Annotated in this window: 49 protein-coding genes and 1 tRNA gene; 7 read left to right on the top strand and 43 right to left on the bottom strand. The window is 46.1% G+C overall.

Annotated features, from left to right (window positions below; genetic code table 11):
- On the top strand, positions 1–190 hold a 190-nt coding region (locus EEX84_RS16660; protein WP_205125700.1), incomplete at its 5' end, for a hypothetical protein.
- A gap of 155 nt (positions 191–345) precedes the next feature.
- Here the strand turns inward: EEX84_RS16660 and lysS are convergent.
- The 5 genes from lysS to cysK all read right to left on the bottom strand — a co-directional run bounded on the left by lysS (position 346) and on the right by cysK (position 4,746).
- Positions 346–1,830: a lysine--tRNA ligase gene (lysS, locus tag EEX84_RS15175; RefSeq protein ID WP_123166496.1), complete on the bottom strand. Its 1,485-nt coding sequence runs from the start codon at positions 1,828–1,830 to the stop codon at positions 346–348.
- Between the two features lie 182 nt (positions 1,831–2,012).
- Positions 2,013–2,501 carry a 2-amino-4-hydroxy-6-hydroxymethyldihydropteridine diphosphokinase gene (gene folK, locus EEX84_RS15170; protein ID WP_123166495.1) on the bottom strand — a complete coding sequence of 163 codons (489 nt, stop codon included), beginning with the start codon at positions 2,499–2,501 and terminating at the stop codon, positions 2,013–2,015.
- The gene (gene folB, locus EEX84_RS15165) at positions 2,498–2,863 is read right to left on the bottom strand and encodes a dihydroneopterin aldolase (protein ID WP_123166494.1); all 366 of its coding nucleotides are present in this window, start codon (positions 2,861–2,863) and stop codon (positions 2,498–2,500) included. Before folB ends, folK begins: the two co-directional genes overlap by 4 nt.
- Positions 2,863–3,675: a dihydropteroate synthase gene (gene folP / locus EEX84_RS15160; RefSeq protein WP_123166493.1), complete on the bottom strand. Its 813-nt coding sequence runs from the start codon at positions 3,673–3,675 to the stop codon at positions 2,863–2,865. The genes folB and folP overlap by 1 nt, the downstream gene beginning before the upstream one ends.
- A 138-nt stretch (positions 3,676–3,813) precedes the next feature.
- Positions 3,814–4,746 carry a cysteine synthase A gene (gene cysK / locus EEX84_RS15155; RefSeq protein WP_123166492.1) on the bottom strand — a complete coding sequence of 311 codons (933 nt, stop codon included), beginning with the start codon at positions 4,744–4,746 and terminating at the stop codon, positions 3,814–3,816.
- A gap of 231 nt (positions 4,747–4,977) precedes the next feature.
- Here cysK and EEX84_RS15150 point away from each other — a divergent pair, with 231 nt between their 5' ends.
- On the top strand, positions 4,978–5,223 hold the full coding sequence (locus EEX84_RS15150; protein WP_123166491.1) for a DNA primase: 246 nt from the start codon (positions 4,978–4,980) through the stop codon (positions 5,221–5,223).
- Positions 5,224–5,265: 42 nt separating this feature from the next.
- On the opposite strand, the gene EEX84_RS15145 is transcribed toward EEX84_RS15150, so the two are convergent.
- From EEX84_RS15145 to tilS, 6 genes are all read right to left on the bottom strand, one after another.
- Positions 5,266–6,213 carry a peptidyl-prolyl cis-trans isomerase gene (locus EEX84_RS15145; protein ID WP_123166490.1) on the bottom strand — a complete coding sequence of 316 codons (948 nt, stop codon included), beginning with the start codon at positions 6,211–6,213 and terminating at the stop codon, positions 5,266–5,268.
- Complete coding sequence (gene hslO, locus EEX84_RS15140; RefSeq protein WP_123166489.1) at positions 6,197–7,078, bottom strand: Hsp33 family molecular chaperone HslO; 882 nt, start codon at positions 7,076–7,078, stop codon at positions 6,197–6,199. The genes EEX84_RS15145 and hslO overlap by 17 nt, the downstream gene beginning before the upstream one ends.
- 17 nt (positions 7,079–7,095) lie before the next feature.
- Positions 7,096–7,863 carry a type III pantothenate kinase gene (locus EEX84_RS15135; RefSeq protein WP_123166488.1) on the bottom strand — a complete coding sequence of 256 codons (768 nt, stop codon included), beginning with the start codon at positions 7,861–7,863 and terminating at the stop codon, positions 7,096–7,098.
- 119 nt (positions 7,864–7,982) lie between these two features.
- Positions 7,983–9,992 carry an ATP-dependent zinc metalloprotease FtsH gene (gene ftsH / locus EEX84_RS15130; RefSeq protein WP_123166487.1) on the bottom strand — a complete coding sequence of 670 codons (2,010 nt, stop codon included), beginning with the start codon at positions 9,990–9,992 and terminating at the stop codon, positions 7,983–7,985.
- A 121-nt stretch (positions 9,993–10,113) separates the two neighbouring features.
- Positions 10,114–10,665, bottom strand: coding sequence for a hypoxanthine phosphoribosyltransferase (gene hpt, locus EEX84_RS15125; protein ID WP_123166486.1), 552 nt, complete (start codon positions 10,663–10,665; stop codon positions 10,114–10,116).
- Between the two features lie 10 nt (positions 10,666–10,675).
- Positions 10,676–12,091 carry a tRNA lysidine(34) synthetase TilS gene (gene tilS / locus EEX84_RS15120; RefSeq protein WP_123166485.1) on the bottom strand — a complete coding sequence of 472 codons (1,416 nt, stop codon included), beginning with the start codon at positions 12,089–12,091 and terminating at the stop codon, positions 10,676–10,678.
- Positions 12,092–12,214: 123 nt separating this feature from the next.
- On the opposite strand from tilS, the gene EEX84_RS15115 reads away from it, so the two are divergent.
- Positions 12,215–12,288: transfer RNA gene (locus EEX84_RS15115), tRNA-Met, on the top strand.
- Positions 12,289–12,307: 19 nt separating this feature from the next.
- On the opposite strand, the gene EEX84_RS15110 is transcribed toward EEX84_RS15115, so the two are convergent.
- From EEX84_RS15110 to EEX84_RS15100, 3 genes are all read right to left on the bottom strand, one after another.
- Positions 12,308–12,787: a DinB family protein gene (locus EEX84_RS15110; RefSeq protein ID WP_158599131.1), complete on the bottom strand. Its 480-nt coding sequence runs from the start codon at positions 12,785–12,787 to the stop codon at positions 12,308–12,310.
- Between the two features lie 119 nt (positions 12,788–12,906).
- The gene (locus tag EEX84_RS15105; protein ID WP_123166483.1) at positions 12,907–13,326 is read right to left on the bottom strand and encodes a S1 domain-containing RNA-binding protein; all 420 of its coding nucleotides are present in this window, start codon (positions 13,324–13,326) and stop codon (positions 12,907–12,909) included.
- A 114-nt stretch (positions 13,327–13,440) separates the two neighbouring features.
- A complete protein-coding gene (locus EEX84_RS15100; protein ID WP_123166482.1) occupies positions 13,441–13,851 on the bottom strand; it encodes an FtsB family cell division protein in 411 nt (136 codons plus the stop codon).
- A gap of 285 nt (positions 13,852–14,136) precedes the next feature.
- Here EEX84_RS15100 and EEX84_RS15095 point away from each other — a divergent pair, with 285 nt between their 5' ends.
- The 3 genes from EEX84_RS15095 to argF are packed head-to-tail and all read left to right on the top strand — an operon-like array spanning position 14,137 to position 19,239.
- Positions 14,137–15,207, top strand: a complete 1,071-nt coding sequence (locus EEX84_RS15095; RefSeq protein ID WP_123166481.1) for a carbamoyl phosphate synthase small subunit — start codon at positions 14,137–14,139, stop codon at positions 15,205–15,207.
- Complete coding sequence (locus tag EEX84_RS15090) at positions 15,200–18,295, top strand: carbamoyl phosphate synthase large subunit (protein WP_123166480.1); 3,096 nt, start codon at positions 15,200–15,202, stop codon at positions 18,293–18,295. Before EEX84_RS15095 ends, EEX84_RS15090 begins: the two co-directional genes overlap by 8 nt.
- Complete coding sequence (gene argF, locus EEX84_RS15085; RefSeq protein WP_123166479.1) at positions 18,292–19,239, top strand: ornithine carbamoyltransferase; 948 nt, start codon at positions 18,292–18,294, stop codon at positions 19,237–19,239. Before EEX84_RS15090 ends, argF begins: the two co-directional genes overlap by 4 nt.
- Before the next feature lie 554 nt (positions 19,240–19,793).
- Here argF and EEX84_RS15080 read toward each other — a convergent pair.
- The 18 genes from EEX84_RS15080 to metG form a co-directional block, all read right to left on the bottom strand.
- Positions 19,794–20,084, bottom strand: coding sequence for an RNA-binding S4 domain-containing protein (locus EEX84_RS15080; protein WP_123166478.1), 291 nt, complete (start codon positions 20,082–20,084; stop codon positions 19,794–19,796).
- 38 nt (positions 20,085–20,122) lie between these two features.
- A complete protein-coding gene (gene yabN, locus EEX84_RS15075) occupies positions 20,123–21,550 on the bottom strand; it encodes a bifunctional methyltransferase/pyrophosphohydrolase YabN (RefSeq protein ID WP_123166477.1) in 1,428 nt (475 codons plus the stop codon).
- A 5-nt stretch (positions 21,551–21,555) separates the two neighbouring features.
- Positions 21,556–23,151, bottom strand: a complete 1,596-nt coding sequence (locus EEX84_RS15070) for a putative polysaccharide biosynthesis protein (RefSeq protein WP_192892986.1) — start codon at positions 23,149–23,151, stop codon at positions 21,556–21,558.
- 27 nt (positions 23,152–23,178) lie between these two features.
- Positions 23,179–26,712: a transcription-repair coupling factor gene (mfd, locus tag EEX84_RS15065; protein ID WP_123166476.1), complete on the bottom strand. Its 3,534-nt coding sequence runs from the start codon at positions 26,710–26,712 to the stop codon at positions 23,179–23,181.
- Positions 26,713–26,804: 92 nt separating this feature from the next.
- A complete protein-coding gene (gene pth, locus EEX84_RS15060; protein WP_123166498.1) occupies positions 26,805–27,365 on the bottom strand; it encodes an aminoacyl-tRNA hydrolase in 561 nt (186 codons plus the stop codon).
- 109 nt (positions 27,366–27,474) lie between these two features.
- A complete protein-coding gene (locus EEX84_RS15055) occupies positions 27,475–28,131 on the bottom strand; it encodes a 50S ribosomal protein L25/general stress protein Ctc (RefSeq protein ID WP_123166475.1) in 657 nt (218 codons plus the stop codon).
- A gap of 97 nt (positions 28,132–28,228) precedes the next feature.
- Positions 28,229–29,191, bottom strand: coding sequence for a ribose-phosphate diphosphokinase (locus EEX84_RS15050; protein ID WP_123166474.1), 963 nt, complete (start codon positions 29,189–29,191; stop codon positions 28,229–28,231).
- 18 nt (positions 29,192–29,209) lie between these two features.
- Positions 29,210–30,580, bottom strand: coding sequence for a bifunctional UDP-N-acetylglucosamine diphosphorylase/glucosamine-1-phosphate N-acetyltransferase GlmU (glmU, locus tag EEX84_RS15045; RefSeq protein ID WP_123166473.1), 1,371 nt, complete (start codon positions 30,578–30,580; stop codon positions 29,210–29,212).
- 274 nt (positions 30,581–30,854) lie between these two features.
- Positions 30,855–31,139, bottom strand: coding sequence for a septation regulator SpoVG (gene spoVG, locus EEX84_RS15040; protein ID WP_123166472.1), 285 nt, complete (start codon positions 31,137–31,139; stop codon positions 30,855–30,857).
- A gap of 163 nt (positions 31,140–31,302) precedes the next feature.
- Positions 31,303–31,680: a RidA family protein gene (locus EEX84_RS15035; protein ID WP_123166471.1), complete on the bottom strand. Its 378-nt coding sequence runs from the start codon at positions 31,678–31,680 to the stop codon at positions 31,303–31,305.
- 1 nt (position 31,681) lies between these two features.
- Complete coding sequence (purR, locus tag EEX84_RS15030; RefSeq protein WP_123166470.1) at positions 31,682–32,509, bottom strand: pur operon repressor; 828 nt, start codon at positions 32,507–32,509, stop codon at positions 31,682–31,684.
- A 56-nt stretch (positions 32,510–32,565) separates the two neighbouring features.
- A complete protein-coding gene (gene ispE, locus EEX84_RS15025; protein ID WP_123166469.1) occupies positions 32,566–33,429 on the bottom strand; it encodes a 4-(cytidine 5'-diphospho)-2-C-methyl-D-erythritol kinase in 864 nt (287 codons plus the stop codon).
- Positions 33,430–33,574: 145 nt separating this feature from the next.
- A complete protein-coding gene (gene veg, locus EEX84_RS15020; protein ID WP_071152415.1) occupies positions 33,575–33,838 on the bottom strand; it encodes a biofilm formation stimulator Veg in 264 nt (87 codons plus the stop codon).
- 161 nt (positions 33,839–33,999) lie between these two features.
- Entirely contained in the window at positions 34,000–34,878 is an 879-nt protein-coding gene (gene rsmA / locus EEX84_RS15015; RefSeq protein ID WP_123166468.1) for a 16S rRNA (adenine(1518)-N(6)/adenine(1519)-N(6))-dimethyltransferase RsmA, read from the bottom strand.
- Positions 34,878–35,435 carry a ribonuclease M5 gene (gene rnmV, locus EEX84_RS15010; protein ID WP_123166467.1) on the bottom strand — a complete coding sequence of 186 codons (558 nt, stop codon included), beginning with the start codon at positions 35,433–35,435 and terminating at the stop codon, positions 34,878–34,880. Before rnmV ends, rsmA begins: the two co-directional genes overlap by 1 nt.
- A gap of 104 nt (positions 35,436–35,539) precedes the next feature.
- Positions 35,540–36,814, bottom strand: coding sequence for a G5 and 3D domain-containing protein (locus tag EEX84_RS15005; protein WP_123166466.1), 1,275 nt, complete (start codon positions 36,812–36,814; stop codon positions 35,540–35,542).
- 85 nt (positions 36,815–36,899) lie between these two features.
- Positions 36,900–37,670, bottom strand: coding sequence for a TatD family hydrolase (locus EEX84_RS15000; RefSeq protein ID WP_123166465.1), 771 nt, complete (start codon positions 37,668–37,670; stop codon positions 36,900–36,902).
- Between the two features lie 191 nt (positions 37,671–37,861).
- Entirely contained in the window at positions 37,862–39,826 is a 1,965-nt protein-coding gene (gene metG, locus EEX84_RS14995) for a methionine--tRNA ligase (protein ID WP_123166464.1), read from the bottom strand.
- A gap of 336 nt (positions 39,827–40,162) precedes the next feature.
- Here metG and EEX84_RS14990 point away from each other — a divergent pair, with 336 nt between their 5' ends.
- The gene (locus tag EEX84_RS14990) at positions 40,163–40,441 is read left to right on the top strand and encodes an AbrB/MazE/SpoVT family DNA-binding domain-containing protein (RefSeq protein ID WP_123166463.1); all 279 of its coding nucleotides are present in this window, start codon (positions 40,163–40,165) and stop codon (positions 40,439–40,441) included.
- Positions 40,442–40,480: 39 nt separating this feature from the next.
- On the opposite strand, the gene rsmI is transcribed toward EEX84_RS14990, so the two are convergent.
- The 11 genes from rsmI to EEX84_RS14935 form a co-directional block, all read right to left on the bottom strand.
- Entirely contained in the window at positions 40,481–41,350 is an 870-nt protein-coding gene (rsmI, locus tag EEX84_RS14985) for a 16S rRNA (cytidine(1402)-2'-O)-methyltransferase (RefSeq protein ID WP_123166462.1), read from the bottom strand.
- A complete protein-coding gene (locus EEX84_RS14980; RefSeq protein ID WP_123166461.1) occupies positions 41,347–41,616 on the bottom strand; it encodes a GIY-YIG nuclease family protein in 270 nt (89 codons plus the stop codon). Before EEX84_RS14980 ends, rsmI begins: the two co-directional genes overlap by 4 nt.
- Positions 41,603–42,340 carry a tRNA1(Val) (adenine(37)-N6)-methyltransferase gene (locus tag EEX84_RS14975; protein ID WP_123166460.1) on the bottom strand — a complete coding sequence of 246 codons (738 nt, stop codon included), beginning with the start codon at positions 42,338–42,340 and terminating at the stop codon, positions 41,603–41,605. Before EEX84_RS14975 ends, EEX84_RS14980 begins: the two co-directional genes overlap by 14 nt.
- 81 nt (positions 42,341–42,421) lie before the next feature.
- Positions 42,422–42,784, bottom strand: a complete 363-nt coding sequence (yabA, locus tag EEX84_RS14970; RefSeq protein ID WP_123166459.1) for a DNA replication initiation control protein YabA — start codon at positions 42,782–42,784, stop codon at positions 42,422–42,424.
- Between the two features lie 10 nt (positions 42,785–42,794).
- Complete coding sequence (locus EEX84_RS14965; protein ID WP_123166458.1) at positions 42,795–43,607, bottom strand: PSP1 domain-containing protein; 813 nt, start codon at positions 43,605–43,607, stop codon at positions 42,795–42,797.
- Positions 43,608–43,611: 4 nt separating this feature from the next.
- Positions 43,612–44,604: a DNA polymerase III subunit delta' gene (gene holB, locus EEX84_RS14960; protein WP_123166457.1), complete on the bottom strand. Its 993-nt coding sequence runs from the start codon at positions 44,602–44,604 to the stop codon at positions 43,612–43,614.
- Between the two features lie 119 nt (positions 44,605–44,723).
- A complete protein-coding gene (locus EEX84_RS14955; RefSeq protein ID WP_123166456.1) occupies positions 44,724–45,053 on the bottom strand; it encodes a cyclic-di-AMP receptor in 330 nt (109 codons plus the stop codon).
- Between the two features lie 157 nt (positions 45,054–45,210).
- Positions 45,211–45,855, bottom strand: coding sequence for a dTMP kinase (tmk, locus tag EEX84_RS14950; RefSeq protein ID WP_123166455.1), 645 nt, complete (start codon positions 45,853–45,855; stop codon positions 45,211–45,213).
- Positions 45,856–45,973: 118 nt separating this feature from the next.
- Positions 45,974–48,073 (bottom strand): RNA degradosome polyphosphate kinase, encoded by a 2,100-nt coding sequence (locus EEX84_RS14945; protein ID WP_123166454.1) that lies wholly within the window; start codon positions 48,071–48,073, stop codon positions 45,974–45,976.
- Positions 48,074–48,139: 66 nt separating this feature from the next.
- The gene (gene ppx, locus EEX84_RS14940) at positions 48,140–49,690 is read right to left on the bottom strand and encodes an exopolyphosphatase (RefSeq protein ID WP_123166497.1); all 1,551 of its coding nucleotides are present in this window, start codon (positions 49,688–49,690) and stop codon (positions 48,140–48,142) included.
- A 70-nt stretch (positions 49,691–49,760) separates the two neighbouring features.
- The gene (locus tag EEX84_RS14935) at positions 49,761–51,188 is read right to left on the bottom strand and encodes an aminotransferase class I/II-fold pyridoxal phosphate-dependent enzyme (RefSeq protein ID WP_123166453.1); all 1,428 of its coding nucleotides are present in this window, start codon (positions 51,186–51,188) and stop codon (positions 49,761–49,763) included.
- Between the last annotated feature and the right edge of the window lie 166 nt (positions 51,189–51,354).

The raw sequence follows: 51,354 nt of genomic DNA, 5'->3' as shown, positions 1-51,354 counted from the left end.
AAGAAGCTCGAAGGCTGTGCTCCGATCGCCCAAAGGCGATCCTCGCAAAAGCCGTTCGCGCGCCAAGGCGCTCGTGACGTCATTCGTTGACGTTTTGCTGTTCGGTTTTCAAGGTTCAAGTTTTGCCCGCCGCTTATTGGCGACTTTTCTATATTACCAACTTCCCTTGTGGAAGTCAACACTTTTTTAGAAATTCTTTCGATGTCATCGCCACCAAAAATGCGACATGAAATAATATATCATCGATCAAATAAGTTTGCAACAATTTTTCCAAAAAAAAAATCGACTCAAGTTTATATTCCCTTGAGCCGAACTTCCAATACAGTTTTTGTTGAGTAGCTTTTCTTAATCTCTTGGTCGCATTTGCGGAAATAACAGCACGTCTCTTATCGAAGGAGAATTCGTCAGCAACATAATGAGACGGTCAATCCCGATACCAAGACCTCCAGTAGGTGGCATACCGTATTCCAATGCTTCAATGAAATCTTCGTCCATTTCGTGCGCTTCGTCATTTCCTTCCGCTTTTTCAACAAGCTGTGCTTCAAAGCGTTCGCGCTGATCGATCGGATCATTTAATTCTGTAAATGCATTTGCATGTTCACGTCTCACAATAAACAATTCAAATCGATCAGTAAAACGTTCATCATCCGGATTCTTTTTCGCTAACGGCGAAATTTCCACTGGATGTCCATAAACAAATGTCGGCTGTACCAGCTGCTCTTCCACTTTTTGTTCAAAGAACTCATTTAGAATATGCCCAACTTCCATAGTTGGCTTAACTTCTACATTGTGCTCTTCTGCTAAAACATGGGCTTCTTCTTTTGTTAACTGCTGCCAAAAATCCACTCCGGTATATTCTTTCACTGCATCTGCCATGTGCAGCCGTTTCCAACCGGGAGCAAGGTTAATTTCGTCATCCCCATATTGAATGGAAGTAGTACCCAATACTTCTTGTGCCACATGTGAAATTAAATTCTCCGTCAGTTCCATCACATCGTTGAAATCCGCGTATGCTTCGTAAAGCTCAAGCATTGTGAATTCAGGATTATGGCGTGTAGAAATGCCTTCATTTCGGAAGACACGGCCGATTTCGTATACTTTTTCCAGACCACCTACGATTAAGCGCTTTAAGTGAAGTTCAATCGCAATCCTAATATAAAGTTCCATATCCAAAGCGTTGTGGTGGGTTACGAAAGGTCTTGCAGCCGCTCCACCGGCTATGGAGTGCAGCATAGGCGTTTCAACTTCCAAGAAGCCTTGGTTATCCAGGTAGCGACGCATGGAGCGAATGATTTGGCTGCGCACGATAAAGGTTTCTTTGCTCGTATCACTGGTGATCAGATCCAAATAACGTTGGCGATAGCGTTGCTCCACGTCTTTTAAGCCGTGAAATTTCTCTGGGAGCGGACGGAGTGCTTTTGTTAAAAACACAACTTCTTTTGCTTTGACAGACAATTCACCGACTTTGGTTTTAAAGACTGTTCCCCTTACTCCAAGGATGTCCCCTAAATCCACCGTATTGTAATACTCATAGGCCTCATCCCCGATTGCATCTTTTCTTACATAAATCTGGATCTGTCCTTTTAAATCCTGAAGGTGGGCAAAACCCGCTTTCCCTTTTCCGCGCTTTGTCATCACCCGTCCAGCGATTACCACTTCATGCGGATTTTCTTCCAGTTCTTCTTTTGATAACTCTCCATATTCATTTATAATTTCCTCCGATAAGTGACTACGCTCAAAACGCGCCCCGAACGGGTCAATTCCGTTTTCACGGAAAGATTGCATTTTCTGGCGTCTTACCACAATTTGGTCATTCAACTCTTCTGACATTTTCTACACTCCTTTGTATTTCAAAGCTACGCTCATACGTACATTTCTCTATTGTACACAATTTTGGTTTCGACTACATGAAAAAAGCTGCCACGAATTTGTGGCAGCCAATGTATTCAACTTAAACTGCACGACTTCTTTTGTAATTCGCTGTTTCTGTTCGACTGCTGCAAGCTGGAACTTCAATTCTCTCGAATAAATTCCTCAATACTCTCATACGTTCTCCACAATCGGACCCCCGAGGAGGCTGGCTTTTTGATACCTTCTATTGAAGATTTCAACTCAAGCAACGGAATAAGGACAAAAGCGCGTTCTTTCATCCGTGGGTGAGGGACAATAAGTCTCTTTGTTTTCATATTGTCTTGATTATACAACAAAATGTCAAGGTCTATTGTCCGCGGACCCCATCGAATGGTTCGCTTCCGCTCCAGTGTTTGTTCAATTTCTTGACAAACATCCAGTAATTCCACTGCGGACAAGCTGGTTTGCAAGTGAACGACCATGTTCAGGAAAGGCGCTTGCTCAGTAAAACCGACCGGATCTGTCTCGTACAAGGAAGAGATTGCAGCAACTTCCACTTGCGGGTGTTGCTGCAATAATTTCACAGCCTGCTTCAGCATAGCAAGACGGTCCCCCATATTCGAACCGAGGGACAGGAAACTCTCATTCATGTCCATTCCCCCCGTGTCAATTCGATTGCGACAGATTTGTAGTGGCCGGGAATTGGAGGGTCCGGCTTGATCAACTGCACTCGGATGCCTTTGACGAGCGGAAATTCAGAAAGAATCCGTGATGCCACTTCTTCCGCCACCGCTTCCACCAGCTTTTTGGGTTGACCTTCGACAATTGCACGGCATGTTTCATACACTTCACCATAGTGGACGGTATGCTCCAATTCATCTGTCTGTCCGGCCTGTTTTAAATCAACAGCCAATGAAACCGTCAGTCGAAATCGTTGTCCCAGTTTTTTTTCTTCGGGGAACACCCCATGATAGCCGTAAAACTCCATTTCATTTAAATGGATGAAATCCATCAATCTTCCCCCTTATAAACCTGTTTGCCAGTCAGTACATCCATCATCCGAACGGCGCGGCTGGTTTCTTTTACATCGTGGACACGGACGATCTGGCAGCCTTTTTCCACACCGTAACATACCGTCGCCAGCGACCCTTCCAACCTTTCTGTTACAGGTACATCCAGGACTTTACCGATAATCGACTTTCTCGATGTACCCAGGAGCACTGGATAACCCATCTCCACCAGCCGATCCAGACGCTGCATCATCTCAATGTTGTGGGCAGCCGTTTTGGCAAACCCGATGCCCGGGTCCAACCAGATGCGCTTTTTTTCCACTCCAGCGTCCAATGCAATTTGGATGCTTTCTTTTAAATCACGCTGCACTTCTTCCCAGAAATTGTTATAGGAGGTATCTTTACGATTATGCGTGAGAATGAGAGGCACACGCTTTTCCGCTGCCACTTTGGCAATTTCAGGGTCGTATTTCGCTCCCCAAATATCATTGATGATATGAGCTCCAGCTTCCACTGCTGCTCTGGCCACTTCCGATTTGTATGTATCAATGGAAATGAGTATATCCAACTCTGATGATAATGCCTTGATGATTGGAACCACCCTGTCTATTTCCTCTTGGTCTGATACTTGAGTATACCCCGGACGCGTCGATTCACCGCCTACATCGATAATATCCGCTCCATCCGCTGCCATTTGCTTTGCCTGTTCCATTGCCCGGTCCATCGTGGTGTAGCGGCCGCCATCCGAGAAAGAGTCCGGTGTCACATTCAAAATCCCCATCACCCATGTTTTTTTGTTGAAATCAATATCCATCAAGTCTACATCCTTTCCAAAGGTCAGAAGCAAAAGTCACCCTGACACCGCTTGTATTAATTTCATCTTAACGCGAGTAGAGGTAACTTATCCATAAAAAAAGAGCATGCCTGAGGCACACTCTCTCTGTTTAACCTGTTAGTTGGTGTCTTCAAATTGATAAAGCGGGGTGCTCAAATACCGTTCTCCGTTAGACGGAAGGACAGCCAGCACTTTTTTCCCTTTGCCCAATCGCTTCGCCAGTTCCAAAGCAGCGTAAACAGCTGCTCCTGAAGAAACTCCACCTAAAATGCCTTCTTCACGCGCGACTTTCCGCGCTGTTTCATAGGACTGCTCATTCGACACTTGAATCACTTCATTATAGATTTCAGTGTTCAGCACTTTAGGCACAAAGCCTGCGCCGATTCCTTGAATTTTATGCGGTCCCGGCTTTCCTCCAGATAACACAGGGGAAGCTGATGGTTCAACAGCAGCGATTAAAATATCGGGATATTTTTCCTTCAGTACCTGGCCAGCTCCTGTGATGGTTCCGCCTGTTCCTATCCCTGAAACGAACGCATCCAGTTGGTCGCCCATTGCCTCAACGATTTCCGGCCCTGTCGTCAATCTGTGAACTTCCGGATTTGCTTCGTTATTGAATTGCTGTGGCATAAACCAGCCTTTTTCAGCAGCCAATTCTTCCGCCTTTTTGATCGCTCCGTTCATGCCATCGGCTCCCGGGGTCAAAACAAGTTCCGCCCCGTAAGCGCGGAGCAAATTCCGCCGTTCCATGCTCATCGTGTCCGGCATGACAAGCACTGATTTATACCCTTTTGCCGCGGCAATCATCGCTAAGCCGATTCCCGTATTCCCACTGGTCGGCTCGATGATGGTATCGCCTTCTTTTAGATCGCCTTCTTTTTCTGCAGCTTCTATCATAGATAAAGCAATCCGATCCTTAACACTGCTTCCCGGGTTGAAATACTCCAATTTTAAGTAAACCTCAGCATCCTCGGGCCCTGTAAGGCGGTTCAGTTTCACAATAGGTGTTTGTCCAATCAAATCCGTTATTGAATTTCCTACACGATTCATTATCCACACTCCTAATCCCTACTATTTTAATCGACTTTACCTAGCGCTAAGGATACCAATCTTTTCGTGCAATTGTCAAATTGTACGAATCAACAGAAAACACTGTTTCCTTCAATAAAAGCAGGCCTTTTCCCTTTATTATTTACGCCTGTCAGAAAGTTTCACAGGAAATGAAAAGGGTATGGAAAATTAATGGATAATGAAAGGGTTTATTGGGAAGGAGGAACTTTCATGTTGAACAATAAATGGATCAAAGCAGGCTCGGCAGCTTTGTTGTCGATGGTGGTATTGGCCGGCTGCGGTGAGGAAGAAGAGCCTGTTATCGAAGAAGACCTGGAGGTTGTCCCGGAAGAAGAACAGAATACAGATACCGAGTCGGATCTGGATTTGGAACAGGATGACACCAATCCAGAGGAAGATTTGGAAACCGATATGAATCCTGACGTGGAAACCGATGAAGATTCAGAAGGAAATTAAAACGACAAAAAGGAAGCATTTTCATGCTTCCTTTTGTTGCTGCTATTCCCCGTAGAACCATTGGGCATCGAATTCCTGCCAAAATGCTTCAGGCGTCACTGATTGAGGCAATTGCTCAAGAGCCAGCTCACGGCTGATGCGATCAGCTACGTCTTCGTATGAGAAAGCTTGGCCAGCCACTTTATCCGTCACAGACACAATGGCTATACGGCCGTCTTCAAGATTCAACGGAGAAGACCACTCACCCACATCAATAGAGCCGACAGCTTCTGCAACCGCCTCGTCTACAGTCGTTTGTTCGGGGGTAACATACCCGATATCGCCTCCCAGGCTGCCGGTTGCCGTATCTATGGAACGCTCTCTTGCCAATGCTTCAAAAGAAGAACCACTTTCCAGCTCTTCTATCGTTTTTTGCGCTTCTTCAGCCGACTCAACTACAATCATACGAGCTCTGTAAGCTTCTTTAATATCATAGAGCTCCTGATTTTCGTCATAAAATTCTTTGACAGCCGCTTCTTCAATCACCACATCTTTTGTCAGCACTTTCTCCAGGATGAGCTGGGCTTTTATCTTATCCCGCATCCGATTTTCCTGACTGGCGTACAACGTCATGTCGGTCTCATCCTGTGCCGAACGCAGCATCGCCATTTCCAGGTCAATTTCACTTTCTGCCACTTCAATACCATACTCTTCGGCAGCCGTCTCCATCACTTTTTCGTTGACCAATTCGAGCAATACGCTGCGGCCATGCTGTTCCTCCATGGCCAGCATCCACTCCTGGCGGCTGATGTCATCCCCGTCCACAGAAGCTACTTTTTCAGTTCCTTCTGCTTTGCTGTCGGGAATCAACCAAGCCACAAACCACAAAAAGTTCCCCACCAGCAAAATCAGAATAAGAATGAGCAAAGGCTTTGTCTTCAATCGTCTTCTAGGCTGTTCCGCCTGCACCGGCGTCGCACCGGTTCGTCTTCTGTTAGGATTCCAGCTCATCGACAAGCGCTTCCAATTCTTCTTTTGAGTAGTGGTACGTTTCCAAACAGAAATGGCACTGGGCTTCCGCCATTCCATCTTCTTCAATCATATCTTGAATTTCTTTTTGTCCCAGTCCCAAAAGGGCAGTGGCAAACCGTTCTTTGGAACAATTGCAATGAAAGCTCACCGGCATTTCATCTAGAATCTGCAGGTTTTCTTCGCCTACAACTTCTCCCAAAATCTGTTCCGGCGTTAAGCCGCGCTGAATCATTTTGGAAACAGGATCAATGGAAGAAATACGCTGCTCTATTTTCTGAATGGTATCTTCATCAGTATCCGGCATCAGCTGAAGGATAAACCCGCCTGCAGCAAGAATGGAATTATCCGTATTGACGAGCACGCCTAAACCGACCGAGGACGGCACTTGCTCTGATACAGCAAAGTAGTAAGTGAAATCTTCTGCAATTTCGCCGGAAACAATCGGGGTCTGCCCAGTAAAGTTATCGCGCATCCCTAAATCTTTAACGACTGAGAGCATTCCATTTGTTCCTACAGCACGGCGCACATCCAGCTTTCCTTCTTTGCTCAGGTCAAAATGAGTCTGTGGATTCGTAACGTAGCCGCGCACATGCCCTTTTGCATCGCTGTCGACCAAAATTGCACCAATCGGTCCTCCGCCTTCCACTTTAACTGTCACTTTGTCTTCACCTTTCAACATCGCACCCAGCATGACCCCACCTGTCATGGCGCGTCCCAATGCTGCAGAAGCCGTCGGCCACATCATATGGCGCTGCTGCGCTTCCCCTACTGTTTTTGTACTATCTACTGCAAATACCCGAACACTGCCATTAAAGGCGAGCCCGCGCACCAAATAATCTGACACATTGATCGTCCCTTTCCTTACGCTTCGTTGCGCTTATAAATTAAGTACAGTCCTTTTAAAGTTAAAAAAGGGTCCACTCTATCGATTTCGGCTGACTCACTTGCGATCAGTTGAGCCATCCCTCCCGTTGCAATAACAGTGGTTTTTTCACTGCTTTGCTGTTTCATACGCTTGATGATTCCTTCAGCTTGCCCTACGTATCCATAGACAATGCCTGACTGCATCGCCGATACCGTATTTTTCCCTACTATATTGTCTGGACGGGCGATTTCAATTCTGGGCAACTTGGAAGCACGGTTGTAGAGCGCTTCTGTCGAGACACTGATTCCTGGAGCGATGGCCCCACCCATATATTGCTTGTATTCATTGATATAACAATACGTATTCGCAGTACCGAAGTCCACGATAATCAGTGGACTGCCATATTCATGTATGGCGGCTACCGCATTGACAATACGGTCAGCTCCGACATCCCGGGGATTGTCATACTTGATGTTTAAACCGGTTTTGACGCCGGGTCCCACAATCAATGGCTTGAGCCGGAAATATTTTTCACACATCCGTTCCAGCGAAAACAGCAACGGAGGGACTACGGAAGAAATAATCATGCCGTCAATGGAGTCAAAACCTAAACCAACATCCGTTAAAAACGCTTTGATCTGCATACCGTATTCGTCTTCCGTTTTGTGGCGATCCGTTTCCATTCGCCAATGATGCATCAAACGCTCTTCATGATAAACGCCTAACATAATATTGGAGTTGCCTATATCCATTGCTAAAATCATAATCATTATTCCTCACTTATCGACGATTTTCCACAACATCATACCATAATTTCTATAAAAGCAAAAAGCTGGTTGCCGCTCCTTATTGAAGGAAGCGGGCAACCAGCTTAAAATGCCTCTTATTTCCGATCTTCTTTGATCGGACCAGATGAACCAACTTTTTCATCTTCATCAGGCAAGTCCCCTGATGAAGGATCACTTGGAGCTCCTGTAATGTCAGGAGTCACATCTTTCTCCAAATCAGGAGTTTCGTCTTTTTCATAATCACCATTCAGTGCTTCGTAAGAGCGCTCAGGCAGCGTACCATGTTCTTTCAAGTGAAGAATCTGGGCAGCATCCAATGTCTCTACTTCAAGCAGCGTATTGGCAATCAATTCAAGAAGGTCTTTGTTTTTCGTCAGAATCTCTTTTGTGCGAATGTATTGCTCTTTGATGATGCGCTGAATTTCCTGATCGATTTCAAAAGCAATTGCGTCTGAATAGTTTTGATCCGAGTTAAAGTCACGGCCAAGGAATACATTGCCGCCTTGAGCCTGACCAAATTGAATCGGACCGATTTTGTCACTCATGCCATACTCCGTTACCATGCTGCGGGCAATTGCCGTCGCACGCTGGAAGTCATTGTGGGCACCAGTGGATACTTCGCCGAAGATCAGATCTTCAGATACACGTCCACCAAGCAATCCAGCGATCTTATCCAGTAATTCCGGTTTGGTCATGAAGTAACGGTCTTCTCTTGGAAGCATTACTGCATATCCGCCTGCTTGTCCACGAGGCACGATTGTCACTTTATGGACAATATCCGCATCGTCCAGTATTAAACCAACAACTGTATGGCCGGATTCATGGAAAGCGACAATATTTCGTTCTTTTTTCGAAATGACACGATTCTTTTTAGCAGGACCAGCAATAACGCGGTCTGTTGCTTCGTCAATATCGGACATATCGATTTTTCGTTTATTGCGGCGAGCCGCTACTAGTGCAGCCTCGTTCAATAAGTTCTCCAAATCCGCCCCAGAGAATCCAGGCGTCCGTTGAGCAATAGCTTTCAAGTCGACAGATTCATCAAGCGGTTTGTTGCGTGCATGCACTTTCAACACTTCCGTACGGCCTTTTACATCCGGGCGTCCAACCGTAATTTGACGGTCAAAGCGTCCTGGGCGCAGAAGGGCCGGATCCAAGATGTCAGGACGGTTTGTTGCAGCGATGATGATGATTCCTTCGTTTGCGCCAAATCCATCCATTTCAACCAATAACTGGTTAAGTGTTTGCTCGCGCTCATCATGCCCCCCGCCAAGTCCTGCGCCACGCTGGCGTCCAACTGCGTCAATTTCATCAATGAAAATGATACAAGGCGAGTTTTTCTTGGCGTTTTCAAAAAGGTCACGAACCCGGGAAGCCCCGACCCCTACAAACATTTCAACAAAATCCGAACCACTGATGGAGAAGAACGGTACGCCAGCCTCTCCTGCAACTGCGCGGGCCAATAAGGTTTTACCGGTACCCGGAGGTCCTACAAGCAAAATCCCTTTTGGAATGCGTGCGCCGATGTCGGCAAATCTGCGAGGGTCTTTCAAAAAGTCGACCACTTCGACCAATTCCTGTTTCTCTTCGTCCGCTCCGGCTACATCAGGGAAACGAACTTTCTGTTTCTGATCGTCATACAACTTCGCTTTACTTTTTCCGAAGTTCATCACTCGGCCGCCACCGCCGCCTTGTGACTGGTTAAGTAAGAAGAAGAAGAGGATAAAAATGATAATGAAAGGTATGATCCCTGTGAAGAATTGAACCCAGCCGCTTGTTTGTGGTGCCTTTAAGAATTGCACTTCCACGTCTTGCGCAGCAGCGACTTCATCAATCTGCGCTGTCAATGCTTCATTTTCCAACGGGATATTGGTAACGAAGGATTGACCTTCTTCGTAATCATCCATTGTTCCTGTCACCTCATAAACCATTGCATCCGGTTGTATGGTGACTTCTTCAATTTCTCCATTTTCCAAAGCCTCTAGAAATTCGTTATATCCTATATTTTCAGTCGGTTGTCCACTATTATTAAATGTCCCCAAAATACCGATAATAACTAGGAAAATCAGTAGATAAAATATGGTGTATCGAAATATTCGATTCATCCCAAGCCTCCTCACAAAGTTTCCCAAAACTATACTAAATACTAACATAGGAACATTTAAGCATACAACGAAAAGCCCTTACATCTGTTTACAGAAAAACAAATATGTGACCTTCTTATGACTATTTGTCTTCACCGCTGTAAACAGCCGGCTTCAGGATTCCGATATACGGCAGATTCCGATACTTTTCAGCATAATCCAAGCCATATCCGACTACAAAAGCGTCCGGTACTTCAAAGCCGATATAGTCAGCTTTCAATTCCACTTTTCGGCCTGTCGGTTTATCAAGAAGAGTGACGATTCTGATGGAATTCGCTTTCCGGTATTTAAAAAGATCCACTAAATAGCTGAGAGTCAACCCACTATCGATAATATCTTCAATAATCAGCAGATCGCGCCCTTCCACACTGGTGTTCAAGTCTTTGACAATTTTTACTTCTCCGGAAGAAACCGTGGCATTCCCGTAGCTTGAAACATCCATGAAGTCCATTTCAACGTATCCGTCGATGCGCTTCATCAAGTCTCCCATAAAAGGCATAGCCCCTTTTAATACTCCAATCGCCAAAGGATATTTGCCTTCGTAATCACGTGTTAATGCAGCACCCAGTTCCCGCGCTTTTTCCTGTAGCCGTTCTTCAGAGATTAAAACTTCTTCAATGTCATTCTGTAGCATGGTGGACCTCCTATAATCCGCTTTTCGCAATCTTATCATTTCTTTCAACCAATACCCAATTATCCCCATCCTGCTGGACACGGTTTATGAATGCTGATGGCCGTATGCCGGGAATGAGCAAAATTTCATCAGTTTCTGTGGCAATGACCGGCCAACTTTCCCTCGTTGAGACAGGAACTTTTTCATCAATCATTAAACGGGATACTTTTTTCGGCTTCTCCATTCCGGCTAGCTGGATACGGTCCCCCGGCTTGCGTGTCCTGAGCATCAGATGAGCTTTGCCAGAAGCTGAAAAATACCAAAACTTTACGTCTCCCTCACGACCAGCCTGCTGAAGTGGCATTACTTTATAAGAAAAGCCATGAACTGCTTCAGACCACTCTTCCGTGAGTGGCACGCAAGTCCCAGCCTGCTCATTTTCCAAAGGCTGGTCAGTGAAGCGCACGGCATCGTACTGCCGAACCATCATACAATTTTTCGGCAAATGTAAAAAAACAGTACCGGCTGAACTTCGCATCAATTTCTGCACTTGTTCAACCAACTGCTTTGTTACTATCACTTGCTTTTCATTATATAGATAATTTAATAGTAGTAGAACCATTCTTTTTTGTAAAGCAGGTGCTTCCATGCGAAATTCCTTTGCTGACAGCATAATCCCCTTGTCTTCATACCGAACCAGCGCCTGTAATTTTTCTTTCGCCAGCGCCTGCAGGAAATTCTGATCCAGTTGCATATCTTCGGCCAGTTCCACAAATTTTTCCGAAACATCGCTGCTCTCTTTTTTCAACAGCGGAAGCACCACTTGCCGCATGCGGTTTCTTGTATAGACTTGCTGCGCATTGCTTGGGTCTTCCCGGTGTTTGATGTGGTGAAAACGGGCATATTGCATTATTTCGTCTTTGGTCACAGCCATTTGCGGCCGAATCAGCTGGCCTTCCTCAAATGGGCGTTTCACAGGAATACCAAAAGCCCCTAACTGCAACGTTCCTCTCAGTGCCCCCATTAATACTGTCTCCACCTGATCGTCGGCATGGTGAGCAGTTGCCACTTTAGTAGCCTGGGTGCTTTGCATAATTTCCTTGAAATATGCATAACGCTCTGTACGGCATACCTGCTGTTTGTTGGAGTTTGAAGACTCCTTCAAAATAAGCGGAATCGGGATATCGCGGCTGAAACAAGGGATTTTCCAGTGTCTGCAAACTTCCTCAGTGAACAAACGATCTTCCAGCGACTCTTCTCCACGCAGCATATGGTTGACATGGACTGCCAGCACCGTGATTTTCAAAGCCTCTTGCTGCGATTTTAAAAAATGCAGCAATACCATCGAGTCCACACCGCCCGAACACCCCACCAGTACAGTATCGTTCGGGACAATCAATTGATGGTTCCTGATATACCTCAACATCTTGTCTTGAAATTCCTTCATCTAGTCACCTCGTTCACAGGCCCTCTATTTCTGTCAATAAAGTCAGTGACTCAAAAATATTCCCAATCCCTAATTGACATGCCCTGTATTCAGTAGTATGATATGAAATGTCCGTTTGCACACGGCGGCGTAGCTCAGCTGGCTAGAGCGTACGGTTCATACCCGTGAGGTCGGGGGTTCGATCCCCTCTGCCGCCATTCAAAAGCAGCGTTCCTTTCAGGAACGCTGCTTTTTTTCTGTTAAAAAAGAGTCGATTTGCCTGATGTGGTGCCGGTCATGTTCTACGATGCCTTCGAAATAAGAAGCAAAAGAGACTTTGCTGTCTCCTATGGTAAAAGGAGCGCTCCATTCATGCGGCTCCAGCTTTTCAATCTCTTTTCCCACCAGCGCGCGCCGCTTTTGAGCATGCGCCAGAATATCGGGAAATTTCAATTCGTCCACTTTTGTTACAGCTCGCCTATTGAAGTCGTCGACCTCCGGATAAGAAGCAAAAGCCTTGCCACTTCTAATAAACGGCAAGCGTTCCTCCCGGATAAAGCGGTCCCATTCTGCCAGATGCAGAATGATTTCGGCTATGGACCACTTTCCTTCCGCAATAGGCTCACGGGCATCTTCATCGTTTTTTATGGAAGTTCTTAATGAAGCCAAATACATTTCGTAGTCCCTGAAAGCCTCCAAAACCCGCTCTCTTTCCACATCCATCACTCCCCAGCAAATCTTATAAAAAAAACGCTTCCCTTTGCTGAGAAGCGTTCCAATTTATAGTTGTAAGCTGTATTGAAGCATTTTCCTGTACTATTAAAACAGCTAGCAAGTTAGCCTCTTCTTGCACCTCGGCCACCGCGCTTGGATTCTGTAGCGCGTTTTAATGACGTCATATTCTCTTCGCTTTCCTTTAAGAATTTAGCCATTTTTGTTTCAAAGTTCTCTTTTGGCTGGCGATCAAACGAACGATTGCTTGGACGAGGGCGTTGTGGTCGATCAGATCCGCCTGCTGGTTGTGGCTTCGCTTTCCGAATGGAGAGGCCGATTTTCCCGTCAGCTTCAACATTCATTACCTTGACTTCCACCATTTCTCCAACTTTTAAGTGCTCATTGATGTCTTTTACATAGTTGTCCGCGACTTCACTTATATGCACGAGGCCTGTTGCACCAGTCGGAAGCTGTACGAATGCTCCGAAATTTGTAATACCTGTAACTTTACCTTCTAACTTGCTGCCTACTTCAATCGACATAAAAAAAATGCTCCTCCTTAAAAATTAAGATGACTCCGCTTTGGGCCATTCAGTGTTTGTAACGGGACTTCTCCCACTTTTAATTATACCTGACAAAGAAAGAGTGTCAACTTACTACTCTTTTTCCTCACTTTTTTCTTCTGTTTTCGGGAGTGCAAAAATGATTTCGCCTTCTTCAGACAGGAAATATTCGCTGCGTGCCATTTTTGCCAAATATTCGTCGTCATTCAGCAACAGAATCTGTTCCTCGAGCCGCGCCTGCTCTTCTTCCATTTGCTGCAGTGTCATGAGCGCTTCGTCACGCGCCTGCTCTTTTTCAGAAATGGTCTGGGACTGTGCATAGATGGTCGATCCAATCCATATACTTGCCATCAGCACCACTATTCCAAAAAGACTCAGCCTTCTGAACAAACGAACTTTATGAGCTTGCTTCCGCTGTTCTTCCTGTTCCACCGAGCGGACATAGTCATTGCGTATTGAAGCGACTTCATGACCTTCCACTTTCTTCTCTCTCTTCAAACTCATGACCTGTTCCCCCTCTAAGATTTGTTGTTGTTATTATACATGAAATAATTGGATTTTATAAGTAATATCTCATGATTTTCCCTGTTTCTTCAGTGTTTTGAAGGGCTTTTTTAATTCTTCATTCGCTTTTATTAATAAAAATACTGTTGACTTAATTTTTATACAGAATTATAATACAAACAACTATTCATAAAGAGTCGTTGAGCTATATACATCCGGCTGAAAAAAGATGAAGCAAATTGATAAATATACAAAAAGGATGAATAAAGGACTGGAGTGAAAAAGATGACAGGAATGCTATCACTTTCAAATGGACAAACGTTTACCGGCCAATGGCATGGCAAACCAACCGAACTTCAAGGAGAGCTGGTGTTTTTCACCGGTATGACGGGATATGAGGAAGTAATCACTGATCCTTCCTATAAAGACCAGATCATTGTTTTTTCGTATCCGTTGATTGGCCAATACGGCATCCAATCAAAACACCTGCAATCCGAAAAAATTCAGGCAGCCGGCATTATTGTGTCTGAATTATACAATGGACCACTTGAAAAGAAGGCAGTTTCATTGTCAGAATTCGCCTTACAGCAACAAGTGCCCATTCTGAGCGGCGTTGATACACGTTCAATTATTCAGGCTGTCCGGGAAACCGGAACGATGCAGTCTCACCTGAGTGCCCTTCAGGCAGCTGCTCCTTCATGGAAACCTATAAAAACGGATTTCTTTTCCGATCCTGTCACTGGTTCTTCCATTCAAACCATTGGACATGGTGACCTGCATATTGGATTGATCGATTTCCAGTACAAGTCTTCCATTTTAAGCGAATTGCTCAAACACCGCTGCAAAGTAAGCGTCATTCCATATGATACTGACACCGCAAAGCTGGATGCCCTCCAATTGGACGGCCTGCTATTTTCAAACGGACCGGGGGATCCTGCTGCCCTTCAGCATTTGTTTGCCACTTACCGCGATTGGGCCGAGCGCTATCCGTCTCTTGGCATCTGTCTCGGCCACCAGGTGCTGGCATCCGCTTTTGGCGCTGAGACGACCAAGCTGCGCTATGGACATCGGGGCGCCAATCATCCCGTGATGAATGTGCTGACGAAACGCATCAGCATGAGCTCACAAAACCACAGTTATGTGGTAAAAGATGACAGCATTGAAAACACACCGCTGTCGGTGCTTTACACCAACGTCAATGATGGCAGCATCGAAGGGCTCGTACATCCGTCCCTGCCTGTAATGACCGTTCAATTCCATCCGGAAGCAGCCCCCGGTCCAGAAGATCATTTTGGCCTGTTCTCACAATTTCTGAACACGATAAAGCAAGAAAAGAAGGTGAAAATGCATGCCTAAGCATCCCGAAATTAAAAAAGTTCTCGTCATCGGTTCCGGTGCCATCGTCATCGGTCAAGCGGCAGAATTCGACTATTCCGGAACCCAGGCCTGCCTGGCGCTTCAGGAAGAAGGAATTGAAGTCGTCCTGGTCAACAACAACCCCGCGACCATCATGACTGACAAAACAGTGTCGGACACGGTTTATTTCGAGCCGCTGACATTGGACAGTGTGACAGCCATTATTGAAAAAGAGCGCCCCGATGGTCTACTGGCTACTGTGGGAGGCCAAACCGGTTTGACTTTGGCGATGAAATTGAGTGATGCAGGCGTTTTGGCAAAGTACAGCGTCGCCTTGCTCGGCACCAATATCGAATCCATCAAGCAGGCGGAAGACCGTGAACAATTCCGTGCCTTGATGAATAAACTGGACGAACCGGTGCCAAGCAGTGACATCATCTATTCCATTGAAGGCGCGCTTGAGTTTGCCGCTTCGTCCGGCTATCCCCTGATTGTCAGACCTGCTTATACGCTCGGTGGCTTTGGCGGTGGAATCGCAAAAGACGAAGCCTCCTACATCACGCTTGTACAGCAAGGTTTAAGCGCCAGTCCAATTAAACAATGTCTTGTGGAAGAAAGCATTGCGGGTTACAAAGAAGTGGAATATGAAGTGATGCGCGACGCTCAGGGCACTTGCATCACTATCTGCAACATGGAAAATATGGACCCTGTAGGTGTACATACGGGAGATTCGATTGTTGTCGCTCCGAGCCAGACATTGAATGATAAGGAATATCATGCGCTGCGCTCAGCTTCCATCAACATTATCGAAGCGTTAGGGATCATCGGAGCCTGCAATGTCCAGTTTGCCCTTCATCCTGAAACGTCAGAGTATTATTTGATTGAAGTGAACCCCCGCGTAAGCCGTTCATCGGCGCTGGCTTCCAAAGCAACCGGTTATCCGATTGCCAAAATCGCGGCAAAACTGGCAGCGGGTTATTCACTGCATGAATTGAGAAATCCAGTGACACAGACAACCTTTGCGAGTTTCGAACCTGCCTTGGATTATGTAGCCGTGAAAATCCCACGCTGGCCATTTGATCAGTTCGAAGGCGCCAACCGTAAACTCGGCACACAGATGAAAGCGACAGGCGAAGTGATGGCCATTGAAAGAAGTATGGAAGCCGCTTTTCAAAAAGCGCTCCGTTCACTCGATATGCCGCTTGACGGTTTCCGCTTGCCGGCTTTTGCAGGAGCCGAAATCGAAACGTTGCTTGAGCTTGCTGTCGAAGCAGATGATCGCCGATTGTTTGTCCTTTTCGAATTGCTGATCCGTGGCAAAAATATTGATTTCCTGCACGATTTAACAGCAATCGCACCTTATTTCCTGTCTGTATTGCAACGAATCGTCAATGAGTGGCAGGAACTGAAAGAATTGAGCTGGAACACTATCAAGCCTAAACGTCTGCTTCAAGCCAAATCGCTTGGTTTCAGTGATCAGCAGCTTGGCGGACTTTGGAACGTCCCGTATTCAGAAATTTGGGGCCAGCGCAAAAGTTGGGGAATTGTCCCTTCCTTCCGCATGATCGATACATGTGCGGCCGAATTCCGTTCAGATACAAATTATTTTTATTCCACTTGGAAAGGCACATCGGATGAACGCGTGTCGGACAAAAAGAAAGTGGCAGTCATTGGTTCGGGTCCCATTCGAATCGGCCAAGGCATTGAATTCGATTACTGCTGTGTCCATAGTGTCCTTGCATTGCAAAAGCTCGGGTACGAAGCAATTATGATCAATAACAATCCAGAAACTGTCAGCACTGATTTTGAAGTGGCCGATGCCTTGTATTTTGAACCAATGAACGCAGAAGACATTTTGAATGTTTTGGATTTTGAAAACATCAAGCAAGTCATTGTGCAGTTCGGCGGCCAGACTTCGCTGAACGTTGCCCGTGCTTTGGAGGAAGCGGGTATTACGGTGCTGGGTTCGACAGTCGATCTGCTCGACCAAATGGAAGACCGCGACCGTTTTTATTCGTTCCTGAATTCAATTGGGCTGCCGACAATTCCCGGGTACACTGCTTCAAGTGCCGGAGATATTTCCCAATTCGCAGAAAAACTTGGCTATCCCATCCTGTTGCGCCCTTCTTATGTAATAGGTGGAAGAGGGATGATCGTGCTGAACCACCCGGAAGAGCTGCAGCAATGGCTGGACAAAACGACGATGAAGTTCCCGGTTCTTGTTGATCATTTCGTGACAGGCAAAGAAGTGGAAGTCGATGTGCTGTCAGACGGTGAAAATGTCTGGGTATCGGCTGTATTTGAACACATTGAAGGCACCGGAGTGCATTCGGGAGACAGCATCTCGATAACACCGCCCGTTTCCTTATCGGAAGAAGAACTCAATAAACTGACAGAAACCACTAAACACATCGCCCGGAGCATGAATTATACCGGTTTGTTCAATATTCAATTCGTTTATGAACAAGACCAGTTGTTCGTCATGGAAATCAATCCACGGGCCTCACGCACGGTTCCAATCAGTTCAAAGGTGACCGACGTGCCGCTCGTGCAATGTGCAACTTCCCTGATGTTGGGTGTGCCATTTGAAGAACTGGGCCTTGAACAGCTTTATAATGGACAGCCGGTATATACAGTAAAAGCACCTGTATTCTCCCATATCAAGCTACCGGGATTATCGCCTGTCCTGTCACCTGAAATGATGTCGACCGGCGAAGTCATTGGCAGCAGCCCGACTGCAGCTGCCGCCATGCAAAAAGCGCTGGAAGGTGCATCTGTTCAATTGGCAGATCTGCAGACAGCCGGCAGCCTGTTCGTTGCTCAACAATCATTGGCGGACGTCGATGCAGATTTCTGGCAACAGCTCGGTTACACAGTGGAAACGGAAGATTCCATTGCTTTTGCCGACTGGCTGAAGCAGGAAGATGCAAAAGCATATATTGAATTTACACCCGAACCGGAAAGCGCAGCAGCAAAACAAGCGGCAATCCATCGTCTGCACGTGTGGACCCGCAAAGAAACTGTTACTGCTTTCAAAAATACCTTACGTCCAATTTCTGAATTCCCGAAAGGAGTCCTTACGCAATGACAGTTTCGCCGACAACACCAACAATTACACAAAACCACTGTTTAACATTGAAGGATTTCAGTTCTGCTGAAATCCACAATTTGCTGGAACTTGCCATCGACTTGAAAAAACCGGAAAACAAACATTTGCCTCTGCTGCAGGGGAAAATTTTGGGGATGATTTTTGAAAAGTCTTCGACGCGCACCCGTGTATCATTTGAAGCCGGTATGCTTCAACTGGGCGGCCATGCCATGTACCTAAGCACCCGCGACATCCAAATGGGGCGCGGTGAAACGATTGCCGATACAGCGCGCATACTGTCAGGCTACCTGGACGCTGTCATGATCCGTACCTTTCATCAGTCCACTGTTGAAGAACTCGCAGACAATAGTTCCATTCCTGTCATTAATGGCTTGACGGATGATTTCCACCCGTGCCAGGTGCTGGCGGATTTGATGACCATCAAAGAGCAGCTGGGTTCATTTGAAGGAAAGAAAATGGCTTATATCGGCGATGGCAATAACATGGCCAATTCACTCATGATTGGAGCAGCCAAGGTGGGATTGGACATCGCGGTTGCGGCACCGGCTGCCTATGCACCGAAACCAGAAATGATCGCTTTGGCTGAAGACATCGCCAAAACGACCGGTGCCACCATCACTATCACCGATCAACCGGTGGAAGCTGTGGCTAATGCCGATGTCATCTATACAGATGTTTGGGCCAGCATGGGACAGGAGCAGGAAGCGATGGAACGTATGGAACATTTCAAAAACTTCCAGGTGAATGAGGAACTGGTCAAGCATGCGAAACCTGATTATCTTTTCATGCACTGCTTGCCGGCTCATCGCGAAGAAGAAGTAACGACCGGAATTCTGGAAGGCTCCCATTCAGTGATTTTCCAGGAAGCCGAAAACCGCCTGCATGCACAAAAAGCGCTGCTCGTGGCATTAATGAACAAATAAACGATACGAAAAAAAGCTGTTCCTTCAAAAGGAACAGCTTTTTTTGAGGTTGTCGAGAAACTTTTATCGAGCTTTTCCATTTCGCTCCAGGTNCGAGAAACTTTTATCGAGCTTTTCCATTTCGCTCCAGGTGGACGCTTTCCGCGGGCATGGCTTCAGTCTCCTCGTCGCTTCGCTCCTGTGGGGCCTTCAGCTCATGCTTTACCCGCAGGAAAGGCATTGGCCGAAAGTAATTCGGTCAATGCCTTTGCGACGAAGCAGCGGAGCGATGCAGGAGCATGTGTTTGCCCTTCGCCACCTTCCGCTTCATTCAGTTCCCATTACTGATTTTAAAGTGGTTGATACAAAAAAGCGTGACGTATTTATTGATTTCTTGTTTATGGAACCTTGTTTAAGATATGGAGCAAACCAGCGGAGACTCCAGCGGGATAGCGCAGTGCTGAAATCCACTCGGGCGTCTAGCCCGAGTTAGTTCAGCGCAAGCCCGCAGGAAAGCGGAGCTGTTTTGCGGAATATCGATTCACTGAACCATTTCTCAACAGCTTTTTTAAGCCTTACGCTTCGTCATCGATGAATTCCGGTTCGACTTTATCCAGTTTTTCTTCATTCAAAATCGTATACATATTCGCTGTTTCGTCTTTTTTGGCCGATTCTTTTAACTGGTCCACGCGGACAGTGACCACTTTCTGGCCGAAACGGATTTGCAGTTCATCGTTTTCTTTGATGACCGAGCTGGCTTTCGCTTTATTGCCGTTGACGGTGATCCGCCCCTGGTCTGCCACTTCTTTTGCCAGCGTCCGACGTTTGATCAGCCGGGAAACTTTTAAAAATTTGTCGAGTCGCATCATTATTCTCCTTTTCTTGCCATAAATTTGGCCTCGTTCTAAAACTGGTCCAACTGCTCCAATGTATAATCACTGAAGTTGCCGGTCCCTTCCTTGACTCGCTGTTCCACATAGCCGAAACGGCTTTGAAACTTGCGGTTGGCCTGCACCATCGCTTGTTCAGGCGACAACCCGTAAAACCGTGCGATGTTCACCAAAGTGAATAAGAGGTCTCCGAGTTCGTCCAGTTGGTTGTCTGCTGAACCTTTCGCCAATTCTGTTTGGAATTCCTGCAATTCTTCATGGAATTTTTGCCAAGCCCCTTCTGCATCCGGCCAGCTGAAGCCAACTTTCGCTGCTTTCTTCTGGTAATTATACGAAGTCATCAGAGAAGAGCTGAAGCGCTCCTGGCCATCGAGCAGAGAAGCTGTGGCTGGCTTTTCTTCCGCTTTGATCGTTTGCCAGTTTTTAACGACGTCTTCTGCATTGTCCACTTTTGTGTCTCCGAAAACATGGGGATGGCGACGGATCATTTTCCCGCTGATGGATTCGAGTACGTCTTCCAACTGGAAATATCCATTGTCCTGGCCGATTTGTGCATGCAGCAATACCTGCAGCAGCACGTCACCCAGTTCTTCGGCAATCGCTTCATCGTCCTGCTCATCAATTGCCTGCAGCAATTCGTGCGCTTCCTCCAATAAATAAGGACGCAGTGACTCATGGGTCTGTTCACGGTCCCACGGACACCCCTCAGGGCTTCGAAGCTGTGCTACGATGCTGCGGAAGGTCTGCCATTCTTTCAGGCGTTCAGACTGTTCTGCAGCGGGTGGAACGTAAACGGTCGTCAAGTTGTTCACTTCGGCTGCACGATCCAGTTCATAAAGAGGTACGGTTTGAAGAACTTCATCTTTTGAACCTGCAGCGGTGACAATCGTCACCGGATAATCGTCTCTGTATTTTTCCATCAATGTCAATTTAACTTCGGAAGCGCTGAACGAATCATAGACTTGAGCAATCAGCAGATGCTGCGTCATATTCAATTGATCGCTGTGCATTGCTGTTCCATCGACCAACTGAAACCCTTCAATGGGATCGATTCGCAGCGAGCCGAACAGTGCATCCAAAAAGCTGTGGCCACCTTCGATTGACAGCCTGCATCGATTCGCTTTTTCCGCCGCGATCAAGTGCTGAACGGTTTGTTCAGCTACAAGAGGGTGGCCCGGTACAGCGTAAACAATCGAAGCCTGATCCGCCAGACGAATTAATATCTCCGCAATCTCCTGATAGACGGGTTCAAATGTGTCGTGTTTTTCGTAAATGGCATCAAAACTTGAAAAAGCGACACCTTCTTTTGCCAGTTCTTCCAGCACCGGATGATCTTCTGTCCGGACATATAACGTGTCTGCCGCTTTTAATTGTTTATAAACACCCAACGGCAATTGGTCCAGGTCTCCTGCGCCCAACCCGATGATATGGATGGTATTCATGTTGATCACCTTTTCTTTTTGCGATTTATGGTCAATTGAAGCCCTGCCATTTTGCGGCCGAGCGGAATGATATACCATTCTTTTTCTGTAATGATCCGGCTTTTGGCGATGATTGCCAGGAACACCGCGGCGCCGAGCGGGATTGCAGTCATGGTGACGAGAAGCGCTGCTATCCTGCTTGGAAAACGGTCAAACAAGACCCAGTCTGCCAGCAGTTCCCAACCGATGACCGTAATGGACATGGCAACAGCCGCCAAAACGAGCCAGCCGTAATAACGACCAGCGGCAAACCGGATTGGCCATACTTTTTTAAAGTAGTACAACAAGCTGAACACGATCAACGCCAAGCCTGCATTGCCGGCGGCTGCAGCGCCTGTAACACCCCAAACCGGCACCAGCAGCAAATTCCCTGCAATTTTGATCAGCACTCCGGCTGTCAGCAGCAGCGCCGGCACTCTTACTTTGCCAAGGCCATGGAGCATGGCCGTCATAATCAGCAATAACGACATCCAGACAATCTGCCAATTGAACACAATCAGAGCCACTGATTCTTCCCGTGTCTGGAACAAAGTTTCGTTAACATACGGCATCACAACCGTGAGCCCGACTGCAGAAGCGAAGGCAAATAAAAACGAAATACGAAACGCCAGCTGCGCATACAGCTGCGCTGAACGGCCGCCTCTTTTTTTCGACATATGAGCAACCAGCGGCACAATGGCCAAAGTCAACGACGTAGCGGTCAAAATGCCAAATTGGACAAGCGGCTGCCCACGGTCGTATATGCCTTTTTGTTCCATCGCTGACAAACGGTCCAAGCCGCTGTCTGCCAGCAGACGGAATACGGTAAATGAATCAACAAGCTGGAAAAACAACAGAATGAGCGAACTCATGCTGACACTCAGGCTGACAGCCATTATCTGCTTGATGACTGGCCATTTCTGAAGATTTGAAGCTTCATCAGCAGCGAACAGGCGTTTTCGGAAATAGATAACCAGCAAAACAACGGCCGCCACTTCGCCGGCTACTGCTCCGAACATCGCTGTCTGACCCGCTACGTAAAGCGAGAAACCGCTTGTAACGACAATCCAGGTACCGAGCAAAATGACCGCTATACGAATTGCCTGTTCCGATACCTGTGCGTACGCTACAGGGGCCATGTCGTTGCGGGATTGAAAGTATCCTTTCAAAACAGCAAGCGGCGGCATAAGCAGCACCGCAAACGCACCGACTCGCAGCAATGCGCTCAACTGGCTGTCACCCATCCACCGGGCCAACTGGTCTGCCCCGAAAAACAGCCACGCAAACACTACTGCCGATACCATGGCAATGAACCCAAAAGCGATGCGCAAAATCGAGCGGTGATGCTGAACTTCATGGTCGGCCATCAGTTTTGACACGGCCACCGCAAAACCGTAGGAAGTCCAAACGCCAAAAATGGCAATGAACGGATATACTTGCTGATAAATATAGAACCCCTGATCTCCTACCAGGTTCTGAAACGGCACACGGTAGACCGCGCTCAAGATCTTCACCATCAGCCCTGCCATCGTCAGCAGGACGGCGCCTTTCATAAACGACTTCATCGTTCCTTCATTGTTCACCGGAATCCTCTCATTCCATCAAAAAAATTAACTCACTGTTTTTTCTTCACGAAGCGATTCCGGCAGAAGTTTCATCATACCCTCCAGTACATCAAACGGATGCTGATTGGACGTTCTCGCTTCGTCGATGGTCATGACCAATTGCTGACCGGACATGCTGAAGCCGACAGCGCGGCCGAACGCAGCAGATTCTTCCACCAATTTGCCGCCATTGACTGAAGCAGTTCCATCTGCTGTCAACTTGACTGTCACCACTTTGCCGTTTTGCTTGATTGATTCGACGCCGGTCTCCCGTGCCCATACTTTCATACGCGCAATGCGCAGCAAACGGTCTGTTTCAATCGGCATATCACCAAAACGGTCAATCAGCTCGTCCTGCAGCTCGACCATTTCTTCAGCTGTTTCAATGCCTTTGACGCGTTTGTACATTTGGATTTTCTGATACCCGTCGCTGATGTAGGAATCGGGAATGTACGCGTCGACATGCAGGGAGATTTCGACTTCCGGGATCTCCTCTTTTTTGACGCCGGTCTGCCGTTCCTCGATGGCATCCTGCAGCATTTGGGAATACAAATCGAAACCGACCGAATCGATAAATCCGTGCTGTTGGGAACCAAGCAGATTCCCTGCTCCGCGAATCGTCAAATCGCGCATGGCAATTTTAAAGCCGGATCCGAGCTCAGTAAACTCTTTGATGGCCATCAGGCGTTTTTCCGCCACATCCGTCAGCACTTTATCCCGCTGATACATGAAATAGGCATAGGCCACACGGCTTGAACGGCCGACACGCCCACGCAATTGGTATAATTGCGATAAGCCCATGCGATCTGCATTATGGACGATCAACGTATTGACGTTCGGGATATCGATTCCTGTTTCGATGATGGTCGTTGTCACCAACACATCGTAGTCACCTTCCAAAAACCCGAGAATGACTGACTCCAGTTCCGTCTCTGTCATCTGTCCATGTGCATAACCGACACGTGCTTCCGGTACAAGCTGCTGGATTTCTTCCACTTTACGTGTCATATCATCCACCCGGTTATACAAATAAAACACTTGCCCGCCTCGCGCCATTTCCCGTTCAATCGCTTCACGCACGAGTGCCCCATTATGTTCCATCACATAGCTCTGTACCGGAAAACGGTTGGCTGGCGGTGTTTCGATGACCGATAAATCACGCACGCCGATCATTGACATATGAAGCGTCCGCGGAATCGGCGTCGCTGTTAGTGTCAGCACATCGACATTGGTTTTCAATTGCTTGATTTTTTCTTTGTGTGTCACACCAAAGCGCTGTTCTTCATCAATAATCAATAATCCCAGGTCTTTGTAATGAATGTCTTTGGACAAAATCCGGTGAGTACCCACCACTACATCGACAGAACCGTTCTTCAATCCTTTAACCGTTTCAGTCTGCTGCTTTTTTGAACGGAAGCGGCTCATCAAACCGACTTCGATCGGATAATCTTTAAACCGCTCCTGCATCGTTTCGTAATGCTGCTGCGCCAAAATGGTGGTGGGCACCAAAAACGCCACTTGCTTGCCATCCAGAACCGCTTTGAATGCTGCCCGGATGGCCACTTCCGTTTTGCCATAGCCTACGTCTCCGCAAATCAGGCGGTCCATCGGACGTTCTTTTTCCATATCTTTTTTCACTTCATTAATCGAACGCAGCTGGTCAACCGTTTCTTCATAAGGGAATTCCGCTTCGAATTGCCGCTGCATGTCCTGCTCTTCAGAGAACGCATAACCTTTCAGTGCTTCGCGTTCTGCATACAGCTTGATTAAATCATCTGCAATGTCCTGGACGGCAGCCGATACTTTACTGCGCGTCTTTTTCCATTCGGCGCCGCCCATTTTGTGCAATTTCGGTTCTTTTTCCTCAGATGCGATGTATTTCTGGATCAAATCGATCTGATCGACCGGCACAAATAATTTATCATCCGCTTTGTAAGCAATGTTCAGGTAATCTTTATGGACGCCGTTGACTTCCAGTGTTTCGATTCCGAGATAACGTCCGATTCCGTGATGGATATGGACAATGTAATCACCTGGTTTAATTTCCGAATAGCTTTTGATGCGCTCAGCATTGCTCAACTTTTGAGGACGTGTCTTTTTCTTGGCTTGCTGCTTAAACAATTCCGCATCGGTAACGACAGCCAAGCGCTGCAACGGCATTTCAAATCCTGTCGACAGCTCGCCGTCGACCAGGTAGACTTTGCCTCCCTGGACATTAGTTGAAGACGTGATGATTTCCGCTTCCATGTCATAGTCTTCCAATACCGAACGGACTTTCCGCAGCCGCTCTTCTCCTTCAGCTACGATGAAAACCTGGAACTTGCCCAGCTCCCAACGTTCCATCTCCGCTTTCAATAAATTCATCTGTCCATGGAAAGACTGCATTGGTTTGCATGAAAAAGCGACTGATTTCTTTATTTGTACCATCGGGAACGTCCGTACAAACAGGGAGAGAAAACTGGTCTTCTGTGTCAGTTTGCTCATCAACTCACGGAATGTGTAAGCTAACGGTACGTCATGAAGAAATTTTCCTTCCTCCAGAAGGGACACGATCCAATCGCCTTCTTCACGTTCGAGCGTATCCGTCATTTCCTGAATACGGCCCAACTCGTCAAAAAACACAAAACCATTTCCCGGGAAATAATCGCCTAAAAAAGCGGACTGCGACTCAATCAATGAACCATATTTGGCTATTTGGTCCGGCAAATTGCCTTCTTTCAACAAATCAATGTCGTGTTGGATGTTCTGAAGCAGCAACTCTTTGGTATCTTCCGACCTGATTTTTTTCAGTGTAGCAGCCAGCTGATCTTCGAGCCTTTCAGCAAGCTTCAATTGTTGTTGTCTCGACAAAACGAGTTCATTGGCCGGCAGGATGGACAGTGACGACCTCTTTTCAAGCGAACGCTGATCTTCTGCCGAGAAAATCCGAATGGAATCCACTTCGGTATCAAACAGTTCGAGTCTCACGGGATGTTCAAAATTCAATGGATAAATATCCAGAATCCCTCCACGCAACGCAAACTCTCCCGGCGCTGTAACCATCGGTGTACGCGAATAGCCCATGGCCACCAATTTATCCAGCCACTGAGTTGTATCCAACTCTTCGCCTTCGTTGACACGGAGAGTGGAATCCTGCCATTTTGCCTTTGAAGGAAGCAATTTCCGCATTCCGGCAATCGGTGAAATGTACACACCTTTCCCAACATTTGTCATATGATCAAGTGTATCAATCCGATGAGCACGCAGCTCCGGACCGGAAAACGATACGTCCGCTGCGATCAATTCTTCCGCAGGGTATAAATGAACAACTTCTTCCCCCATCAATTTGACCATATCATCGTAAACGCGCTGAGCATGCAATAAATTCGGTGTCACAATCAACAACGGAGAATCCAGCGCTTTCCATACCGTCTGATAGAAAATCGGCCGGCTGCTTCCCGACAGCCCCGAAATAAGCTGATGGTCCTGCCCTTTTTGCAGATCATTGATGAACTTCTGTGTATGGGAATCCTCTGAAAATGCCTGTAAAATATGATTCATGAAGACTTCTCCCTTCCGGATAAAGTGATGTTCCAAAATAGCCTACAGAAACAGAAAAAAGCCCTGCGCGCCGGTTGCGCCAAAGCACTGTCCTATCCATTAAATTCATTCATTACTTCCAAATAAGGTTTGGACAACCACAATTCACAAGCTGCCGCGCTTTTCTTCACTGCTTCTCCCACTTCCGGACTTTCTTCTTTCGAAAACCTGGACAATACATAATCCGGAACTTTCATGCCCGCAGGCGGCCGGCTGATGCCGATGCGCATCCGGTTGAATTGCTGAGTGCCGAGATGCTGGATTAACGACTTGATGCCGTTATGGCCTCCTGCACTCCCTTTTTGACGCAAACGGAGTTGGCCTGTCGGTAAATCCAAATCATCATAAATGACCACAAGGTCTTCAATAGCGATATTGTAATAATTCATCAAAGCTCCGACGCTTTCACCCGACAAATTCATATACGTCAAAGGCTTAAGCAACATCACTTTCCCTTCAGGACGATGGATAATCGAATACATGCCTTTAAATTTCGACTGCGTCAGCGGCGCATTCCAGTTGGCCGCAAGATGGTCAATAACTTTAAAGCCGATATTGTGACGTGTTTCTTCATATGTTTTGCCTGGATTCCCTAAGCCGACAATTAATTTCATTTTAAACTCTTCCTTTACTTTTTCACTGCTGTTTATTTTATCATAATTGGATCTGTAAACGAAAAAATAGGGACTGTCCACTGACAGCCCCTTTATTTGTTTCCGGCATTTAAGCTTTTTCTTCTTCACTTTCTTCATCAGAAGACGGTCCGACAAGCACTTCCGGCTCTTCTTCGTCGCCTGTTGGCGTTTCAAGCTCATCGATTTCATCCTGTGTACGCGGTGCAGTAATGGTAACGAGGATAAAGTCATCGTCATCCAAAATTTCATATGGCACTGTTCCGCGGATATCGCCCACGGAAAGAGACTCGCCGACATCCAGGTTCGTCACATCCACTTCAAGAGCGTCCGGAATATCAGAAGGTTTTACTTTAATCAGTACTTCACGGTTTGGCTGAGTGACAACCCCACCTTCTTTTTCACCGGCCGATTCTCCAGTCAAGTGCACGACTGTCGATACTTCAAGTTCGTCAGCCATGTTGATCGCCAAAAAGTCAACGTGTTCAAAATTGCCTTTGAGCGCATCCATTTGATAATCATTCAAAACGACGTTATATGATTTCCCTTCAATTTCCAAACTGATGACACCGTTTCGTCCCGACTCACGCAACGTTTTAATCAAATCAATTTCAGAAACTGTGATGGGTGTAGTTTCTGTCTTGAAACCATAAACAATACCGGGTACGTCCCCTCTTCCACGCAGCTCTGTCAACGCTGAATGTGGTGTCCCGCTTTCTCTTTTTTGTGCTGTCATTTTTATACTCATACATTTCACCCTCCAGTTGTTTTAAAAGTGCATAGTAGTAAACTACCCTATTCTTTTCTAAACAAAACCTCGAGTGTTGCTGAGCAATGAGAGACAATCAGTCGAACAGTGTGCTGACTGATTTTTGTTCATAAACGCGGACGATTGTTTCAGCAAGCAATTTCGCCACAGACAATTGTTTGATCTTTGGTGATTTCTTTTCTTCCGGTAATTGAATCGAGTTGGTGATGATCAATTCTTTAATGACAGAATCGTCAATTCGCCCAACTGCCGGGCCGGAAAGAACCGGATGTGTACAGCAGGCATAAACTTCTTTTGCGCCGCTTTCAACGAGCGCACTGGCGGCAATCGAAATGGTTCCCGCTGTATCAATGATGTCGTCAATGATGATAGCGGTTTTGCCTTCGACATTCCCGATGATATTCATCACTTCTGCCACATTCGGGCGCGGACGGCGCTTATCAATGATGGCAATCGGCGCTTTCAGACGGTCTGCCATTTTGCGGGCACGCGTTACACCGCCATGATCAGGAGAAACGATAATGACATTCTCCAAATCAATTCCGCTGTCATTTAAGAAATAATCGGAAATAAGAGGGACGGCTACCAAATGGTCAATCAGGATATCAAAGAACCCTTGGATTTGAGGGGCATGCAAATCGAGCACAACAACACGAGTCGCTCCTGCCGTTTCCAATAAATTCGCAACGAGTTTAGCTGTAATCGGTTCACGTGAACGCGCTTTTCGGTCTTGGCGGGCGTAACCATAGTAAGGAATAACCACGTTGACGGTACGGGCAGAAGCGCGTTTCACCGCATCTACCATGATCAGCAACTCCATCAGGTTTTCATTGACCGGCTGAGAAGTCGATTGCACGATGAAAACATCGCATCCACGGATGCTTTCTTCGATATTAATCTGGATTTCTCCATCACTGAAATGCGTAACAGAACTCTTTCCCAATGGCATTCCCACTTCTTTGGCAATTTCTTCTGCCAGCTCCTGGTTCGAATTTAATGAAAAGATTTTCAGTTTCGTGTTTGCATATTGGTAACTCATTGCGAGTGAACCCTCCTATTATTTCCGGTTTAATTTGTTTGCATAGCCTTCTTTGTTTTCCTGACGCGCACGTGCAATGGCCAGTGAATCACTTGGTACATCTTTTGAAATGGTGGAGCCTGCCGCAACATATGAGCCTTTTCCAATGGTTACAGGAGCAATCAGATTCGAATTGCAGCCGATGAACGAATCATCTTCAATCGTTGTTACATGCTTGTTCTTGCCGTCGTAATTGACGGTGATCGTACCACAGCCAATATTGACGTCCGTGCCGACATGCGCATCTCCAATATAGCTGAGGTGAGAGACTTTGCTGCCCTTGCCCAAAGCGGATTTTTTCACTTCGACAAAATTGCCGATTTTCACATCATCCCCAAGCTCTGACTCTGGGCGGATGTGGGCAAAGGGTCCTATTGCAGTGTCATTTCCGATCGTGCTGTCGTAAACAGCCGATGAACGAATCACTGTACGGTCTCCAATGACACTGTTGACGATTTGGCTGTTCGAAGAAATGACGCAGTCTTCGCCGATCTTCGTTGTTCCTTCAATTGTCACGTTCGGTTGGATTACCGTGTCAGCACCGATTTCCGCTTCTGCGCTGATGTAAGCAGTGGCTGGATCGATGAAGGACACCCCGTTCCGCATATGTTTCTCTGCAATCCGGGCGCGCATGATGCGCTCCGCTTCGCTTAATGCCACTCGATCATTGACACCCAAAGTTTCTTCAAAACTGCTTGTGGCATAGGCGGCTACTGTTTCTCCTTGCTGCTGCAAAATTTCAACTACATCCGGCAGGTAGTATTCGCCTTGTGAATTGTCATTTGAAACAAGCTTCAAGGTGGCGAAAAGAGCTTCGTTGTCAAAGCAATACGTTCCGGTATTGATTTCTTTGACTTGCTGCTCCTCTGGAGAAGCGTCTTTCTGCTCAACGATTTTCTCGACGCCCCCCGCTTTGTTGCGGATGATTCGGCCATAGCCTGCAGGGTTATCAGCAATCGCTGTTAAAATGGTGGCTTTTGCTTTTGTTTCTGTGTGGTGCTCGATTAAAGACTTCATTGTTTCTGCCTCGATCAAGGGCGTATCGCCACAGACCACCACTGTTGTGCCCGGTTTTCCTTCAATCAACGAAGCGGCTTGCTGAACAGCATGCGCCGTTCCAAGCTGCTCTTCTTGAAGGGCATACTCACTTCTGTCACCCAGCTGCTCTTTTACAGCTTCGGCCCCGTGTCCGACGACCGTGACGATTTTGTCGGCATTCAGGCGCTCGATGTTTCGTGTCACATGCTCGACCATCGGCATTCCGCATACAGGATGCAGCACTTTGTACAACTTCGACTTCATCCGTGTACCCTGGCCGGCCGCTAGAATAACTGCATATGTATGTGTCATAGTTTAATCCTCCGCTAATCGTATTCATTTAGTATAGTTGGTTCTGCCGTAAGCCTGTTGAAGGCCCGCAAGGAACAGATCAAGTAACCATACGACGGGATCCCGCGTTCTTAAGTTACTTTCCTTTATCCGATCGCCTGCACTTTTCTTTATTGACTATAGCCCAAAAACATTGATATTTCAAGGTTTTGGAGCATGACAATACGATGACAATCTTTTCTGGCCACAAAAAAAGAGCCCTTATTGTTGCAAGAGGCTCTTTGGCTTGGCACGCTTAAACACCGGCTTCTTCAAAAACCGGTTCATTTTCGCTTTGTTCATATGCAGTTAACACAGCTTCCTGCAACTTGCTGCGCGCTCCTGAATTGATGGGATGTGCGATATCTCTAAATTCTCCATCCGGCGTTCTTTTGCTCGGCATCGCTACAAATAATCCCCCGTTGCCATCAATTACGCGAATATCGTGGACAACAAACTCATTATCCAGCGTAATCGAAGCAATCGCTCTCATCCTTCCGTCTGTTTGAACACGTCGAAGCCTTACATCAGTGACTTCCATTCTCTCATCCCCTCTTCTCAGATGTATTTTTTGACGCTTTTTATGGTATTCGCTAAAAAGAGATAATCTCCTTCTTGGTTTCAAAATTTATTAGAAAATTTGCTTAAATTATCCAAGAGCTGATGTAAAAAACATAAAAAAATAAACCATCCCTCAGGATGATTTATTTTTCTACTGAAGCCACGACTTCAATTTCCACTTTCGCGTCTTTCGGCAACCGCGCAACTTCCACTGTGGAACGGGCAGGTTTGTGGTCACCAAAGTAAGACGCATAAACTTCATTGAGTTCCGCAAAGTCATTCATGTCTTTGATGAAAACTGTTGTTTTGATGACAGCTTCCAATGAAGATCCGGCTTCAGCCAGAACAGCTTTCAAATTTGCGAACACCTGATGGGCCTGATCGGCAACTGTCCCTTCCACCAGTTCTCCTGCGGGAGTCAATGGAATTTGTCCGGAACTGTAAAAAATGTTTCCTGCTATCACTCCTTGCGAGTAAGGTCCGATGGCTGGTGCTGCTTGATCTGTCGCTACGTATTTCATATTAAAATCCTCCATTCGTAAAGTAATTTCCTTCTTCTAATGCAATGGTCCGTTGTTTCTCACTCACTTCGCGCAATTTGACAAGCGACAAGTAATTTTCGACCAGCTGCTCATTGCTGTGCTGCGCTTCGACCAGCACGGCTACGCCGGCGAGTGAGCAATCGAACTCTTCCAGTAAATTTTTCATACCATTCATCGTTCCCCCGACTTTCATAAAGTCATCGGTGATCAGGACACGCTGTCCGCTTTTCATGCTGCGTTTGGACAATACCATCGTCTGAATGCGCCGGGATGAACCCGACACGTAGTTGATGCTGACGGTCGAACCTTCTGTCACTTTGCTGTCTCTGCGCACCACGACAACCGGCACATTCAAATGACGGGCAATGGCATGGGCGATCGGAATCCCTTTGGTCGCCACTGTCATGATGACATCGATTTTTTCGTTGGCAAAAGCCGTTGCGAACACTTTGCCGACCCGGTTCATGATACTTGGGTTTCCAAGGATATCCGTCATAAACAGATATCCCCCCGGCAATAGACGGTCGGAATGCCCCAATTCTTCCATTAATTCCTGAATGATCGCCCGGGCTGCTTCGACATGGAGCTTAGGTACATATTTGACTCCGCCGGCTGCGCCAGGCACAGTCACCAATAAACCGATTCCTTTTTCTTCAAACGTCTCTTTTACAATTCCCAAGTCTTCACTGATCGAAGATTTGGCTGACTGGTACAAGTCGGAAAAGTAAGTAAGCGGAATTAATTTATGGGGATGTTCCAATAAATGATGGGTGATATCAACTAAACGTTCACTGCGCTTCCACTTCATTGAGCACTCTCCTAAACACGAATGATTTATAGAAAACTTACCATAAATATACGTATTTAATCAAGTTCCTCCCGGTCTCCTACCAACCGCACAGCATAAACCTCCGAACAAAAGCCTCTAAGCCCGTTATAAATGCGGGGAATACGGGCCTCCTGCTGCACCAGACCAAAAACGGTGGGGCCGCTTCCGCTCATCAATACAGCATCTGCACCAAACCTTTTCATTTGTTCTTTTATTTGCGCTACTTCCGGATACATCTTCAATGTGACGCTTTCCAGTGCATTTCCTAAATGATCGCACATCGATTGATAATCTTTATCCCGAAGCGCCTGGATCATTTGGTCCGTGTTCGGGTGTTCGGCTTTTGTCACGTCAAAAGCTCCGTAAACGTCAGCTGTCGAAACGCCGATGGTGGGTTTCGCCAGGACCACCCAGCAATTAGGGGGGGACGGCAATTCCTCGATGATTTCGCCTCTCCCTTTCGCCAAAGCAGTGCCACCGTAAACACAAAAGGAAATATCAGAGCCGATTTTGGCTCCTAGCTCCGCCAATTCATCCAATGACAGATTCAGCTTCCACAATCGGTTCAATCCCTTCAATGTAGCTGCCGCATCGCTGCTGCCCCCGGCAAGCCCTGCGGCTACAGGAATTTTTTTGTCTAAGGAAATTAATACACCTGACTTGATGTGGAAGGTGTCTTTTAATAATTGCGCCGCCTGGTAGGCCAGGTTGCGGGAATCATTCGGAACAAAACGATCAGCTGATTCGATTTGAATGCCGCTTGGAATTTCTTTCAGGCCAATTCTGTCGGACAAATCGACGGTCGTCATGATCATTTCAATTTCATGGTAATTGTCGGGCCGCTTATGTAAGACATCCAACGTTAAATTGATTTTGGCAGGTGCTTTCACGTAGAGCATCCCACTGCCTCCTTTTATGTTCTGATGAAAACTATTTTAACACATGAAGGCCCGATGGGAAGAATGACAGGTGAAAACAAAAAAAGCTCGTCTCCTGCTGAATCAGCAGGTGGCGAGTTTTTAAGAGTAATATGGATATAGTTCATTATTTAACAACAAGTGCGTCTTCTGTTCCTTCGTACACAGTAATTTCTACCGCTTCTGTTAAGATGTCCGCGTAGCTGTAAGACACGCGTTCAAATGCATGCTCATCTTGATCCAACTCAATTACGAACACGGAGTGATATGTTTCGCGCAAGATTCCGGCGCGTTCGACCGTTTTCTTGCGTCCTCCGTTTGCCTTCAAAAGCAACCGTTTCCCTAAATGCAAGTCCAACGACTTTTTAATATCCGCCAAAGTTTTGGGCATTCTGTCTACACCTCACTATAGACAAAGCCTACCATAAAATGTTCGATTAGTCAAACAAATTTATAATTCTATCAGCGTCAGCCAGTTAATGTCAATAATTATTTATCCGAAATAATTTTTCTTTCATAACCGTGCTCTGCACGACACAAAAGCCGATGAAATCAGCCGAAATATGCATGCAGTTTATCCGACAACAGACCGAATTCTTCGATTGATAAAGTCTCTCCCCGGCGCGCCGGCTCGATTCCCGCTTCTTCAAGCGCTTTGACAATCAGTTCTTTCTTTTCCTTCCCTTGGGGCATCGCTGTCTGCAAATTGTTGAAAATTGTTTTGCGGCGTTGTGCGAATGAGCCTCTCGTCACGAGGAAGAAGAAATCTTCGTCGATGACTTCCACTTGCGGCTGCGGGCGTTTGATCATGCGAATAACAGCGGAATCTACATTCGGTTGAGGTAGGAAGACCGACTTCGGCACCGTCACGACCATTTCCGCTTCTGTATAATACTGAATGGCAATTGATAATGACCCATATGCTTTTGAACCAGGCTTGGCTGTGATCCGTTCTGCCACTTCTTTTTGCAGCATTACAACCATGCCGCGAATGGGCAACTTTTCCAGCAATAACTTTAAAATGATGGGCGTTGTTACATAGTACGGCAGGTTGGCGACCACCATAATATCGTCATACCCTTGCAGTTCTTTGTCGATGGCTTGCTGAACGTCTGCTTTCAGAATATCTGAATGGACAATGGCTACATTGTCGTAGGGAGATAATGTATCTTCCAATACGGGCAACAGACGCTGATCAATTTCAAAAGCCAGGACTTTTCCTGCGTCGCGTGCCAGATGCTCTGTCAATGCGCCGATTCCGGGACCAATTTCAATAGCTGCCGATTGTTTTGTCAAATTGGCTTTCCCGACAATCTTACGCAATATATTGGGATCGATTAAAAAGTTTTGCCCTAAACTTTTCTTTACTGTCAAGCCGTGTTTGGCCAGAATTTCCTGTGTCCTGATCGGTGTCGCGATATCTTTCATCATTAAAGTTCCTCCTGATTTAACGCTTGTACGGCCCTGATAAACTCTTCTTTTGAAATGCCGAATATGTGAAGCCGTTTCTGCAGTTGTTTGCCGTTTGTATAGCCGATTTTCAGCAGCTCCCCTAATCTGGTCCGCCGTAATTTCGCTTGGGGATGCGCGACCAAGGCAGCATCAATTAAATCTTCCATCGTAATTTCCACTTCGTGTTCGGTTAAACGCGGCGTATAGACAGCCTTTAAGGCGGCTCGTATATCTTCGTCTTTTGCATGTTCAATTCCAAGACCCTGACCATTCTTTGCAATGGTTTTTTCCTTGGCCAAAAAGGCATGCTTTACCGAAGGCACATGTTCTTCAATAATAGCACGGATTCGCCTTCCTGGATAATCCGGATCGGTAAACACAATGACGCCCCGCTTTTCCTGCGCATGTGCAATTCTTTCCAGTGTCTCCATGGAAATCGCAGAGCCGTTCGTTTCGATTGTGTCTGCTTCCACTGCCCGTTTGATGGCTACGGTATCGTCTTTGCCTTCTACTACAATTATTTCTTCTATTTTCATTTTGAATCCTCATTTCGAAGTTGCTTGTTCCATTCTATGCGGTGGCCGTCAAACATGCAAAAGGCTTTTCCGGAATATCTCCGGAAAAGCCTTTTCCTCCTGCATCAATTCAGTATTTTGACTTTCACTTGTTTGCGTCCGAATGCCAAAGCATCGGAACGGTTTGGTACGAACAAGTCAATTTTGTTTCCTTTGATGGCGCCGCCTGTATCTCCAGCAATTGCATGGCCATAACCTTCCACCCATACTTTAGAGCCCAGAGGAATGACATTTGGGTCAACTGCGATGACTTTCAGTCCAGGGTTCGCTTTTAAATTGATGCCTGTCGCCGTAATGCCTGAACAACCGGTACAGCTGGCTGTGTAAGCTGTTGCAGATACATAGAATTCTCTGCCGCCTGAAGGCTCACTCGTGGCAGCTGCTGCTTGAACCGGCGCAGCTTTCTTTTTAGGAGCGGCTTCTGTTGTTGAAGAAGTCGTCGATTTGCCTCGTGATACGCTTGCCACCACTGTTTTTGTTCCAACAGCAGTTACTTGCTTTTTCGGTTGTTTCACAACTTTTTCGCTTGTAAGGTTGCGTTTAACTTCTTTGCCGTTTTCTTTGACCACTTCATACGTTTTTTTCACCAGGCCATTTTCGCCTTTTTGCACTACCTTTTTTTGTCCTTTAAGAAGCTTGTCGTCTTTTTTGGTTTCTGCTGCAAATTTCACAGCACCTTCCACTACATCGGTGACCTTTTCGACGCGGACCACTTTCACTTTGGAACCGGGAAGGACCGTTTCATCCATCTTTTGTTCCACTCGATCCAGTTCTCCCAAAGTAATATTATGGTGTTTTAAAAAGTCAGCGACGGTAGTCGAAGTGGACCATACTTTCTTTTCTTCCACTCCATCAAGGATAGTTACCTCGTAAGCTTTTTCAACCGCTATCGGTGTAGCCGGGTCAATTTCTTCTTCCAAAGCGGGCGTTACTTTATCGTGTTCTGTAATTTCAATGTCAGCTTTTTTCAGCACTCCTGCTACTGTATTGTCAGTTGTCCATGCCGAAGTCGCTTCGCCGTCTACAGTCACCGCATACTGCTGTGCCTGTTCCCATTCGATTGCTACATCATTTTCAATTGCCGTGTCTGTCGAATGGCTCAGGAAATCGTGTTCTGTAACCGTAATTTCCTGTTCCTCCAAAAATGACCCAACCGTATCTGCGTGAGTCTTTACTTCTTCTGTTGTACCGTTCGCAGTCATGGTCACGGTATTTTTCGTTCCTTCGTAAATGGCGAAAGTCAGTACAGCTGCAAACAACAGTACGGTGGCGATGGTAGCTGCCAAAGACTTCCCTTTAAATAACTTTATTGAATTACCATTATTTTCATTTTTTGACAAAAATAACTCCTCCTTATTCACCTGTGTGATTATATAGTCTCGTTTTCAACGTGTCAATTCATACGAAACTACCCTTCTGCAAAAGTCATTTTGGCAAGTTGAAAAAATTCTCTGCGTTGCGTGTGGTGGCACGAGCCACTTCTTCCACTGAAATTTCTTTAAGCCGCGCAATTTCTTCCGCTACCAACGGTACGTAAGAAGGTTCGTTGCGCTTGCCGCGGTACGGATGAGGAGCCAAATAAGGGGCATCCGTTTCGATCATCAAATGATCAAGTGAAATGGCCGCTGCCACTTCTTTCGGTTTTTTGGCATTTTTGAATGTCACAGGTCCGCCAAGTGAAATCATGAAGTTCATTGCGATGCTTTCACGGGCCGTTTCGACACTGCCACTGAAGCAATGCATGACTCCACCGATTTCATGAGCCTTTTCTTCTTTTAAAATGCGCAAAATGTCTGCTGTGGCTTCCCGGTTGTGGATGATGATTGGCAAGCCGACTTTTTTGGCCAGCCGGATCTGCTTGCGGAACACTTGCTGCTGCACCTCTTTTGGTGATTTGTCCCAATAGTAATCCAAACCGGTTTCGCCGATTCCCACTACTTTGGGATGAGCTGCCAATTCTTCAATCCATTGCAGATCTTCTTCTGTACAATCAATGGCATCGACTGGATGCCACCCGACTGCAGCATAGATAAACTCATAGTCTTCGGCAAGCTGCAATGCCCGCTCAATCGTTTTCCGATCAAAACCGATGACTACCATTTTCTCTACATTACTGTCTCTCGCCCGTTCAATGACTTCTGTTACATCTTCATCATATTGATCTGCATTTAAATGCACGTGGGTATCGATAAACATATATCATTCTCCTTACATTAAAATTTATTTTAACCGGTTAACTCATTTCTTTCTTCACACTCACATTACAATTGTATGACAAAACATGTTTTTTCTATGACATATAGCCTGCTTTGTTCTTCCTGACACAACAGTTGTCACCATAATAAAAAACGGTCCGCTTCGTCAAGCAGACCGTTTTGTTTCACTGATTATTTAATTTTTGCGCCGTTCGGCAATTTTTCAGCGATGGAGGCCATCGCCAAATATCCGTTTTCCTCACCCGCCAGAATCATTCCCTGAGATAATTCACCGCGCAATTTCACTGGCTTCAAATTGGCCACTACGACCACTTTTTTACCGACCAGCTCTTGCGGTTCGTAATGCTCAGCAATGCCTGATACTACTTGGCGCTGTTCATAGCCCATATCAAGCTGCAGCTTTAAAAGCTTCGACGTTTTTGGTACCGGTTCGCAAGCTGTAACCGTCGCAGCCCGGAGATCCACTTTCATGAAATCGTCGATGGTGATTTCCGGGACATCCGGTACTTCCGGCACTTCCTCGGCGGCTTCTTCTTCGGCCGGTGTCGACGTTCCGCGCATTTGATCGCGGATATAAGTTACTTCCGGTTCCACTTCGAGACGCGGAAAGATCGGCGTTCCTTTGGCGACGACTTTTGTGTCTGCCGGAATATTTCCGAAGCCTTCCAACGAATCCCATGCCAAAAACTCTTCCGTTAAACCCAATTGCTCCACAATCTGTTTTGGTGCGTTCGGCAGGAACGGTTGCAGCATGACGGCCGTCATCCGCAGACTTTCTGCCAAATGAGCCATGACAGATGCCAATTTGTCTTTTGATGCTTCGTCTTTTGCCAACACCCACGGCTGCGTTTCATCAATGTATTTATTCGTCCGTGAGATCAATGCCCATACTTCGCTCAGCACGAGGCTGAACTGCATTTTTTCCATGTGCTGCTCATACACACTGACTGTCTGCTTGGCAATCTGTTGAAGGGTTTCATCAAATTCTGTTTGATAACCGTTTACTTGCGGAATTGTGCCGCCAAAATACTTATTGATCATCGATACGGTCCGGTTCAATAAATTTCCTAAATCGTTCGCTAGGTCATAATTGGTGCGTTCCACGAAAGATTCCGGAGAAAACACACCATCCGAACCAAACGGCAATTCGCGCAATAAGAAATAACGTGTGGCATCCAGACCATAGCGCTCCACCAGCATTTCAGGATACACGACATTGCCTTTCGACTTCGACATTTTGCCGTCTTTCATCATGATAAAACCGTGTGCAAAAACTTTCTTCGGCAACGGCAGATCAAGGGCCATGAGGAAAATCGGCCAGTAAATCGTATGGAAACGCACGATGTCTTTTCCAACCACATGAACGTCCGCAGGCCAGTACTTGTTGAACAAGGAATCGTCCTGTGAACCGTAACCGAGCGAAGTGATGTAATTTGACAAAGCATCCACCCATACATAAATGACATGCTTCGGATCTCCAGGCACCGGTATGCCCCAGTCAAACGATGTTCGGGAAACCGATAAATCCTCAAGACCAGGTTTGATGAAGTTGTTGATCATCTCATTTTTGCGTGATTCCGGTTCGATAAACTCCACATTGTTCTCGTAATAATCCAGAAGACGATCTGCGTATTTCTTCATATTGAAGAAGTACGATTCCTCCTTCACTTTATGGACCGGCCGTCCGCAATCAGGGCAAGCGCCATTGTCCAACTGGCCTTCTGTATAGAAGGATTCACATGGGGTGCAATACCATCCTTCATATTCCCCTTTATAGATATCCCCGTTATCGAGAAAAGTCTGGAAAATCTTTTCCACTCCATCTTTGTGGCGCTGTTCTGTTGTCCGGATAAAATCATCATACGTAATGTCCATTGTGGACCATACCTTTTTCGCCGCCTCTGCCATCTCATCCACAAACTGTTGCGGTGCTTTGCCGGCTTCCTGAGCCTTTTCTTCAATTTTTTGTCCGTGTTCGTCCATTCCTGTCAAAAACCGGACATCAAATCCCCGCAAACGTTTGTAACGAACCATCGCGTCCGAAGCAACAGTCGTGTAGGCTGTTCCAATATGGAATTTTCCGCTTGGATAATAAATCGGTGTGGTCAGGTAAAATGTTTTTTCTTTAGAAGTCACGAAAAATTCCTCCAGTTTGATTGTATAGTACTTATTTTAACGAAGAGAGCTATTTTGTACAATCTTTCACTCTGAAACGAGTTTTTTTCGACAAAATTCTCTGTCAGCCCAAACCGGGCACATGGCTTTTCTCTTAAATGAATAAAATTAATGTTAAAAATTTGAAAAATATCAATATTAATTACATATAAACGTTCCCTTTTCGCAAAATTTATTATGAAATACATAGCTTTTTATTGACCTAATTGCCAGTTGTTGGTATGATTTATGTCAAGAAGTGGCAAATGTCGAATTTTGACGAAAAACTTCAAAAAAATTTGAAGGGAGATTTACATTATGAAATCGACAGGAATTGTACGAAAAGTAGACGAATTAGGACGTGTAGTTATTCCAATTGAGTTGCGGCGGACACTTGGAATTGCAGAAAAAGATGCTTTGGAAATATATGTAGACGACGACAAAATTATTCTGAAAAAGTATATGCCCAATATGACATGTGCCGTTACAGGAGAAGTTTCCGATGAAAACATGCGATTGGTCGGCGGCAAGTTGATCTTAAGCCCTGAAGGTGCAGATATGCTGGTAAAAGAAATCCAAAACAACCTGAAGAAGTAAGCTCATGAAAAACCGGAACGCTCCATGCGTTCCGGTTTTTTATACATGATAGGCCTGGTAGACTTCCCGTTTTGACAACTTGCGATCAACAGCGACTTCCTTGATTGCTTCTTTCGATGACATCCCTTTCTTCTCCACCAATTCTTCTACATGTTCTTCAATCGACAACGGTTCCCACCATTTTTCATTTTCCACAGCATCGGGAGAGTCATTTCCTTCAATCACCATACAAAACTCTCCCCGTATAGTATTTTGTTCCGCCCACTCAATCGCTTCTGCCACGGTACCGCGCACAAATTCTTCGAACTTTTTGGTTACTTCCCTGGCTAACACAATTTTTCGGTCTTCTCCAAACGCCTTCTGCACAGATTTCAAACTTTCCTTCAGGCGATGCGGTGCTTCGTAGAAAATAAGGGTTTCTTCTTTTTGACTCAGCTTTTCAAGTTCCGTTATTCTTTCTTTTTTATGACGGGACAGAAATCCGTAGAACAGGAAAGGCTGCGGGCGAATTCCTGACGCAATAAGAGCACTGAGCGCCGCGTTCGCTCCCGGTACCGGCACTACCGCAAAGCCTTCTTCTACTGCCCGTTTTACTATATCTTCTCCCGGATCTGAAATACATGGCATCCCGGCATCACTGACCAACGCAACGGACTTTCCTTCAGTCAAATAAGAAAGGATTTTAAAACCGCCGCTGTCTTGGTTGTGTTCATGATAGCTGACGAGTTTGGTTTGAATATCAAAGTAATTACATAAGTTTTTGGTATTCCGGGTGTCTTCCGCCGCAATTACGTCCACTTCTTTCAGAATCCGGATGGCGCGCATCGTTATGTCTTCCAGATTGCCAATTGGAGTAGCCACTAAATACAGCACAGGGCCGCTGCCATCGAAACTTTTCTGCGATTTCATTTTATGTCCTCCTTCTCGCCGGCAATGTAGCGAACCTTCTTTGCTTTAGGCAATTGCTTAAAAGCATATTCGGCTTTCATCGCTTCCTGTTTGGTCTCGAAGTGCTCATGATAAATTAGAGTAACAGGTCCTTTTGCCCTTGTATACTTGGCGCCTTTTCCTGCATTATGTGCAGCAAGCCGTTTTTTCAAATCATTTGTATATCCTGCATAGTAAGAACCGTCTGCACATTCCAGGACGTAAAAATAATGCTTATTCGCTGCCATACAGCAACTCTCTTACTTCTTCTGTATATTCCCCGTTCTGTCCGTAAACAACCAACGGCGGCAGAATTTTCAAATCCGGTTTGCCATCTTTGATTCCTTCGATCAGCAGTGTATTCGCTTCTTTTCCGGCTTTTGGATAAACAAGACGAATTCGCTTAGGCTCCAGACGATGAGCGCGCATCGCCGCAATTATGTCGATCAACCGGCCCGACCGATGGACAAACGCGGCTTTTCCGCCCTGCTTTAATAATTGACTGGCAGAGCGAACCGCTTCCTCTAAAGTCAAATGAAGTTCATGACGGGCAATCGCCATATGTTCACTTATGTTTTTGTCACTCATTTCGTGGGCAGGAAAATATGGCGGGTTGCACGTCACTGCATCGTATTTTTCATAACCCAGCCGGGAAGCAATGTTTTTGACGTCCCCTTCCATGATTTCAATCTGTTTCTCCAGACCATTGTATTCCACACTTCGGCGAGCCATATGGACCAGCCGCTCCTGCAGCTCCACACCGATTATTTGTGATTCCGTTCTGGCGCTGAGAAACAGCGGAATCGCTCCGTTGCCTGTACACAAATCGACAATTTTCCCGCGCTTTAATGGTACATAAGTAAAACGTGCCAGCAATACCGCATCCAACGAAAACGAAAACACAGAAGGACTTTGGATAATCCGTAAATCTTCTGCCAACAAGTAATCCAATCGTTCGTCATCCACCAGCATGATTCCAACTCCTTTTACATAACAAAAGGCTGCCGACACGAAAATGCCGGTAGCCTTTCTGTTTTTTTCGCTTACTGAAAATCAATTTTGTTTGTTCAGGAATGACAGGCAGAACAAGCAGTCGTCACCTTTTCGGGAACTGCCGAAATGCACATGGCATACGTGGTATCCTTCGTGGTATAACCGCGCTAAATTATCGTAGCCTTCGCCAATATCCATCGCGGCTTTCTCCAATTTGACGGGATCTACAGCTGTCGTCACTTCAGGTACCACTTCGTGAAGTTCGTCCAGCCGTGCACGCAAATGATGGTTTTCCAGCTGCAAAGCATGATGTTCTTCCATCGTATGGGCTACTACCGCTTTCAACTCCCGAAATTGCTGCTGCATGGACTCAAGCTGTTGTTCGAAATCCATGACTGTATCCAAAAAGTTCTTATCTTTCACACAAACCACCTCACGCTCTCGTTCCTTGGTCCATTATTTCATCCAATGCATATTCCAATGTCTGCTCTTGTTCAGACAAACGTATTTTCAATACACGCTCCAAAATATTCATCCCCACCACACGGCCGTTGCCGTCTGGAGTAGAAACACGTGAACCGACATCCGGCATTTCTTTTTTCGCCGTTTCGTATTCGTCGTTTTCATATTTCAAACAGCACATCAACCGGCCACACAAGCCGGAAATCTTTGAGGGATTCAGTGAAAGATTTTGGTCTTTGGCCATTTTGATCGATACCGGTTCAAAATCTCCCAGGAATGTCGAACAGCAAAGCATTCTGCCGCAGGGTCCGATGCCCCCCAGCATTTTCGCTTCATCACGAACTCCAATTTGGCGAAGTTCAATGCGCGTCCGGAAAATGGAAGCAAGATCTTTCACCAGATTTCTGAAGTCTACACGGCCTTCTGCTGTAAAGTAAAAAATGATTTTATTGCGGTCAAACGTGTACTCGACGTCCACCAGTTTCATGTCCAAGCGGTGTTCGCCGATCTTATCAGTGCCAAGTTCAAAAGCTTTGCCTGCTTCCAGACGATTTTCTTCCACTTGCTGGCGGTCACGATCATTGGCTACGCGCACGACTTGTTTCAATGGCAGAACCACATCGTTTTCACCGACGGTCTTTTGAGGAACGACCACTTTGCCGTATTCCACTCCTCGAGCTGTTTCCACAATGACGTAATCGTCTTTTTCGATCTCATACTTTCCTGGATCGAAATAATATATTTTACCCGCTTTCTTGAAGCGGACTCCTATTACATTATACAATTGTCTACCCCTCCTGCAGATTCAGCATTAGCTGCTCCATCAGCAGCGTCCGGTTCATATTACGCGGCAATTGCTGCTTCGCCTGCAAAATAGCCTGCAATTGCTTTGATATCACCGGGAACGAATACTGGAGAGCCATCTGCTTCCAAGTTTCTTCCATGTCTGGATACGTTCTTGCAGTTTCGAGGCCCGCTTTTGCAGAAGCGATGTCCCGATATGCAAATAATAACATGTCGAGACCTCTTTCGGCATCTTCTTTTTCTTTAAATAAAGGCAGCCAGTCTCCCTGAATCATCAAAAGCGCTTCATGGACGTTATAACCCGCCACTTCCACTAACCGTAAAACCACTTTTCGAGCCTGTGCAAACTGTTCGTCCGCACTAAGTCTGAGCGCCTCTTCTTCGCTTTGCGTCAGCATACTGACAGTCGCTGCCATGGAGGCTGTCATCCCTCCAGCCATCAACTTTTCCATCAGTGCGGACCTTGAAAGCGGCTGGAAGGACACAAGCTGGCACCGTGACCGGATTGTCGTCATGATAGCATGGAGACGGTCTGTCAGCAGGATCGCTGTCACATTAAACTCAGGCTCTTCTAAAAACTTCAGCAATGCATTGGCTGATGAAGCATTCATGCGGTCTGCTTCTTCAATTACATATATTTTACGTCCGGTGCTGAGACCGGTTTTATTCATTCGAAAAATCAAATCCCGTATTTGATCGATTTTTATGTTCTGTCCGTCCGGGTGAATAAAAGCAATATTCGGATGGTTCCCGGAATGATAGAGACGACAGCTGCGACATGTTTCACATGGAACATTCTTCAGCGGCGTCTCACAAAGCAGGAGCTTTACAAAGAAATGTGTTACTTCCTTTTTTCCGGAGCCCGCTGGCCCTTCAAAAAGATATGCATGTGCCAACCGGTCTTTTTCAAAAGCCCCTTGCAGTCTTTTCATGACAACCGGCTGCATTTCTTGGTATTCTTCTATCTTTTTTTGCACAATTCCACCTTCAACCTTTGTAAAAAATCCCGTGTTCCGGGTGGATCACGGGTGTCGTATATAGGAGTTGGCAAGCACCCAGAGCACTAGACAGTTCCAGCTTTTGTCGCCAATTCAATTTAAAAGTGATGAAACTGTTCAATCGGCAAGACGAAGATGGTCGCTCCGCCGACTTCCACTTCCACCGGGTATGGAATATAGGAATCTGCATTGCCTCCCATTGGAGATACAGGTGCCACCATCTGCTCGCGTGAGCGGCAGTTATCACGGATTAAGTCCATCAGCTTAGGCACCAGATGATCTTCCACACCGATCAAAAAAGTTGTATTTCCTGAGCGCAAAAACCCTCCTGTACTGGCAAGTTTGGTAGCCCGGAAATCATTCTTTGTCAACGCGTTGGATAATCGGTTACTGTCTTGATCCTGTACAACTGCTACTACGAGTTTCATCAGCACTCACTCCTTTTTTGTCTTCCTTCCATATAAGTATAACATGAACAAACAGTTACAAAGCATAACTTTCGGGCCTCTTTTTGAAATCGCGTTTCACAATTGGTCAGATTCAACATCACCAGGTCCTTCAAACAAAAAACAGCTGACATTATTTTCAGTCAGCTGTCCTCTGCCGTTCCTGTATATACCGTTCGAGGGTTTCCCATGCATCAGTGAAAACTTCCTCTACGTCATTTTCCGCATTGACCAGACGCATACGTTCGGGATCTCTGCTCAGCAGCAGTAAATACCCTTCCCTTACTTTGTAATGGAAATTCAGTGACTCTTCGTCCAAACGATTGATTTCACGTTTGGAATCCTTCTCAATCCGCGCCAGTCCGATCTCCGGATTGACATCGAAATACAATGTCATGTCCGGCATGTACTCGTCTATGGCGAATTTATTGATCGAAAACACTTCCTCCATTCCGAGGCCTCTCGCATAACCCTGATATGCCAGGCTGCTGTCGATGTAACGGTCACAAAGAACGATTGTTCCGGCCTCCAGTGCCGGAATGACTTTTTCCACCAGATGCTGCCTTCTGGCTGCAGCATACAGCAGTGCTTCTGTACGGGCATCCATTTTAACATTGTTACGATCAAGAATCACTGTTCTTATCTGTTCCGCAATTTCGATGCCTCCGGGCTCTCTCGTGCAAACCACCGAAAAGCCCTTTTCTTTTAAAGCATTTTCCAAATGGCGAAGAACCGTCGACTTGCCTGACCCTTCCCCGCCTTCCAAGCTGATCAAATAACTCATGGCACCATTCACCTTATTCTATAAATTAATCATTTTTCTCTCATTCCAGCTCTTTCTACTATACAGGAAATCAGTGGAACTTTATAGCTTCTCTCAGCTGTCCTTGCCCACTCTCTTGCTATTCTTCATCTTCAGCTACTTGATAAGCTCTGCGGAATAATTCCATTTGACTGTCAATCACCGGATCTTTTTCTTTCCGTGCCGCATACCTATAATGGCCGTTGGCATCTTGTTCTCTGGCTTTTACATTGTCTTTTAAATAGATATCCAAAATGCTCTTCACCTGCTTTTTGATGCCTTTATCGATAATGGGAAACAAAATCTCAATCCGATTTTCCATGTTGCGTGTCATCATATCTGCCGAAGACAAAAAGGTCTGCCTCTGGCCGTTGTGGTGGAAATAATAGATTCGACTGTGTTCCAGCAGTCTCCCTACAATGCTCCTCACATGAATCGTTTCGCTGACACCTTCTATGCCCGGCCGCAGACAACAGATTCCCCGCACTATCAGCTCAATCTTCACTCCTGCTTGAGAAGCTTCATACAATTTTCTGATGATGGCTTTGTCGGTCAACGAATTCATTTTCGCGATCATGTGGCCGTTGCCATGCTTTTTCTGAAAATCGATTTCATCGTCAATCAATCGCAAAAAGTCTTTTCGAATGCTGAAAGGCGCTACGGATAAATAATGAAATTCAGGCTTTTCGGTATAGCCACTCAGATAATTGAAGAAGTTCGTGGCATCGATGCCGAACCGTCTTTTTGAAGTGAACAAACTCATATCCGTATAGATTTTTGCAGTTTGGTCATTGTAATTTCCCGTGCCGAGGTGGACGAAACGCTCGATACGATTGGCTTTCTGCCTGACAACCAGTGTAATTTTGCTGTGCGTCTTCAAGTGGGTGATACCATAGATGACATGGCATCCCGCTTTTTCCAGTTCCTTCGCCCAATGAACATTGTTTTCTTCATCAAACCGTGCTTTCAACTCCACTAACACCGTCACTTGTTTGCCTTTTTCAGCCGCCCGCTTTAATGCTTTTATAACCGGGGAATCTCCACTCACGCGATAAAGCGTCTGCTTAATGGCCAATACATCGGAGTCATCTGCAGCTTCTGAAATAAACTCTACGACCGGCTCAAAAGAATCGTACGGATGATGCAGGAAAACGTCCTGCTGTGCCACTTTCTCAAAAATCTCTTTCCCGGACTCCATGCCATAGGGAAGCTGAGAAATTTTCCCCTCATATACCAAATGCTCCCGTACAGCAGCTATTTTTTTGTAATAGGTAAACAACACCGTCAAATCCAAAAATCCTTTGATCAAATAAACATCTTTTTTGTCAATTTCCAGTTCTTCCATCAAATATTCCAGGATGTCCGGATCGTAATCAGCGGCTTGGACTTCCAGACGAACCGCCGCTCCCCATTTGCGCTTTTTCAACTCTTCTTCAATTTCTTTCAGCAAATCGCGTGCGCCTTCTTCGTGAATGGTCATATCGGCGTTCCGTGTAATCCGGAAAACAGAAACAGAGATCACATCAAAGCCAAGAAACATTTTTGGCAAAAAAAGCTTAATGATATCTTCCAGCATGACCACTTTAATATGCGGGTGTTGTGCGGGCAACCGGATAAAGCGATCCAACACCGATGGAACTTGAACTATCGCTGTATGGGTCTGCTTTTCTTCATCTTCCAGTACAACAGCCAAGTTGATGCTTTTGTTCAATAACATAGGAAAAGGCCGGTAAGCATCAATGGCCATCGGCGTCAGCACAGGGAATACGCGTTCATCGAAATAACCTTCAATAAAATCCAGCTGCCGCTTGTCCAAATCTTCTATTTCAATGATTTTCACCTGTTCCTTCTGCAGCTTGGGCAACAAAACCTGTTGCAGGGTTTGATATTGCAAGTCCACCAATCGGTGTGTCTGCTCGCCGATTTCATTCAATTGCTGCTTGGGAGTCATCCCTGCTTTATTCTCCGGCTTGGAAAACCCAACTTTGACCTGGTCCTGTAAACCGGCCACTCGGACCATAAAAAACTCATCGAGATTGGAGCTGAAGATGGCCAGGAACTTCAGCCTCTCCAACAAAGGATTTCGCTGATCAAGTGCCTCCTGCAGCACCCGTTCGTTAAACGCAAGCCAACTGAGCTCCCGGTTATTGTAATAGGAAAAGTTATCAAGCTCTGCGCTTTTCTTCTTTTTCGTACCCACATTAGCCGCCACCCTTTTGCAAATAATCTCTTTGTCTATCGTATCACTGCCCTTTCGGCAACTTCGTTAAAACACTGTCACGTTTTCAGGACTGTTCGTAAAATGAATGTGAATGGTTTTCTTTAATTGTTTTTCCAAATGCTTTTTCTGTTTTTCTACTTGGTATTGTTCAGGCTTCCAATCTTCACGGCAGTATATGGAGAAAACCAGATCATCTCCTTGTCTCTCCAATCCGATTTGTTCCACGATGTCCCGTTTTGTGGCGTTTAAACTATAAGCCAGCTTCACTACAGCGCCAAGCAAACTGAATTTATCCAGCTCTTCTTTTGTGAACCACTCTTCAAAAAGCGCTGCGTTGCGTTTGTACGCCACTTTGTTCTTAAAAGAAGCGATTAGTGCGACGATGATCCGTTCTTTATGCAGCAACCCATCGATTGTCCGGTTGGCCAGCAGATAAAAAGTATGCTGGTTGCTTGATTCCGCATCGATGTAGCTTCCCAGATTGTACAAAGCACTTGCCAGTTTTATACGCGAATCGTCTTCTTTTTCCAAGGACAATAAACCAGCCTTTTCCAATTCCCGTGCAATCAGCAACGTACTGTTGGTCACATGAAATGCATGGGTCAAATTGATATCGTAATCGATCGCAAGCTCATAAAAACTTTCTTCAATAACGTTTGGAAAAACTGTCATGTCGAATTCTTTTGTCATTTCTTCGTAGAATACACCATCCCGCAGGCCTTTCCGGCTGAGTGCAAACGTTTCCGTTCCTATTACACCCATCAGGAAATTGAAAACTTCAATAGCCGGAATAATGATATCTGCACGGTCTTTTGACAACCCTTCCACACGCTGCAATTCCGAAAAGCTCATGGCCTGCATTTTACTGTTGATTTCCATGATGTCCTGTTTGCTCATGATATATTGATGCACGCCGGACAACGGGTATTCAATATACTCCTGATGAATTTGCGCCACGTTCCGGGCACTTCCTCCAATACCGATTAAAGGGAGCTTCTTATCCGCAAGCCAGTCCAACTGGGAAAATTGAGTGGCCAAAAACGACTGTATGTCCTTTATTTCACTTTCTGTTGGTGTATCTCCCTGAACAAACTGTTTCTTCAAAGACAACGCACCAAACGGAAAACTATGAAAATGAACTAATTGGCGGTTTTCAAACAAGGTCAGTTCCGTACTGCCCCCACCGATATCGATGGTGATGCCATCATGGAACGGCATGGAATTAACCACTGCCAGGTAACCATAATTCGCTTCTTCGAATTCTGACAGGACACGGATTGAAAAATCCGTTTCTGCTTCAACTCTTTTCATAATTTCGTCTTGGTTTTTGGCTTGCCGAACAGCCGCAGTGGCCATGCATTTAATGTCTTTTAATCGGTGATGGCGTGTGACTTCCTGAAAGCTCTGCAGTGTATCGATCAGTACTTCGATGCCTTCGGCTTCCAACACGCCATCTTCTGTCAAGAAATTGCGGAGACGGGCTACCACCTTCACGTTCTCGCTTTCCGTAAACCGTCCACTTTTGTCTCGTGTATAAATGACCAGACGAATGGTATTGGAACCGACATCTATAATTCCATATTTTTCTTTCTCCATGATCATCCCTCGCATTCTGTCCGTTTTCATTAGCCGTTGTACACAGTATTCCTTCCCCACTGCTTTTTAATCATGAAAAGTCCTGCTGCAGAACCGATAATTTTTTGTCTTCCAAGCGATGCTCTCCCTGTATCTGTGCCATTGAAGACATGTAATTCATTAACTCTTCCATTTTCGCAGTCGTCCATTTCTCGCCTGCCACCACCAACGGAATCCCCGGCGGATAAGGAATTACCATGCCCACAGCTATGCGGCCAATGGCCTGAGTATAAGGAATCCATTCATAATCAGCCAAGTCGATCTCCTCAAACGACAGCTCCGGAACGCTTATTTCAATGGATTCCTGCAATTGAACTGCCGGAATCGCTCTGTCTTCTTCCCGGACTAAGCGAACCGCTTCTTTTAAACGGCTCCGCGCTTCTGCAAATGGATAAGCATGCCGTTGCTTCAGCAAAGGCAAAATCAGCAGTACTTGATAAGGATCAGCCATTTCGGCGTAAAGGCCTGTCTGCTCCATTTTCTGCTTCAATTGAAAGCCGCTGTAATTCTCTACTCGCAACAGTAATTTCAGCGGATCGTCCGATTCAAACACAGTAAGATGGGGAATGGTCCGTAAACTATTGATAAAGTCCGTGCGTTTTCTTTCAAACGTCCGAATATCCGGCTGCGAATAACTTTGGATAAAAGAGCGGGCGTCATCCAAAGAAGCCAAAATCAAATAAGACGGACTGCTCGATTGAAACATCCGTAAGTACTTTTCGATTTTTTTCCTGTTCACTCGAGTACCCTGTAAATGCAAAAAAGAACCCATTGTCATAGCAGGCAATGTTTTGTGGGCGGACTGCACCACTGCATCAGCTCCCAATGCCAAGGAAGAAACAGGGAACGGTGCACCTGCCTGAAAATGGGCGCCATGAGCTTCGTCTACAAGAACAACCATTTCTCTGCTGTGGCACAACTGGATGATATTGGTTAACTCTGTTGATGCCATGCCGTAATAATTGGGATAAGTCAGCACTACTGCTTTCGCATCCGGATAAGCAGTAATGGCTCTTTCCAGCGATTCATACGACACTCCAACTGCGGTCATCGAATCATTGTCCCACTGCGGCGAAACGTAGATTGGCCGCACTCTGGCAAGTTCCAATGCATGAAAAATGGATTTATGCGAATTGCGCTGGACAATCACTTGGTCCCCCTCCTCACAAGTCGCATGGACCATCGCCAGATTGCCGACCGTCGAACCATTGACCAGGAAGAAACTTTGGTCTGCTCCATAAGCTTCTGCCAGTAATAGCTGCGCCTCTTTAATTGCTTCCTGAGGAAAATGCAGATCGTCCAATCCCGTCAATTCTGTTACATCATAAGGCAAGGCAGCCGTCATCTCACTTGGAAGATTGGATAACCCTCCCTGTTTATGGCCGGGCACATGAAATGAAATTGATTCCTGTTTCTGAAATTCCAGTAAAGCGTTCACTAACGGACGTCGTTGCAACATGAATTTCCATCCTCACATTTCGTAGATTGTTTTCAGTATACCCATTTTAATGGGGAAATATTGCCTCAGAATGTATTCCGGCCAATAACTTGTATTGCCCCTTATTATACAGGTTCTAAAAAAACAGACAAAAAAAGCCGTTACCGGAATCGGTAACGACTTTCTT

This window comes from Planococcus salinus (genome assembly GCF_003719725.1).
GTDB lineage: Bacteria > Bacillota > Bacilli > Bacillales_A > Planococcaceae > Planococcus > Planococcus salinus.
The sequence above is the reverse complement of the archived record's forward strand: the minus strand, read 5'-3'. Positions and strand labels throughout refer to the sequence as shown.

Bases quoted from the DNA above. Each gene is read 5' to 3' on its own strand.
- rsmA (WP_123166468.1), bottom strand. From the start codon at position 34,878: ATGATGAAAGATATCGCGACACCGATCAGGACACAGGAAATTCTGGCC.
- EEX84_RS15145 (WP_123166490.1), bottom strand. From the start codon at position 6,213: ATGAGCTGGAATCCTAACAGAAGACGAACCGGTGCGACGCCGGTGCAG.
- yabN (WP_123166477.1), bottom strand. From the start codon at position 21,550: ATGAATACCATCCATATCATCGGGTTGGGCGCAGGAGACCTGGACCAA.
- folP (WP_123166493.1), bottom strand. From the start codon at position 3,675: ATGGATATTGATTTCAACAAAAAAACATGGGTGATGGGGATTTTGAAT.
- EEX84_RS15055 (WP_123166475.1), bottom strand. From the start codon at position 28,131: ATGAGTATAAAAATGACAGCACAAAAAAGAGAAAGCGGGACACCACAT.
- EEX84_RS14955 (WP_123166456.1), bottom strand. From the start codon at position 45,053: ATGAAACTCGTAGTAGCAGTTGTACAGGATCAAGACAGTAACCGATTA.
- EEX84_RS15105 (WP_123166483.1), bottom strand. From the start codon at position 13,326: ATGTCGATTGAAGTAGGCAGCAAGTTAGAAGGTAAAGTTACAGGTATT.
- EEX84_RS14975 (WP_123166460.1), bottom strand. From the start codon at position 42,340: ATGCTGGTGGATGACGAACGATTGGATTACTTGTTGGCAGAAGATTTA.
- glmU (WP_123166473.1), bottom strand. From the start codon at position 30,580: ATGACACATACATATGCAGTTATTCTAGCGGCCGGCCAGGGTACACGG.
- EEX84_RS15035 (WP_123166471.1), bottom strand. From the start codon at position 31,680: ATGAAATACGTAGCGACAGATCAAGCAGCACCAGCCATCGGACCTTAC.
- ftsH (WP_123166487.1), bottom strand. From the start codon at position 9,992: ATGAATCGAATATTTCGATACACCATATTTTATCTACTGATTTTCCTA.
- ppx (WP_123166497.1), bottom strand. From the start codon at position 49,690: ATGGAGAAAGAAAAATATGGAATTATAGATGTCGGTTCCAATACCATT.
- EEX84_RS14990 (WP_123166463.1), top strand. From the start codon at position 40,163: ATGAAATCGACAGGAATTGTACGAAAAGTAGACGAATTAGGACGTGTA.
- tmk (WP_123166455.1), bottom strand. From the start codon at position 45,855: ATGAGTTATTTGATCAGCTTGGAAGGCGGGGAAGGGTCAGGCAAGTCG.
- purR (WP_123166470.1), bottom strand. From the start codon at position 32,509: ATGAAGTGGAAGCGCAGTGAACGTTTAGTTGATATCACCCATCATTTA.
- folK (WP_123166495.1), bottom strand. From the start codon at position 2,501: ATGAATGAGAGTTTCCTGTCCCTCGGTTCGAATATGGGGGACCGTCTT.
- hpt (WP_123166486.1), bottom strand. From the start codon at position 10,665: ATGCTACAGAATGACATTGAAGAAGTTTTAATCTCTGAAGAACGGCTA.
- EEX84_RS14980 (WP_123166461.1), bottom strand. From the start codon at position 41,616: ATGGCAGCGAATAAGCATTATTTTTACGTCCTGGAATGTGCAGACGGT.
- EEX84_RS15095 (WP_123166481.1), top strand. From the start codon at position 14,137: ATGACAGGAATGCTATCACTTTCAAATGGACAAACGTTTACCGGCCAA.
- EEX84_RS15150 (WP_123166491.1), top strand. From the start codon at position 4,978: ATGTTGAACAATAAATGGATCAAAGCAGGCTCGGCAGCTTTGTTGTCG.
- spoVG (WP_123166472.1), bottom strand. From the start codon at position 31,139: ATGGAAGTCACTGATGTAAGGCTTCGACGTGTTCAAACAGACGGAAGG.
- cysK (WP_123166492.1), bottom strand. From the start codon at position 4,746: ATGAATCGTGTAGGAAATTCAATAACGGATTTGATTGGACAAACACCT.
- veg (WP_071152415.1), bottom strand. From the start codon at position 33,838: ATGCCCAAAACTTTGGCGGATATTAAAAAGTCGTTGGACTTGCATTTA.
- EEX84_RS15050 (WP_123166474.1), bottom strand. From the start codon at position 29,191: ATGAGTTACCAATATGCAAACACGAAACTGAAAATCTTTTCATTAAAT.
- EEX84_RS15135 (WP_123166488.1), bottom strand. From the start codon at position 7,863: ATGATTTTAGCAATGGATATAGGCAACTCCAATATTATGTTAGGCGTT.
- EEX84_RS15080 (WP_123166478.1), bottom strand. From the start codon at position 20,084: ATGCGACTCGACAAATTTTTAAAAGTTTCCCGGCTGATCAAACGTCGG.
- rsmI (WP_123166462.1), bottom strand. From the start codon at position 41,350: ATGAAATCGCAGAAAAGTTTCGATGGCAGCGGCCCTGTGCTGTATTTA.
- EEX84_RS15090 (WP_123166480.1), top strand. From the start codon at position 15,200: ATGCCTAAGCATCCCGAAATTAAAAAAGTTCTCGTCATCGGTTCCGGT.
- folB (WP_123166494.1), bottom strand. From the start codon at position 2,863: ATGGATTTCATCCATTTAAATGAAATGGAGTTTTACGGCTATCATGGG.
- lysS (WP_123166496.1), bottom strand. From the start codon at position 1,830: ATGTCAGAAGAGTTGAATGACCAAATTGTGGTAAGACGCCAGAAAATG.
- EEX84_RS14935 (WP_123166453.1), bottom strand. From the start codon at position 51,188: ATGTTGCAACGACGTCCGTTAGTGAACGCTTTACTGGAATTTCAGAAA.
- EEX84_RS15000 (WP_123166465.1), bottom strand. From the start codon at position 37,670: ATGTTTATCGATACCCACGTGCATTTAAATGCAGATCAATATGATGAA.
- EEX84_RS15100 (WP_123166482.1), bottom strand. From the start codon at position 13,851: ATGAGTTTGAAGAGAGAGAAGAAAGTGGAAGGTCATGAAGTCGCTTCA.
- pth (WP_123166498.1), bottom strand. From the start codon at position 27,365: ATGAAATTAATTGTCGGCTTAGGGAATCCAGGCAAAACATATGAAGAA.
- mfd (WP_123166476.1), bottom strand. From the start codon at position 26,712: ATGAATCATATTTTACAGGCATTTTCAGAGGATTCCCATACACAGAAG.
- argF (WP_123166479.1), top strand. From the start codon at position 18,292: ATGACAGTTTCGCCGACAACACCAACAATTACACAAAACCACTGTTTA.
- rnmV (WP_123166467.1), bottom strand. From the start codon at position 35,435: ATGAAAATAGAAGAAATAATTGTAGTAGAAGGCAAAGACGATACCGTA.
- ispE (WP_123166469.1), bottom strand. From the start codon at position 33,429: ATGCTCTACGTGAAAGCACCTGCCAAAATCAATTTAACGTTGGATGTC.
- tilS (WP_123166485.1), bottom strand. From the start codon at position 12,091: ATGAAGGAATTTCAAGACAAGATGTTGAGGTATATCAGGAACCATCAA.